Annotated in this window: 39 protein-coding genes and 1 pseudogene (2 of these 40 running past the window's edge); 24 read left to right on the forward strand and 16 right to left on the reverse strand. The window is 39.2% G+C overall.

Going from position 1 to position 57,671, the window contains the following annotated elements; genetic code table 11:
• A protein-coding gene (locus NPX98_RS00915) for a DNA recombination protein RmuC (RefSeq protein WP_269022088.1) crosses the window boundary here: on the reverse strand, positions 1-181 show its 5' end (the start). 998 nt of this gene lie to the left of the window's left edge; 181 of the gene's 1,179 nt are visible here — the first part of the coding sequence; its start codon is at positions 179-181; its stop codon lies beyond the left edge, outside the window.
• 90 nt (positions 182-271) lie between these two features.
• Between NPX98_RS00915 and def the strand changes: the two genes are divergently transcribed.
• Genes def through truA form a run of 3 tightly spaced genes read left to right on the forward strand, consistent with a single transcriptional unit; the run spans position 272 to position 2,476 of the window.
• On the forward strand, positions 272-802 hold the full coding sequence (gene def / locus NPX98_RS00920) for a peptide deformylase (RefSeq protein ID WP_269022089.1): 531 nt from the start codon (positions 272-274) through the stop codon (positions 800-802).
• Positions 802-1,731, forward strand: a complete 930-nt coding sequence (fmt, locus tag NPX98_RS00925; RefSeq protein WP_269022090.1) for a methionyl-tRNA formyltransferase — start codon at positions 802-804, stop codon at positions 1,729-1,731. Before def ends, fmt begins: the two co-directional genes overlap by 1 nt.
• A 1-nt stretch (position 1,732) precedes the next feature.
• Positions 1,733-2,476, forward strand: coding sequence for a tRNA pseudouridine(38-40) synthase TruA (truA, locus tag NPX98_RS00930; RefSeq protein WP_269022091.1), 744 nt, complete (start codon positions 1,733-1,735; stop codon positions 2,474-2,476).
• A 33-nt stretch (positions 2,477-2,509) separates the two neighbouring features.
• On the opposite strand, the gene NPX98_RS00935 is transcribed toward truA, so the two are convergent.
• Positions 2,510-3,349 (reverse strand): LOG family protein, encoded by an 840-nt coding sequence (locus tag NPX98_RS00935; protein WP_269022092.1) that lies wholly within the window; start codon positions 3,347-3,349, stop codon positions 2,510-2,512.
• A 130-nt stretch (positions 3,350-3,479) separates the two neighbouring features.
• On the opposite strand from NPX98_RS00935, the gene dapD reads away from it, so the two are divergent.
• Complete coding sequence (gene dapD / locus NPX98_RS00940) at positions 3,480-4,328, forward strand: 2,3,4,5-tetrahydropyridine-2,6-dicarboxylate N-succinyltransferase (RefSeq protein ID WP_269022093.1); 849 nt, start codon at positions 3,480-3,482, stop codon at positions 4,326-4,328.
• 79 nt (positions 4,329-4,407) lie between these two features.
• On the opposite strand, the gene lepA is transcribed toward dapD, so the two are convergent.
• The 5 genes from lepA to dnaK form a co-directional block, all read right to left on the reverse strand.
• Positions 4,408-6,213 (reverse strand): translation elongation factor 4, encoded by a 1,806-nt coding sequence (gene lepA, locus NPX98_RS00945; RefSeq protein WP_269022417.1) that lies wholly within the window; start codon positions 6,211-6,213, stop codon positions 4,408-4,410.
• A 172-nt stretch (positions 6,214-6,385) separates the two neighbouring features.
• Complete coding sequence (locus NPX98_RS00950; protein ID WP_269022094.1) at positions 6,386-7,300, reverse strand: DMT family transporter; 915 nt, start codon at positions 7,298-7,300, stop codon at positions 6,386-6,388.
• Positions 7,301-7,334: 34 nt separating this feature from the next.
• Entirely contained in the window at positions 7,335-8,240 is a 906-nt protein-coding gene (gene argB / locus NPX98_RS00955) for an acetylglutamate kinase (protein ID WP_269022420.1), read from the reverse strand.
• An 863-nt stretch (positions 8,241-9,103) separates the two neighbouring features.
• Positions 9,104-10,249 carry a molecular chaperone DnaJ gene (gene dnaJ / locus NPX98_RS00960; RefSeq protein WP_329957896.1) on the reverse strand — a complete coding sequence of 382 codons (1,146 nt, stop codon included), beginning with the start codon at positions 10,247-10,249 and terminating at the stop codon, positions 9,104-9,106.
• 163 nt (positions 10,250-10,412) lie between these two features.
• On the reverse strand, positions 10,413-12,308 hold the full coding sequence (dnaK, locus tag NPX98_RS00965; RefSeq protein ID WP_269022096.1) for a molecular chaperone DnaK: 1,896 nt from the start codon (positions 12,306-12,308) through the stop codon (positions 10,413-10,415).
• Positions 12,309-13,244: 936 nt separating this feature from the next.
• Here dnaK and NPX98_RS00970 point away from each other — a divergent pair.
• From NPX98_RS00970 to thpR, 4 genes are all read left to right on the forward strand, one after another.
• Positions 13,245-13,796, forward strand: coding sequence for a copper chaperone PCu(A)C (locus NPX98_RS00970; RefSeq protein WP_269022421.1), 552 nt, complete (start codon positions 13,245-13,247; stop codon positions 13,794-13,796).
• Between the two features lie 861 nt (positions 13,797-14,657).
• Positions 14,658-15,380, forward strand: a complete 723-nt coding sequence (locus NPX98_RS00975; RefSeq protein ID WP_269022097.1) for a response regulator transcription factor — start codon at positions 14,658-14,660, stop codon at positions 15,378-15,380.
• 39 nt (positions 15,381-15,419) lie between these two features.
• A complete protein-coding gene (locus NPX98_RS00980; protein WP_269022098.1) occupies positions 15,420-17,219 on the forward strand; it encodes a sensor histidine kinase in 1,800 nt (599 codons plus the stop codon).
• 419 nt (positions 17,220-17,638) lie between these two features.
• Positions 17,639-18,178, forward strand: a complete 540-nt coding sequence (thpR, locus tag NPX98_RS00985; RefSeq protein ID WP_269022100.1) for an RNA 2',3'-cyclic phosphodiesterase — start codon at positions 17,639-17,641, stop codon at positions 18,176-18,178.
• Positions 18,179-18,287: 109 nt separating this feature from the next.
• On the opposite strand, the gene grpE is transcribed toward thpR, so the two are convergent.
• Both grpE and hrcA read right to left on the reverse strand, forming a co-directional pair.
• Positions 18,288-18,944, reverse strand: coding sequence for a nucleotide exchange factor GrpE (gene grpE, locus NPX98_RS00990; protein WP_269022101.1), 657 nt, complete (start codon positions 18,942-18,944; stop codon positions 18,288-18,290).
• A 118-nt stretch (positions 18,945-19,062) separates the two neighbouring features.
• Complete coding sequence (hrcA, locus tag NPX98_RS00995; RefSeq protein ID WP_269022423.1) at positions 19,063-20,133, reverse strand: heat-inducible transcriptional repressor HrcA; 1,071 nt, start codon at positions 20,131-20,133, stop codon at positions 19,063-19,065.
• Positions 20,134-20,728: 595 nt separating this feature from the next.
• Here hrcA and rdgB point away from each other — a divergent pair.
• Positions 20,729-21,379, forward strand: a complete 651-nt coding sequence (gene rdgB, locus NPX98_RS01000; protein WP_269022102.1) for an RdgB/HAM1 family non-canonical purine NTP pyrophosphatase — start codon at positions 20,729-20,731, stop codon at positions 21,377-21,379.
• Positions 21,376-22,575: a radical SAM family heme chaperone HemW gene (hemW, locus tag NPX98_RS01005; RefSeq protein ID WP_269022103.1), complete on the forward strand. Its 1,200-nt coding sequence runs from the start codon at positions 21,376-21,378 to the stop codon at positions 22,573-22,575. The genes rdgB and hemW overlap by 4 nt, the downstream gene beginning before the upstream one ends.
• Positions 22,576-22,623: 48 nt before the next feature.
• On the opposite strand, the gene dapE is transcribed toward hemW, so the two are convergent.
• From dapE to NPX98_RS01025, 4 genes and pseudogenes are all read right to left on the reverse strand, one after another.
• Positions 22,624-23,796, reverse strand: coding sequence for a succinyl-diaminopimelate desuccinylase (dapE, locus tag NPX98_RS01010; protein WP_269022104.1), 1,173 nt, complete (start codon positions 23,794-23,796; stop codon positions 22,624-22,626).
• A 599-nt stretch (positions 23,797-24,395) separates the two neighbouring features.
• Positions 24,396-25,158, reverse strand: a pseudogene (locus NPX98_RS01015) (alpha/beta hydrolase).
• A 194-nt stretch (positions 25,159-25,352) separates the two neighbouring features.
• On the reverse strand, positions 25,353-26,081 hold the full coding sequence (locus NPX98_RS01020) for a M48 family metallopeptidase (protein WP_269022105.1): 729 nt from the start codon (positions 26,079-26,081) through the stop codon (positions 25,353-25,355).
• A gap of 40 nt (positions 26,082-26,121) precedes the next feature.
• Entirely contained in the window at positions 26,122-26,904 is a 783-nt protein-coding gene (locus tag NPX98_RS01025) for an alpha/beta hydrolase (protein ID WP_442864437.1), read from the reverse strand.
• A 213-nt stretch (positions 26,905-27,117) separates the two neighbouring features.
• Between NPX98_RS01025 and infC the strand changes: the two genes are divergently transcribed.
• Entirely contained in the window at positions 27,118-27,636 is a 519-nt protein-coding gene (infC, locus tag NPX98_RS01030) for a translation initiation factor IF-3 (RefSeq protein WP_269022425.1), read from the forward strand.
• Between the two features lie 1,413 nt (positions 27,637-29,049).
• Here infC and NPX98_RS01035 read toward each other — a convergent pair.
• The gene (locus tag NPX98_RS01035; RefSeq protein WP_269022106.1) at positions 29,050-33,795 is read right to left on the reverse strand and encodes a translocation/assembly module TamB domain-containing protein; all 4,746 of its coding nucleotides are present in this window, start codon (positions 33,793-33,795) and stop codon (positions 29,050-29,052) included.
• Positions 33,795-35,726 (reverse strand): autotransporter assembly complex protein TamA, encoded by a 1,932-nt coding sequence (locus NPX98_RS01040; protein ID WP_269022108.1) that lies wholly within the window; start codon positions 35,724-35,726, stop codon positions 33,795-33,797. Before NPX98_RS01040 ends, NPX98_RS01035 begins: the two co-directional genes overlap by 1 nt.
• 620 nt (positions 35,727-36,346) lie before the next feature.
• Between NPX98_RS01040 and NPX98_RS01045 the strand changes: the two genes are divergently transcribed.
• The gene (locus NPX98_RS01045; RefSeq protein ID WP_269022110.1) at positions 36,347-37,879 is read left to right on the forward strand and encodes a YifB family Mg chelatase-like AAA ATPase; all 1,533 of its coding nucleotides are present in this window, start codon (positions 36,347-36,349) and stop codon (positions 37,877-37,879) included.
• 11 nt (positions 37,880-37,890) lie between these two features.
• On the opposite strand, the gene NPX98_RS01050 is transcribed toward NPX98_RS01045, so the two are convergent.
• Entirely contained in the window at positions 37,891-38,754 is an 864-nt protein-coding gene (locus NPX98_RS01050) for a transporter substrate-binding domain-containing protein (protein ID WP_269022111.1), read from the reverse strand.
• 389 nt (positions 38,755-39,143) lie between these two features.
• On the opposite strand from NPX98_RS01050, the gene gyrB reads away from it, so the two are divergent.
• The 12 genes from gyrB to addB all read left to right on the forward strand — a co-directional run.
• A complete protein-coding gene (gyrB, locus tag NPX98_RS01055; protein ID WP_269022112.1) occupies positions 39,144-41,573 on the forward strand; it encodes a DNA topoisomerase (ATP-hydrolyzing) subunit B in 2,430 nt (809 codons plus the stop codon).
• Positions 41,574-41,686: 113 nt separating this feature from the next.
• A complete protein-coding gene (ubiE, locus tag NPX98_RS01060; RefSeq protein WP_269022113.1) occupies positions 41,687-42,469 on the forward strand; it encodes a bifunctional demethylmenaquinone methyltransferase/2-methoxy-6-polyprenyl-1,4-benzoquinol methylase UbiE in 783 nt (260 codons plus the stop codon).
• Position 42,470: 1 nt separating this feature from the next.
• Positions 42,471-44,057 (forward strand): 2-polyprenylphenol 6-hydroxylase, encoded by a 1,587-nt coding sequence (gene ubiB, locus NPX98_RS01065; protein WP_269022114.1) that lies wholly within the window; start codon positions 42,471-42,473, stop codon positions 44,055-44,057.
• 70 nt (positions 44,058-44,127) lie between these two features.
• Positions 44,128-45,525, forward strand: coding sequence for a bifunctional phosphopantothenoylcysteine decarboxylase/phosphopantothenate--cysteine ligase CoaBC (gene coaBC / locus NPX98_RS01070; protein WP_269022115.1), 1,398 nt, complete (start codon positions 44,128-44,130; stop codon positions 45,523-45,525).
• Positions 45,526-46,099: 574 nt separating this feature from the next.
• Positions 46,100-46,804 carry a sulfate transporter family protein gene (locus NPX98_RS01075; protein WP_269022116.1) on the forward strand — a complete coding sequence of 235 codons (705 nt, stop codon included), beginning with the start codon at positions 46,100-46,102 and terminating at the stop codon, positions 46,802-46,804.
• A gap of 451 nt (positions 46,805-47,255) precedes the next feature.
• Positions 47,256-48,170, forward strand: a complete 915-nt coding sequence (gene accD / locus NPX98_RS01080) for an acetyl-CoA carboxylase, carboxyltransferase subunit beta (protein WP_269022117.1) — start codon at positions 47,256-47,258, stop codon at positions 48,168-48,170.
• 6 nt (positions 48,171-48,176) lie between these two features.
• Positions 48,177-49,496 carry a bifunctional folylpolyglutamate synthase/dihydrofolate synthase gene (locus NPX98_RS01085; protein WP_269022118.1) on the forward strand — a complete coding sequence of 440 codons (1,320 nt, stop codon included), beginning with the start codon at positions 48,177-48,179 and terminating at the stop codon, positions 49,494-49,496.
• Between the two features lie 42 nt (positions 49,497-49,538).
• Positions 49,539-50,537 (forward strand): complex I NDUFA9 subunit family protein, encoded by a 999-nt coding sequence (locus tag NPX98_RS01090; RefSeq protein ID WP_269022119.1) that lies wholly within the window; start codon positions 49,539-49,541, stop codon positions 50,535-50,537.
• Between the two features lie 378 nt (positions 50,538-50,915).
• Entirely contained in the window at positions 50,916-52,313 is a 1,398-nt protein-coding gene (ahcY, locus tag NPX98_RS01095; RefSeq protein ID WP_269022120.1) for an adenosylhomocysteinase, read from the forward strand.
• A 35-nt stretch (positions 52,314-52,348) separates the two neighbouring features.
• On the forward strand, positions 52,349-54,805 hold the full coding sequence (locus NPX98_RS01100; RefSeq protein WP_269022121.1) for a sensor histidine kinase: 2,457 nt from the start codon (positions 52,349-52,351) through the stop codon (positions 54,803-54,805).
• Between the two features lie 62 nt (positions 54,806-54,867).
• Positions 54,868-56,361 carry a tRNA (adenosine(37)-N6)-threonylcarbamoyltransferase complex ATPase subunit type 1 TsaE gene (gene tsaE / locus NPX98_RS01105; protein WP_269022122.1) on the forward strand — a complete coding sequence of 498 codons (1,494 nt, stop codon included), beginning with the start codon at positions 54,868-54,870 and terminating at the stop codon, positions 56,359-56,361.
• Positions 56,362-56,704: 343 nt separating this feature from the next.
• Positions 56,705-57,671 carry the beginning of a double-strand break repair protein AddB gene (gene addB, locus NPX98_RS01110; RefSeq protein ID WP_269022123.1) on the forward strand. It continues 2,153 nt past the right edge of the window, so only the first 967 of its 3,120 coding nucleotides appear in the window; it begins with the start codon at positions 56,705-56,707; the stop codon falls past the right edge of the window.

Genomic DNA, 57,671 nt, shown 5'->3' on the forward strand with positions numbered 1-57,671 from the left:
ACAATGTAGCCATCTGCATTTGCGCCTCACGGGCACGTTCAGCCGCTTCACTTTCCCAGAGTGCCCTTTTCCGGTTACTCTGCAGAATCATAAAAAGCACCACACCAGCTAACAGAAACAGGATCATTAGCTGAACTAAATACCCACTAAAGGGCATTAAAGAAAAAAACGAATCAAACATAAAAAACAATATAGCGGTTTTACTGTAAAAAAGCGCACAAATCGCTTATTCAATATTGACCAGAAACAAACCATTCATTAACTTATCTGTATGTCAATACAACCTTTAGTTCTTTTACCTGATCCGATTTTACGTGAAGTTTCAAAACCAATCGAGCATATCGATTCAAATGTCCAAAAACTCGCTGACGATATGTTGCAAACAATGTATGATGCTCAAGGTATTGGCCTTGCCGCTATCCAAATTGGTGTGCCCTTGCGTATGTTGGTCATAGATGTTTCTGAAAAAGAGACTCTCAAAGAGCCGCTCATTATTATTAATCCAGAAATCTTATGGCTATCGGATGAACGCAATATTTACAAAGAGGGGTGCCTTTCTATTCCTGAATATTATGCGGAAGTTGAACGTCCAAAACAACTTCGCATGCGCTATAGAGATCATGCAGGAAAGCAAATGGAAATTGAAGCCAATGATCTCTTAGCCACTTGCTTGCAACATGAAATTGATCATTTAAATGGCCATCTTTTTATTGATCACATTTCCAAAATCAAGCGCGATATGGTGATACGCAAATTAAAAAAACGAGCAAAAGAAAAAAACATACAGGAAGCAATTTTGTAATGGCATTACGGTTAAGTTTTATGGGAACACCTGCTTTTTCTGTTCCCATTTTACATGCTTTATTAGATGCAGGACATGATATTGCAGCAGTCTACAGCCAACCGCCTCGTCCAGCAGGACGGCGTGGTCTTAAATTAATCCCTTCTCCTGTTCAAAGCGCAGCAGAAGCAAAATCTATCCCTGTTTTCACGCCTCAAAGTTTTAAAACAGCTGAAGAACAAGCTAAATTTGCAGCACTTTCTGTCGATGTTGCTGTTGTTGTCGCCTATGGATTGCTCTTACCAAAAACCATTCTTGAAACACCGCGCTTTGGTTGTTTGAATGCACATGCTTCACTCTTACCACGCTGGCGTGGTGCTGCACCTATTCAGCGTGCAATCATGGCTGGTGACCAGGAAACCGGAATGATAATTATGAAAATGGATGAAGGACTTGATACAGGACCTGTCGCTTTATCCCGTTCAATCGTCATCACAGAGAATATCACAGCCTGTGAACTTTCAGAAAAGCTTTCACATATAGGAGCAGAACTCATGGTCGAAGCTCTGTCTGCTCTTGAAAAAGGACAACTTAAACTTACTCCGCAATCGCAGGAAGGCGTGACCTATGCTTCAAAAATAAGTAAAGACGAAACCCGTATTGATTGGACACAATCTGCAGAATCCATTCACAAGCAAATATGTGCTCTTTCTTCCTCTCCTGGAAGCTGGTGCGAAATGAGTATCAGTGGGAAACAAGAACGCGTTAAAATTCTTGGAAGTCGTTTAGCAGAAGGAATCTCTCTCAAAATCGGTCGTATAGAACCAGATAATCTGATTATCCACTGTGGACAAGGACGTATAGAAATAACACATCTGCAAAGATCGGGCGGCAAAATTCTTGATAGCCAAACATTCTTGCGGGGTGCCAATATTTCTGCAATTTTTTGATATGCCGCGTTTTAAACTTACCATTGAATATGATGGCTCAAATTATGCGGGCTGGCAACGTCAAGCAGATCTTCGCACTATACAAGGAACCATTGAACAAGCTATTTGTCATTTTAGTGGTCAACAACGAACCATCACCGCAGCTGGCAGAACTGACGCTGGTGTGCATGCAACAGGACAGGTTGCTCATGTCGATTTAACAAAAAATTGGCATCCACATACCGTACGCGATGCAATCAATGCTCATCTGCGACAACAGGGCGAAGATATTGCCATTTTAAATGTACAAAACGTCCCTGATAGCTTTGATGCACGATTTTGTGCAACCAAACGCTATTATCTTTTTAAAATTCTTAATCGCCGTTCACAACCAGCTCTCAACGCCAAACGCGTGTGGTGGTTGCCAAAACCCCTCAATGCTGAAGCTATGCACGAAGCGGCTCAAAGACTTGTAGGGCGGCACGATTTTACGACTTTCCGCTCAGCCCATTGTCAAGCCACAAGTCCTATTCGCACTCTTGAACGCTTAGATATTCAAAAAGAAGGAGAAGAAATTTTTTTATATGCACAAGCGCGTTCTTTTCTTCATCATCAAATCCGTTCATTTGCAGGAAGCCTTATGGAAGTGGGCATCGGACGCTGGACAGCTCAAGATCTTGAAGACGCGCTCCATGCCAAAGATCGCGCACGCTGCGGTATGGTTGCTCCTCCTTCAGGCCTTTATTTGACAAAAATTGACTATTAAATACCCCTTAAGAAGTTTCTTCTCCAAAAGCTGTTAAGTAAGATTATAAAAGGAGCGAATTTTTTCAAAAGCTTCTGCTGCTGTATTGACAAATGTCATGAGAGAAACATCGGAAGGAGAAATTGTCCCTTGCGCGGATAAATAATCAAAATTGATAACATTTTTCCAAAATTCCTCACCAAACATTAAAATTGGAATGCGTTTAACACATCCCGTTTGCACTAAAGTTAACGCTTCAAACAACTCATCCAAGGTGCCCAATCCTCCCGGAAAAATTGCCAACGCCTTCGCCCGCATTAAAGCATGCATTTTGCGTATCCCAAAATAATGAAAATTAAAACACAAATGCGGAGTTATATAAGCATTGGGGATTTGCTCATGAGGTAGAACAATATTCAAACCAATCGAGGGCGCACCGACATCAGTGGCACCGCGATTTCCTGCTTCCATCACTCCAGGTCCCCCTCCCGTAGCAATCACAAATTCACGATATTCAGTGGTAGCAGAATAGTGCGAACACAAACGCGCAAATTCTCTTGCTTCATTATAATAGCGCGACATCATTTGTAAATTTTTCTCTTGCGCTTCATTGTGCGCTGCCCATGCCTCTTGCTCAGGCTCAGGAATACGCGCTCCACCAAACAGCACGACAGTCGATTGAATGCCACATTCTTGAAGAATTATTTCTGGTTTTAAAAGCTCAAGGCCAATGCGCTGTGAACGCAATTCAGGACGCATCATAAATTCTTGATCCATATAAGCCAAACGATAAGTTGGCGAGCACGTTTGTTCTGTATCAGCTACTTCGCTCATCTGTTGTACTACCTCTTCCGCACGAAGTAATGACGTACCATTTGTTTCTTCTTTCACCATTCCACTATACCTTTTGTCTACGTACCCCCTCCTACGGTCTTTTCTATCCCTTTATTGACTATACATATTTCTTCGCGTAGGTCATAAATAATAATTTTATGCTTCTAACTTGTTTAACGGAACCCTAGTAATGACCAATCTCATACAACTGAAAACAATTATTGAAAAAGCATTTGATGATTGCGCTTCTATCAACACCTCTACAAAAGGTGAAATCCGTGACAGTGTTGAATACACATTAAATCTTCTCGACAAAGGTGACATCCGCGTAGCAAACCGCCAAAAAGACGGCCAATGGCATGTTCATCAATGGTTAAAAAAGGCCATTCTTCTCTCTTTTCGTCTCAATCCTACGAATCTTATTGCTGGAGGTGCTAATGAATCCTATTGGTGGGATAAAGTATCTTCCAAATTTTCTGGTTGGAAAGAAGCTGATTTCAAAAAAGCTGATTTCCGCTCTGTTCCTGGAGCTATCGTACGCCATTCTGCCTATATTGCATCCAATGTCATATTGATGCCATCCTTTGTTAATCTTGGTGCCTATGTAGATGAAAGAACAATGATTGACACATGGGCTACTGTTGGTTCCTGTGCGCAAATTGGTAAACATGTTCATCTTTCTGGGGGTGTCGGCATTGGAGGTGTTTTAGAACCACTCCAAGCAAACCCAACAATTATTGAAGACAATTGCTTTATCGGTGCACGTTCTGAAATTGTTGAAGGTTGTATTATCCGTGAAGGAGCTGTTTTAGGTATGGGCGTTTTTATTGGTAAGTCTACAAAAATTATTGACCGTACAACAGGCGAAGTTTTTATAGGTGAAGTTCCCGCCTATTCTGTTGTTGTTTCAGGCTCATTGCCGGGAAAACCATTACCAAATGGTGAAGCAGGCCCCAATCTTTATTGCGCCGTCATTGTAAAACGGGTTGATCAAAAAACACGTGAAAAAACATCTATTAATGATCTCTTACGCGATTAAAAATGCTTTCTCAAGCTTTTCACACATAAACTATAAAGCACCCATTACATAAAAAAAAGGAAATATTCCTCTTTTTAAATTATTTACTCATCTTAAGTGCTTGAATAAAGGCAGATTGCGGAATTTCCACCTTACCGAACTGACGCATCCGTTTTTTGCCCTCTTTTTGCTTTTCCAAAAGTTTGCGTTTACGAGTTACGTCACCGCCATAACATTTAGCTGTTACATCTTTGCGCAAAGCACGAATTGTTTCACGAGCAATAATTTTACCACCAACTGCCGCTTGAACTGGAATTTGAAACATATGTTGAGGAATAAGATCTTTCAGTTTTTCACACAGTGCGCGTCCGCGCTTTTCCGCTATGCTGCGATGTACAAGCATCGATAATGCATCTATAGGTTCTGAATTCACTAGAATAGACATTTTAACCAGATCACCCTCAGAATAATCCGTCATCTGATAGTCAAACGAAGCATATCCTTTTGAAATTGACTTTAAACGATCATAAAAATCAAAAACCACCTCATTGAGAGGTAGATCATACGTCACCATAGCGCGTGTTCCTACATAGGACAAACCAGCCTGTAATCCGCGACGTTCTTGGCAAAGTTCTAAAATTGCCCCAAGATAATCACTAGGTGTCATAATTGTTGCCCGAATCCATGGCTCTTCAATAGCAGCAATTTTAACAATATCAGGCATATCAGCTGGATTGTGCAATTCCTTGACGGAACCATCATTCATCTTCATGCGATAAACAACCGAAGGTGCTGTCGCAATCAGATCCAAATTAAATTCACGCTCTAACCGTTCTTGAATAATTTCAAGATGGAGAAGCCCTAAAAAACCACAACGAAAGCCAAAACCTAAAGCAGCTGATGTTTCCACTTCAAAGGAAAAACTCGCATCATTTAAACGCAATTTACCCATGGCAGCGCGCAAATCATCAAAATCAGCTGCATCAACTGGAAAAAGACCACAAAAAACTACCGGTTGCGCAGGTTTAAAACCAGGCAATGCATTTTCACAAGAGCGGCGATCTTCAGTAATGGTATCCCCAACGCGGGTATCAGCCACCTCTTTAATAGAAGCAGTGATAAAGCCAATCTCCCCTGGTCCTAATTCATCAATCTGTACCATTTTCGGGGTGAATACTCCAACTCGTTCAACTGGATATTTTGCCCCTGTACCCATCATACGAATGGCCTGACCCTTTTTCAAAACACCATCAATCACCCGTACTAAAACGATAACGCCAAGATAAGAATCATACCAGCTATCAACCAACATTGCCTTTAAAGGTTTTGTAACATCACCCATATGTGGAGATGGCAACTGTGTTACAATTGCTTCCAAGACATCAACAATACCAATACCTGTTTTTGCTGATATTTCCAAAGCTCCAGATGCATCAATTCCGATTACATCTTCAATTTGCTCTTTCACGCGCTCAGGTTCTGCAGCTGGAAGATCTACCTTATTGAGCACAACAACCAATTCATGAGAATTATCAATAGCTTGATAAACATTTGCCAAGGTTTGTGCCTCCACTCCTTGGCTTGCATCGACCACCAGCAACGACCCTTCACACGCTGCCAACGAACGCGATACCTCATAGGCAAAATCAACATGGCCAGGTGTATCAATAAGATTTAAGATATATAGTTCACCATTCTTTGCTTTATAGTGCAAGCGCACTGTCTGTGCTTTAATGGTGATCCCACGTTCACGCTCAATATCCATGGAATCAAGAACTTGATCCTTCATCTCTCGTGTTTCAAGGCCACCAGTCATTTGAATCAAGCGGTCAGCCAAAGTTGACTTTCCATGGTCGATATGAGCCACAATGGAGAAATTACGGATATATTTGCGATCTATTGTCATATAAGGCGATTTAGCAAAGAATAGCACAAAACGCAAAGACCAATTACACACTCGTGCCAACCTTTAAAAGAATATAGGTAAAAATTGGTCTTAGAAGAACAAAACTTTTCGAGTGAAAAAAGATTAAAATTTCCATCATATTCCTTGCATCTCAGAAAAGAGAAAGAACAAGCTAATTAGATTTTTCAAGAATTTTATCCTTTTTCCGCCATAGTGAGAATCGCAATTGCGCCACCACAATTCCAATCAGAATAAGCACCCCTCCGAACAGAGCTGAAGCGGATAAACGCTCACCTGCCAAACGCCCAACAAGACCAGCCCACACAGGCTCGCCCGCATAAATAAGGGTTGCGCGTGTAGGTGAAATGGATTTCTGTGCCCAGTTCATAACTAATTGTATCACTGAGCTCATCAAGGCCAACCCTATACCTACATTCAACCACACCCATGAAAATTCGGGTATACTTTCACCCATCAAAGGCATACAGAGAAATGAAAAAAGACCTGCAAAAAATAATTGTATAATCGTTATACGCCGACTATCAACCTTACTTGCAAAAAGTCCGATTAGAATAATTTCTCCAGCAATTGCTAAAGCCCCTAGCAAAGTGAGAATTTCGCCGGTCGAAAAATCAATACCTTTGAACCCTTGTCCAGAAACAAATATAAGCCCAATAAAAGCAAAAATAATACCTATCCAACAAGCAAAATGAGGTGGTTTTTTTAAAAAAATCCATTGCAATATTGGAACCATCGGCACATAAAGTGCTGAAATGAAAGCAGACTGGCTACTAATAATAGTCTGGAGCCCCGCTGCTTGTAAAGCATAACCAAGAAACATTCCTAAACCGATGCTCATGCCAGCGAAGATCTCATAAACGGTTATATTTCTCATAGATCGCCAAAAAATCACCCCACATATGCATGCAGCAACAATGAAACGAAAACCTACAAAAAAGAGAGGACCACTATAACGTACTGCAATATGAATAATTAAAAATGTAATACCCCAAAGTATTGTAGCAGCAAACAATGCCAATTCCGGATTTCTGAAAAAAGGGTGATTTAACTGTTTTCTTACAGCCATAAAAAAGATCCATTCTTTAATTTATTAGTATGTTCTACGGAACAATAAGCGTTCCAGCCCCATGTTCAGTAAACAATTCAATCAAAACAGTATGGGGAGATTTGCCATTCAAAATAACAACGCCTTCTACGCCATTTTGAACAGCTGTAATACAATTTTCTACCTTTGGAATCATACCACCTGAAATCGTTCCATCCCTGATAAGGTCTTTAGCTTCGGTAATTGTCAATTTCTTTAAAAGCTTACCTTCTTTATCCAATACACCAGGAACATCGGTCAAAAACAAAAGACGTTTCGCTTCTAAAGCTCCAGCAATTGCTCCAGCAAAAGTATCGGCATTAATATTATAAGTTTTGCCATCGCGACCTGGAGCAACAGGAGCAATAACTGGAATCATTGCAGAACACGCCAAAAGATCCAACAATGTTCGATCAATTTCAACGGGTTCACCCACAAATCCCAAATCCAGAACACGTTCAATATGCGAATCAGGATCTATAACAGTCTTACGCGCTTTTTCAGCAAAAACCATATTTCCATCCTTGCCACAAAGCCCAATGGCCCATTCACCTTCAGCATTGATGAGAGCTACAATTTCCTTATTGATAGAGCCTGCCAAAACCATTTCAACTATTTCAACGATCTTTTTATCAGTCACACGCAAGCCATTTTCAAACCGCGATTCGATCCCCATTTTCATTAGGATTTCAGCAATTTGAGGACCACCACCATGAACCACAATAGGATTAATGCCGGACTGCTTCAATAAAGCAATATCACGCGCAAACACCCGCCCTAAAGCAGGATCACCCATAGCATGCCCACCATATTTTACCACAACCGTTTCATTTTCATATTTTTGCATATAAGGCAAAGCAGAAGATAAAAATGCTGCTTGTTTCTCAAAAACATCTGCATTCGTGCTTGCAACATCATCCATCAAAAGAATCTCCTCATCATTTTTTACCCTTTCTTAAGGAAGTTTGAAAAAAATGAAAATAAGTTTAAAATAAATTTATTTCTATTTAACACATTGAAATTTATTAATTTCTCTCAAAATTTTATAAAAAACATGAGAAGCAAAATCGGCCATATCACCATCTGATATAAGCGATCTACGGTCTGTTCTTTAAACCAAAGCATAATGGAAATGAATAGCGCAAATATCTGTCTTCACCCTTCACGACTGACATAATTTCACATAAATAACGCACATCATTGAACACTTCAGCCTATTTTTTCACGACAATACAGACAGTAAGAAATAAATAACACCCTATATAGCATGCTTCCCTTATAAAACTGTATAAACCACATTGAAACAATCTATAAACTTGTACAATAACAACCTTTGTTGACTATCTCGCTTGATCACAATCCTCTCCCGAGGGTAACAATGAAATGCTGCGAAAACAATCAGAATATCCTTTCCAAAGAATTGATATGATAACGGAATAAACAGTGTTTTGTTGACTTAATGAATAAGAGTACCATTAATTAATTAAGGATATAATTGAAGATTTCTATCCTTTAGATGAGATATCACCTAATGTAACTCGTTAGAATAAATCCACTCGAAAGCATAATCCACACAATACACGTTATGCAGTTGATAATACGCCGGCACCTGCATTCCTCCTCAACAGAGACATACATACATCCTAGAAATGGGTAACAATCAATCTCGTAAGGAAGCAGAGCAAACTCTGTTTTACTGATCCATCTCATAAAATTTTTATACAACATGGATTAAAATAGAAAAATTTCTTAAGAGAATCTGTTTAATGCGCTCTCCTTGCTCCCTTATGAATTTTGACCAGCAATATTTTCAAAAAGCTCTTTCATCCGCGCAAAAAAACCATGGGATTGCGGTGAATTTTCATGGTTTGAAAGCCTATCAAATTCTTGTAACAATTCACGTTGCTTTTGCGTTAATTTCTGTGGCGTTTCAATCGTGATATGAATATAAAGATCACCTTTCGCTTGCTGACGCAAAATGGGCATTCCCTTACCTTTAAGGCGAAACTGGCGCCCATTTTGTGTTCCTTCTGGCACCCTAACCCGTGCTTTGACACCATCGAGACCAGAAACCTCAAATTCACCTCCCAAAGCAGCTGTAATCATTGAAATAGGCACACTACAGTGAAGATCAGCACCTTCTCGCTGAAAAAATTCATGCGGCTTAATAGAGAGAAAAATATAAAGATCGCCAGCAGATCCACCACGGAGACCGGCATTCCCCTCACCGGAAAGACGAATACGGGTACCATCTTCAATACCCGCTGGAATATTAACGCGCAACGAACGATTTTCTTCTACGCGCCTTTTACCATGGCATTTCGAACATGGATCTGTGATTGTTTCTCCTCGACCATGACACATCGGACATGTTCGCTCAATGGAAAAAAAGCCTTGTGCAGCACGCACACGCCCAGATCCATGACAAGTTCCACATGTTTGTGGTTTGGAACCTTTTTTTGCACCTGATCCATCACAAACATCACACATAACGGCACTTGGAATATTAATTTGAGCAGTTTTTCCTAAAAAGGCTTCTTCTAAAGTTACCTCCATACTATAGCTCAAATCTGCTCCACGTTCACGACCATCACTGCGTTTACGATGCCCACCTCCCATGATCTCGCCAAAAAAATCTTCAAAAATATCTGCAAATCCACCGCTTGCAGAAAACCCACTAAATGGACCAGCTCCTTCGCGACCATTATTTTCAAAAGCTGCATGTCCAAACCGATCATAAGCAGCTCGCTTTTGAGGATCTTTCAGAATTTCATAGGCTTCGCCAATTTCTTTGAATTTCCGCTCTGCCTCTTTATCCCCTGCATTACGATCAGGATGATATTGCATAGCCAATTTGCGAAAAGCAGATTTTAGCTTTTTATCATCACAGTCGCGCGTTACGCCAAGAATTTCATAATAATCAACCTTCATCATGTATTCCTGATAAATTTTCTGTCATCTATCTATCTCAAGATAACATTTATTTTCAATTTATATTTTTTAAGCAACAGAGTTACAACCACTTTCGAACAATAAAGCCCGGCCTTATATCTCAAAGGCCGGGTTTATTACCTTAATAAAACATTTGCTTCAACTATTTCTTCTTATCATTGATTTCTTCAAAATCAGCGTCAACAACATCTTCACTTTTTGTATCTGTTTCAGCATTTGTCTCTTCTGCAGCTGCCGAAGCTTCATACATAGCCTGTCCAAGCTTCATGCTAACCTCTGCTAATTTTTGCATCTTTGCTGTCATCTCTTCAGTATCATTACCTTCAAGTACAGCCTTCAAATCAGCTATAGCTGCTTCAATTTGTCCCTTATCTTCAGACGATACTTTATCGCCATATTCTTTCAGTGACTTCTCAGTTGAGTGGATAAGAGCTTCTGCCTGATTTTTAGCTTCAACACTTTCACGACGCTTCTTATCCTCAGCAGCATGCGCCTCTGCATCCTTGACCATCTTTTCAATGTCAGCATCACTTAAACCGCCTGATGCTTGAATACGAATCTGATGTTCCTTACCGGTTCCTTTATCTTTGGCTGAAACATTAACAATACCGTTTGCATCAATGTCAAAGGTAACCTCAATTTGAGGAACACCACGCGGTGCCGGTGGAATACCAACAAGATCAAACTGAGCCAACAACTTGTTATCATTAGCCATCTCGCGTTCACCTTGGAAAACACGAATAGTCACAGCATTTTGATTATCGTCAGCTGTTGAAAAAGTCTGCGATTTTTTTGTTGGAATAGTGGTATTGCGTTCAATAAGACGTGTAAATACCCCCCCTAAGGTTTCAATACCCAAAGACAAAGGTGTTACATCTAACAGCAAAACGTCCTTTACATCACCCTGCAACACACCACCTTGGATCGCCGCACCCATAGCAACAACTTCGTCAGGATTAACGCCTTTATGTGGATCTTTACCAAAGAAGCTCTGCACTACTTCTTGAATCTTAGGCATGCGTGTCATACCACCAACTAAAACAACTTCATCAATCTCACCAGCACTTAATCCTGCATCTTTTAATGCTGCTCTACAAGGCTCGATAGTACGCTGCACCAAATCATCAACTAAAGATTCAAATTTTGCACGAGTCAATTTCATTGTTAAGTGCTTAGGGCCAGACTGATCAGCTGTAATAAATGGCAAATTGACTTCTGTTTGTTGTGAAGAAGAAAGTTCAATCTTTGCTTTTTCAGCAGCTTCTTTCAAACGCTGCAAAGCCAGTTTATCATTTTTCAGATCAATCCCTTGTTCTTTCTTGAATTCATCCGCAAAATAGCTAACTAAGCGCATATCGAAGTCTTCACCACCTAAGAATGTATCTCCATTGGTTGACTTAACTTCAAAAACACCGTCTCCAATTTCAAGTACAGAAATGTCAAATGTACCACCACCAAGATCATAAACAGCTATCGTTTTACCATCTTTCTTATCCAAACCATAAGCCAAAGCAGCCGCTGTAGGCTCATTGATAATCCGCAGAACCTCAAGCCCTGCAATTTTACCAGCATCTTTAGTGGCCTGACGTTGTGCATCATTAAAATAAGCAGGAACAGTGATGACTGCTTGTTCAACCTTTTCACCAAGATAAGATTCTGCAGTTTCTTTCATCTTTTGCAAAATCATAGCTGAAATTTGCGATGGAGAATATTTTTTACCTGCTTCTTCAATCCATGCGTCGCCATTATCACCTTTAACAATTTTATAAGGGACAAGCGCCTTATCTTTCTCAACCATCGGATCATCAAAGCGACGTCCAATCAGACGTTTCACTGCAAAAACTGTTCCTTCAGGATTTGTGACTGCCTGCCGTTTAGCAGGTTGCCCAACAAGTCGTTCACCACCATCAGTAAAAGCAACAACAGAAGGCGTTGTCCGCGCTCCTTCTGAATTTTCAATGACCTTTGCATTTTTGCCATCCATAACAGAAACACACGAGTTGGTCGTCCCCAAATCAATACCAATTACTTTTGCCATATTTTAATCTCCATTCAGCAAGCTGCCTCAACCTTCATCAAGCATCTTCCCAAGACAGCTCCTCATCACATTCAAAACTTGCGTTTAATTTCAAGTTACACAAATAATAAATCAAAAACCATAACAAGCTTTGTTGTTTGCTATATAAGAACAGCTTTCTTTACCTACAAGAGAATAAAGAAAGAAACATTTCTAAAATAAAAATTTTTCTTTAAAAAATAAGCATTTTCACTCTTAACACATACGTAAAAACACCACTTTTATAGTAGATAGAGATACAATAGCGCACCTTTTTTGATGCTCATAAAAATGCATTGCACCGTAAAAATTGAAGAAAGAAAGAAAAATTTTTGCTTGGTACCTTATCGCTCATAGCCACATAAAACACTCCAGTAGAACGTTTCGAAAGTATTTTCGTGTATTAAGGACGGATATCAACAAATACAACAAGCGCCTTTATTAAACTTTCACAGAGATCTTTATTCAATTTTAAACATAATATTCCCGCATCGATTATCACATGAAACCCACCCTCTAAAATACCTCATCCCTATAGGAATGTTATCTACAAATTTAACTTCAAGAACTCTGCTTCTAAACATTCAATAATTTACTCTTGTTATAGAGTGATTCCTCTCATAGTTTTAAGAGAACTTGCATTCTAAATAAAACCGCCTTGAACTTTTTCTTACCTGTTCCTTTCATAAGTTTGCAAATATACAAAAGCGAACCACTTTTTCTTTTCCCATATACTTCCTAATAACATTAGACTTTCCTTACATTACAAGGAGTCATTACGCAAAGCATTCTCATTCTCTCACCGCATAAATTAAATATATCATTTATTAACATCATTTTGAGCAATGTTTCCTTTTATTTTCAGCAAAAATTCTGCTAAAATTGACAGAAAGCATCAATAATGGATGAGGATACTCGATTATGACACTTATTGCTAAAAGGATAAAAGGTTTTATGTCTACACATACTACCTGCGCAAAACATTTACTAAAAAAATTTATCACCCACATTCCGTATGTTTTAATTTTTGCTTCTATAGCTTTTCCTACAACCGCCCACCAATATAAACTTGGCAACTTAGAAATTCTTCACCCTTGGACACGAGCAACGCTTAAAGGCTCAAAAATTAGCAGCGGCTATCTCTACATCATTAATCACAGCAATATCCCTGACCGATTGATTGCCGTTTCAATGGATGGTGTGCAGGAAACAGAAATTCATTCCATGTCAGTAATAAACGATATTATGAAAATGGAAAAAATGCCCAATGGTATTGAAATTCCAGGCAATGGTGAAATTATACTTAAGCCTGGTGGTAATCATATCATGTTCATGGGACTTTCACAGCCATTTCAACCAGGTGATCAAGTTGCTGCGAAACTGATATTTGAAAAAGCTGGTGAAATTAATGTGAACTTTTGCGTAGATACTATGGGGAAAATACCATCTAAAAAAATCTCTTCCCAATGAGATACTGTAGTATCATTCAGTCAATTCGAGCAACCAATGATATACAATAAAAAGCGCGAAAAGCTTTTTCACGCTTTTTCTTAACCTTGTAAAATTCTCTGTAAACTACCGCAAAAGACTAAAGAGCGTACTTTCAATCCAATAAACCTCGGTCGAGTTTAGGAATACGTAAAGCTTACGGGGGATAATTTTGTAAATCACTGTAAACACCGACTTACTAGATTTAAAGATGAACGTATTTTTATCGCCTTGTCCTTTTCCATAAACTTATTCAGCGATTTTTCAAAGACTATCATCAAACCTCACCTCATAAAAGTAAGGATTTTTTGTAAAAGCAACTTCGTGCATCCTTTAATTGATCAACATCAACAAAAGAAATACCATGCAAATTATTAAGAGTATCTTTAAGAATTCTTCCTTTCGCTTCATGATCGCCAATACCAAGCTTTTTACAAACTGTTTAAACAAAGCTAGAGAGTCCCATTTTAATTTCCTTTTGTACAATAAAAGCCCATTTTTTGCCCATGTATCATCACAATGTTTTTTCTTAATCATTTAAATAGATAAGTGGGTTTTATAAACTTCAATAATCGAAAATAAGCCTGCTCATCTCTTAGACACAAACAGTAGTAAACTTTAATAAGAAAACGGCCTCAATGAAAATTTTTCCCGAGAGGAGGGATCCTAGTGCACATAAAAGCATTATAAAATCGAAAAAACCAAACCGCTTTTACCGTGAAAATGAAAGGTTTTTTGCTTTGCTACAATTTGTACCATATTTGTTTTGCAAAAAAAATGTGAACTCCCATATAAATAGCGTGGGCGATTTGCTGCCACCGCAATAGAAAGGTCTAAGAAGCCATGAAGGATACTCCAACAGTCACCCAAACGATTGTACTTGTTGATGATGACCGCAATATTTTGACATCCTTATCTTTTGCACTTGAAACAGAGGGCTATCGAGTTGAAAGCTACACGGATGGAGCATCTGCACTTAAAGGTTTAACGCTGCATCCCCCGCATTTAGCTATTTTTGATATTAAAATGCCGCGGATGGATGGTATGGAACTTTTGCGCCGATTGCGTCAAAAATCCGATATCCCTGTCATTTTTCTAACCTCTAAAGATGACGAAATTGATGAACTTTTCGGTCTCAAAATGGGTGCTGATGATTTTATCACTAAACCCTTCTCTCAGCGCCTTCTTATTGAGAGAGTGAGAGCTATTTTGCGCCGTTCAAACGCTCGAAATCAACCACTTTCGACAGGAACATCACCCGCCTCCTCTCTTAAACGTGGAGATCTTGTTATGGATCAAGAACGTCATACCTGTACATGGAAAGATAAACCTGTTATCCTAACAGTTACAGAGTTTTTAATTCTTCAAACTTTAGCACAACGACCAGGCGTTGTAAAAAGTCGTGATGCTTTGATGGATGCCGCCTATAATGACCAAGTCTATGTAGACGATCGTACCATTGATAGTCACATTAAGCGTTTGCGTAAAAAGTTTAAACAAGTGGATGATGATTTTGCAATGATTGAAACACTTTATGGTGTAGGCTATCGTTTTCATGAAGTGTAAAATCATTTTGTCGCGAAAATTTGAACGGCGATCAAATTAATGACAAATAATTTTCAACTGGTAACACTACAAAACAAAATACCAAATGACATTCCTTCAACACGATTTCCTACGCTTGTTCATTTGTATTCTCGAGTACAACGTCTATTTAGGCAATTGTTTTTTTCCAGTCTTACGCGCCGCATCGTCATTTTAAATCTTGCTGCCCTTGGTGTTCTGGTTACAAGCATTTCATATCTTAACCAATTTCGCGATGGTTTGATTGAAGCGAAAATCGAAAGTCTACGCACTCAAGGAAAAATTATTGCTGGAGCCATTGCTGCTTCTGCAACAGTCGATACGAATTCTATTCTCATTGATCCTCAAAAACTTTTGGAACTACAAGCTGGAGAAAGCATTACACCTACACCTCAATCAACCGACACTTGGGATTTTCCTATTAATCCCGAACAAGTGGCTCCGCTTCTACGCCGGCTTATCACACCGAAAACGACAAGAGCACGTATCTACGATCGTGATGCCACTTTGCTTCTAGATTCGCGTGTTCTTTATTCCAGTGGTGAAATTTTCAGCTATGATTTACCACCAATCAAAATTAAGAAAAATCTGTGGGAACGCTTCTCTTCATGGTTTTCAAATACAATCTACGGCAATGGTCTTACCCTTGATAGAGAGCAAACAAAAAGCAATGGCGCTATTTATCCGGAAGTTTACCGAGCATTAAATGGTTTTTCTGCAACCGCAAAACGACGGAACAAGCAAGGACAATTAATTGTTTCAGTTGCAGTACCTGTTCAACGTTATCGTGCAGTGGTAGGTGCTCTTCTTCTTTCAACCATCGGTTCAGATATTGATAATATCGTAAAAGGAGAAAGATTAGTTATTTTTAAAGTCTTTTCTGTTGTTGGCAGTGTGCTTTTAGTACTTTCCATGTTTTTAGCGCATACGATTGCTAATCCCTTGAGTAAATTATCTGCCTCTGCTAATCGTGTACGCAATGGCAACAATAAGCGCGTAGAAATTCCTGATTTTTCAGAACGTGAAGATGAAATTGGTCATCTTTCAACCTCTATCCGCGATATGACCAACGCTCTTTATATGCGCATTGAAGCCATTGAACGCTTTGCCGCTGATGTAAGCCATGAATTAAAAAATCCTCTCACTTCACTGCGTAGTGCTGTTGAAACGCTACCACTGACTAAAAATGAAGCCGCTCAACAACAATTGCTTGAAATTATCCAACATGATGTGCGCCGTCTTGATCGTTTAATTACCGATATTTCCGACGCCTCAAGGCTAGATGCAGAGCTAGCCCGCGAAACCGCTCAGATCGTTGATATGAGCGTGCTTTTGGAAAGTCTCATTCATGCTATTCGTGAAGTATACCGTAATAAACAAACTATCGATATAAATCTCAATATTATACCGCGCCTTAATGGGAAACATTATCTTGTTTTGGGACATGAATTACGTTTAGGTCAAGTCATTTCCAATCTCATTGAAAATGCGCGTTCATTCATTCCTCTTAACAATGGTAAAATTGATATTACTATGAAAAGTCAAGATTCAATGCTCATTTTGACTGTTGAAGATAACGGCCCTGGTATTCGTTCAGAGAATATCGATCACATTTTTGAACGTTTCTACACTGATAGACCAAATGAAGATGCGTTTGGGCAAAATTCAGGCCTTGGGCTTTCCATCAGTCGGCAAATTATTGAAGCTCATAATGGGACGCTCACAGCTGAAAATATTTTTGATCCATCACTTAAAAACAAAAAAACCGGTGCACGATTTATTATCGTGCTTCCCTTTGCTAAACAAAATAAAAAAATATGACGACAAAAAGTATTATACTTCGCGTATTATCTCCAAACGATTTTTCTAGATATGAATACTCGTGATAAGAGCATTCTTTATTCACGGTATCTGTACATGATAAGATATTCATTATGAAAAGCATTAAATTTTTCTTATTCTAGGTCGCATTAATATAGGTGGGTGTGAAGCAGACACGATTGTCTTATAAATCATGCATATGCGATTTTTTTCTGTACTTCATACAAGCACTGTTCTTATGAAGTGATCAATATTATTCTCTCAATGCAACCGAGTTTATGCAATCAACTTATATTATAATAGTCATTTTTTAGCCATTCTCTCTCTACATCATTGCATGTCTTTTAGCGACGTGGTTTCATTATAAATTGTCCCATCGTCACATTTATAGTGATATCTTATAATCACAAGGAGGTACCATGCTGCGTTTGTTCAGTGCACTTCAGATTCCTCAAAAAACAACGGAAGCACTTGTCTCTATACAAAATGGCTTGAAAAAAGCACAGTGGATAAATCCGCAAAATTTTCATATCACCTTGTCTTTTTTTGGTGAAATTGACTCCTCCATAGAGGAGAGGATTATTCATGCCTTTAACACAATAAAATGCCCACCTTTTATGCTAAGTTCTGAGGGTTTTGAGGTTTTTGGTTCAAAAAATGCTCCCCATTCTCTTGTTATACGCATTACATCTTGTGAAGCTCTCAGCCTTTTACACGAAAAAATACAACACACCCGAGATTGCTTAGGATTAACTCCCGATAAAACACCCTTTACACCGCATATCACTCTTGCACGACTGCTTGATATTCAACCCGATGATCTCCCTTCTTATCTAGCTTCTCGAGGTGATTTTGCTGTTCCTTCTTTTGAGGTCAATCATTTTGTTCTGCTATCGTCGGAAAACCCCTTAAACGATACTCCCTATATCGTAAAAGGAAGCTGGCCGCTTCAAGCGTAAAAGTGTTTTTTACAAGCGTCTTCTAAAGCGATCTCGTACAATGTTAATAGCACGGGAACTGACCGTGGCGGCGCACGGTTTTATATTCCAATTGTTATGGCTGATATGTTCATTCCATATCAGATCCAGAAGATTCTTTGAAGCCACCTTTGGCAACACCAACGATCGCTGGACGTAAAACACGCTCACCAATGATATAACCCGCTTGGACAACCTGCTGAACAGTATTATCTGGAACGTCGGAGTTAGGAATTTCAAACATTGCTTGATGAAAATGCGGATCGAATTTTTGCCCCTCTGGGTTAATTTTCTTAACCCCATGGCGTTCCAAAGCAGCCATCATTGCACGCTCTGTCATTTCAACACCCTCAGCCAATGTTTTCAAACCAGCATCACTTTCGCGTGCACCTGCTGGAATAGCCTCCAAGGCACGATTAAGATTATCGGAAACAGATAACATATCACGAGCGAAATTAGCAATCGAATAGGCTTTTGCATCAGCCACATCACGCGCAGTTCTGCGCCTAAGATTTTCCATATCCGCAGCAAAACGCAAAAGTTGATTTTTCAGTTCTTGATTTTCATCCTGTAAAGCAACTAACGGATCGACAGGTTCTTTTTCTTCTTCAACCTCTGCGTAAGCCTCTTCTTTACGCATTTTTAAAAATTCATCAGCTGCCTGTTTAAGTGCATTGCGATCAGCTGGATTTTTCAAATCGCGATTTTCAAATGAAGCGTCAGCAAATTTATTTTTTTCGTCAGACATACAAGTTTTATTCCTTCATAAGATTTGTTATTCTCGATATTGAAATTTTGTAAACAAAAATCAAGTAATATTTATTCATCTTAACACAATGAATATCTACAAAAAATATCTGATCGTGCTAACGCAGCAACTGCGATACAAGTTGAGCTGTATAATCAACCATAGGCACGATCTTCGCATAATTCAGCCGTGTTGGCCCAATAACACCCAAAGCACCAATTACCCTTCGCTGCGAATCGCAATAAGGCGCCACCACTAAAGAAGAGCCAGAAAGCGAGAACAACTTATTTTCCGAACCAATGAAAATACGTACTCCTGAACCTTCATCTGCCATATCAAGCAACTGTGCCATACTTTCACGTGTTTCAAGATCATCAAATAAATGGCGCAATCGTTCCAAATCTTTTTCTGCCTTGACATCTTCAAGCAAATTGCTCCGCCCACGAACAATAAGATGCATTTTATGATCAGTCCCTTCTTTTTCCCAAAGAGCTAATCCAGTTTCAATGATATGATGAGACAATTGATCTAGTGCACTCCGCATTTCCACACATAAACACGCAATTTCCGCTTTTGCTTCGCTCAGTGTACGTCCCTGAATATGCATATTCAAAAAATTCGTTGCCTCTGTCAATTGTGTAGTAGTGACATCTTCCGGTAAATGAACGATACGATTTTCAACCTCACCTGTTTGCATCACTAAAATCGCAAGAGCATGATCCTCATCAAGACGCACAAATTCAATATGCTTCAATATACCTTCTTGTTTCGTTGCTAAGACCACCCCTGCCCCACGCGAAAGACCTGAAAGAATTTGGCTTGCCTGGCTCAGAACATGCTCAACGGATTGTGCATGAGCAGATTCTTTAACTTGAGTTTCAATATTTTCACGCTCCTCAGTTGGTAAATCATCCACTTCCATAAATGCATCAACAAAAAACCTTAGGCCCGATTGTGTTGGCATTCGGCCTGCAGATACATGGGGAGCATAAATCAGACCAAGATGTTCAAGATCACTCATCACATTGCGAATTGTCGCAGGCGATAAAGTTTGTTGTAAAAGCCGCGAAAGATTACGTGAACCAACCGGCTCACCATCATTTAGATAAGCTTCAACAATATGACGAAAAATATCACATGAACGTTCATCAAGGCCTTTTAGTTCATCATCAATAGGTTTGTGTTTCATCACAACTGGTTCACTACTTCAAAAACATTGTCTTCTTATATAAGTTTTGTCAAGGTCTGGTCAAATAGTCTAAAGCAGTGCAAAAGAATATCATATAACTTATCGTAAAAATACCATCGTCAAAAAGTAAAGGTCATTTTGTGCATTTATCCACTCTCTTCTTTTATTCAATACGAATACTTGCTGTGCACAAATATCAACAACGTGCAGAAGAATCATATCTCATATAAGTGTGGTAATATCTATGTTTTATAATTGCTTCAATTGATTTCAAGCACAGCAAACAATGCTCTGTAACAAAATCTTAAAACCAAAGTTTATGCCATTTTATGCAATATCTCCAAAAGTACACTGATGATTGATTTCAACTATGAAAATTTATAAGCTAACATCAATATTAATTTTGTTACCATGAATTACATTACTTTGCAAAAATTCAAGCACTTACTAAAGCCAAACCTTTCGATGATATTGTATTTATCCTTTTGTTGGAATTTGCAAAATTGGCATCATCGGACTTATCATCCCGCTTAACCGATCTCAACCGATACTTGATCACACAAACAATTAATCCTTCATTTCAGGAGCGATACACATGAGAAGTATAATAGAAGTTGAAAAACTCGTCATTGCTACACATAATACTGGCAAATTACGCGAAATCACCACTTTGGTTGCTCCTTTCGGTTTAACAACACAATCAGCAAAAGAGCTTGACTTACCCGAACCAAAAGAAACAGGAATAACATTTGAAGAGAATGCTTATATCAAAGCCTTTGCAGCGGCAAAAGCTACAGGACTACCTGCTTTATCTGATGATTCTGGCCTAGAAATTGATGCATTGGGCGGAGCACCAGGCGTTTATACAGCTGATTGGGCTTTTCAACCCGATGGTACACGTAATTTTGCAAAAGCTATGCAAAAAGTAGAAGATGAACTACAAAAAGCCGGATCCATTGAAAAAAAACAACGAAAAGGTCGGTTTATATCGATAATCTGTGTTGCTTGGCCCGATGGCTATGCAGATTATTTTCGTGGCAGCGTTGAAGGTACATTAATTTGGCCACCTCGCGGAAACAAAGGTTTTGGTTTTGATCCTATTTTTTTACCAGATGGATATGAGAAGACATTTGGCGAAATGCCAACAGAACAAAAACATAACTGGAAACTCAATGATGAAACACCTCTTTCACATCGCGCCCGCGCTTTTAAACTTCTCGCAGAAAACCTTTTAGAACTCTCATGATTGAACCCTTCGGTATTTACATTCATTGGCCTTTTTGTGCTGCCAAATGTCCATATTGTGACTTTAATTCGCACGTGCGTACAAAGGAAGTGGATCAGCTACGTTTTGCAGCCGCCATTGAACGCGAAATGTCAACACAATATCATGACATAGGTCCACGTCATATTGCGAGTATTTTTATTGGAGGTGGTACCCCTTCCCTTATGACACCCCAAACTGTCGATGCCTTATTACAAGCCGTGGCAAAAAACTGGACAATTGACAAAAAAACTGAAATCACACTGGAAGCGAATCCCTCAAGTGTGGAAGCAGAGCGTTTTCGCGGCTATCGCACAGCAGGCGTTAATCGCTTATCGTTAGGCGTACAAGCACTCAACGACAAAGCACTGAAACAACTGGGTCGTCGCCATGATGTTAAACAAGCTCTTCATGCCATTTCTTTAGCGCGTGAAATCTTTGAACGTTTATCCTTTGATTTAATCTATGCTCGCCCCGAACAAACACTCAAAGAGTGGGAATGTGAACTTTCTCAAGCTATTGATTTAGCAGCAGATCATCTTTCCCTTTACCAACTCACCATCGAAGAAGGAACCGCATTCAAACGTCTTCATGCCGCAGGAAAACTGGTTCTCCCAGTATCAAAACTTGCAGCAAACCTTTATAATCTTACTCAAGAAATAACCACTATGCATGGTCTTCCAGCCTATGAGATTTCAAACCATGCAATTCCCGGAGCCGAATCACGTCATAATCTTCTTTATTGGCGTTATCATGAATATGCAGGCTTTGGACCAGGTGCCCATGGACGTTTTATCAAGAAAACACTGAAAAATACCTCTGTTTTTTTGGAAATGTCACCAACCAAAATTGAAACCCCTGAGCGTTACGTTACCATAAATGAAAAACATCCTGAACATTGGCTTGAATTGGTAGAAACCACAGGTCACGGCTGTGTCGAAACAGAATACTTGAATAACGAGCAACAAGCCGATGAAATGCTGCTCATGAGCTTACGTCTTTCAGAAGGCCTAGATCTTGTACGTTATGAAACCTTAAACCCTAAAGGATTATCGCTGACAAAACTCATACATTTACAACAACAAGGACTGGTAGAAATGGTGAGCAACCAGCGCCTAAGAGCAACGACCACAGGACGCATTCTTCTTGATCATATCATTTGCCAACTCGCCAACTAAAACTTCAATAATTTTAGCCTACTATTTTCACCAATAAGAATCATTTCTTTATGCAAAAAAATCAGCAATGAAGCGTTCATAAATAGAGGTGAGGCTTTCCATTGCATCAAGAGCTACGTATTCGTCCACCATGTGCATCGTTTGTCCCGGCAAACCAAATTCAACAACGGGACAATAATCTTTAATAAACCGTGCATCAGAAGTCCCTCCAGAGGTCGAATATTCTGGTTTTTTTCCTGTTACGCTTTCAATAGCGTTTGATAAAGTTTCAACCAATTTATCATTTTTGGTCAAGAAAACGCTCCCCGAACTTGGCATCCATTCGAGTTGATAATATGGCAATTGACCATGATCATTTTTTGCTTGCACCGAAGCAAGACGATTTTCGATTTCATCAATGAGCGTTTCTCTTGTCCAAAGATCATTGTAGCGTATATTGAAACGGATTATTGTTTGCGCTGGAATAATATTGACCGCAGAATTGCCTGTATCAATGGTTGTTAATTCCAAATTACTTGCTTGAAAATTCTGTGTTCCTTGATCCAATTCTGTTTGTGTCAATGCTTGAATAAGCTTACTTGCCAAAGGTAATGGGTTAGCTGCCCTCTCAGGAAAAGCAACATGACCTTGACAGCCTTTAACTGTAATAATACCTGAAAGTGATCCTCGGCGACCGATTTTTATCATATCACCAACCACTTTCACACTTGTTGGTTCACCAACAAGGGCTGCATCCCATTTTTCGCCTTTTTGCACCGCCCATTTTAAAAGTTTTACAGTACCATTGATCGCAGGACCTTCTTCATCACCAGTTATTAAAAGGCTTACTGTTCCTTTTATTGTTTTTTTTTCAAGAAACCGAGCCAATGCTGCTATAAAACAAGCGATCCCACCCTTCATATCAACAGCACCCCGCCCATACAATTTCCCTTGATGGATTACTCCCTCAAAAGGGGGAAAACTCCAGTCTTCCTGTTTACCAGGCGGCACCACATCACTGTGGCCAGCAAACATAAGATGTGGTCCTTCATTGCCTATCTTGGCATAAAGATTTTCAACATCTTCTGTATTTTTATCCACAAAAACGGGGCGCTCAACACTCAATCCCATTTTTCGCAAAAATTGCTCCAACACAGATAAAGCACCCGCTTCATGAGGTGTAACAGAAGGGCAACGAATAAGCGCCTGTAAGAATTGAATAGGATCTGTAAGGATAGGCATTGGCGCTATTCCAATTGAAATTAAGAATTATCAAGAAATGCTAAACTGAATGACCAAAAAGATAAAGTAAAAATATCGAAAGTTTTCAGTAGAACACGTAAGAAAAAGAACAACCGTGTTGAGGGCTATTGGAACCTCAACACTACGTGGTTATGCACACACAGAATGAAATATCAAAGAAAAAGTTCCATTGAATATATTTTTCACCTCTCAAAAGAATACAGTAATGTTATATCATTATATTTTTGGCTGCACTCTTTTACAATTTAAGACCTATTCCAGAGGCAACGTATATTTTTTCATATTTCGCTCCACAGAAAAACAATCCAGAATGTACAGAAACTTAATCAACAGCCAATTCATTACCAATCTATGTATAGAACATTAAACTACCCGGAAACTTATCGCAGTGGTATTCGTTACGTAAATCCTCCTCCCTCCACAATATCAATGCGGAATGTGACACGATGCGTGCATTTGTGTTCTTACGGCATGTAAAGGTACGATACGATCAGAGAAACAAAATTTTGTTCACAACGGCTATGCATCATATATTCACACTATTACAATAAATAAACTAAATCTTTATTTACATTGATCTAGTCAATGAATGACATCAAACTTTTTTCAAGATACTCTAAATCTTGTGGACGCGATAAATAATGATCTGCATCACGAATGAATGTTGCTTTCACATCATGCACAGGTCAATAATCAAGGAGATTCAATGTATTCTGATAAGGAATCTCCTTATCTTCCATTCCGTGCACAATATGCACTGGACACCGAACATCATTGTATCCTTTCATTACACAACTGTTGCGTCCATCTTCAATCAACGCTTTTGAAAAAGGCATAGGTTGATTATCTTTAATCGCAGGCTGCTCAATATAGCCCTTTTCTTCCAAAGTCTTCCACTCCATTTCACTCAAATTTGGTTCTACCAAGATTCGCGTAAAATCCGCCGCAGGTGCAATCAACATCAAACCAGCAAGTACTTTGTTTTTTTGAGCAAGCATCACAGCAAGCTTTATCGAAATCCACCCTCCCATAGAGAAACCAATCAAAATCTGCGATCCCTCACAATAATTTTCAAAAACCGCTAAACTTTCTTTTGTCCAACGTGAAACCGATCCCTGGAAAAAATTTCCTTCAGATTCGCCATGGCCAGAATAATCAAAACGCAAACAAGACAAATCATTTTTTTGAGCAAAAGCATCAATCATCATCGCCTTATCACTCAACATACTGCCTCGATAACCACAAAACCAAACCTGGAGAGCAACTACCTTTACGATGACGTACCGCAAGAGCCGTATCTTCAAATGAAAAAAACTGACTAAGAATATTTTGATCCCTCATTATTTTTCCCCCATGTAATATCCTTCTTAAAAAGGAAAATCACTAAGCTTAAAATAAAGAATAAAATATATTTTTAAATGGTCGTAAAAAATGAAAAATCTTATTATTTTCTGTAATTGGGATATACCATAAATGGATATATAATAATTTTTAAATACAAATAGCTCTTCAAATAAACATCATATCTTTTGACATTATTTAAAATTGATTGCATGCAGCGTGTGACCGTTTTTCTTCAACCAAGCTCGATAAGTTTTACTACCAGGACATAGACTTTCGCAAATGGCCCAAAATTTTTCTCCATGATTCATTTCAATAAGGTGAGCCACCTCATGCGCAACAACATATTGAATAATTTCTTTTGGTGCCATAACAAGACGCCATGAAAAAGATAGACGTCCATCTGCTGAACATGATCCCCAGCGACTTTTTGTATCTTTATAGCGAATTGATTTAACCTTGCGTCCGACTTTATATGTATAATGTTCTACCAATGGTGTTATAATGATCTTTGCCTGTTTTTTCAAAACATCAGCAATACGCCTTGGCAGAGATTCTAATCGACTATAGACAATAATTTGTGGTTTTTGCAGCGCACCACCTGCAATGATTTCAGTCACTCCACGCCCTTCTTTACGCGTTATGAGATGTGCAACGCCTAATAAAGGAATCGTTGCACCCTCTTTAAGATAACAATGCTCAGAAGAAACGAATATACGCGCAAGTTGCAACTCAATCCAAAATCGATGCTTATCAATGAAATATTGTACCTCATGGAAACTTACCGCTGGGGGGGTCGTCACGTAAATCCTCTGCCCTCCAGAATCAATGCGTAAAGTGAAACGGCATGCGGATTTATGTTCTCTTACTTGCAAAGGCACAATGCGATCACACAGAATAAAGTCTTGTTCATAAACAGCCATACACCGTATCTTTATCTCTTATAATAAATGAACTTAACCCTTATGCTACGTTAATCCGATCAACAAATGACATCAACACTTTTTCAAGACATTCTAAGTCCTGCGGACGCGAAAACCGGTGATCAGCATCACGAACAAGCGTCAATGTTACATCATGCAAAGGTAAATAATCAAGAAGAGTCAATGTATGTTGATAGGGAATTTTATTATCCTCCATCCCTTGCAAAATATGAATTGGACATCCAATATCAATGCATTCTTTCATTACACAATTGTTTCGTCCGTCTTCAATCAATGCTTTTGTAAAAGAAAATGGTTCCGTATCACCAGACACAAGGTGTTCAACATAGCCTTTTTCTTCCAACATTTTCCATTCCTCCGCACCCAAAGCTGGTTCCACCAAGGTTTGCGTAAAATCAGGAGCTGGCGCAATTAATACCATGCCTGCAAGCGCTTTGTTTTTCTGCGCAAGCATCATGGCAAGTCTGAGAGCAATCCATCCGCCCATAGAGGAACCAATCAAAATTTGCGGCTCTTCACAATAAGCTTCAAAGACCGCTAAACTTTCTTTCACCCAACGAGAAATCGTCCCTTGGAAAAAATCTCCTTTAGACTCTCCATGGCCAGAATAATCAAAACGCAAACAAGACAAATCATTCTTTTGAGCAAAAGCATCAACAGTCATTGCTTTGCTCCCCAGCATATCGGATCTATAACCAGAAAGCCAAACCAAACCAGGAGAACGATTGCCTTTGTAATGACGTACAGCAAGAGCTGTATCTTCAAACAAAAAATATTGACAAGGAACATCTTTATCAATCATTCTATTTTCTCCATGAAATATTCTTCTCACAAAAAGAAAATCTCTAAACTCAATAATAATCAAGAACCTTTTATAAAGGCATAGTGCAAAAAAGTACAAATACCAGTTGTTTTCCTATATAAATTTCAGTTGTTTTTCCATAGATAATTATATATTAAAATGTTATCGATAAATTGGAATCAAGGAGAATAAGCCATTCGTCGACCATCTAAAATAACGCCTACTCAGAAAGATGGGCCACGTTCAAATCAAGATATTCGTGTTCCCTGTGTTCAGCTTATTAATGATGAAGGGCAACATCAAGGGATTGTTCCAACACAAGAAGCACTCGCTATGGCTGCAGAAGTGGGGCTTGATTTGGTTGAGATTGTACCAAATGCAGAACCACCTGTGTGCAAAATCATCGATCTGGGCAAACTAAAATATCAGAATCAAAAAAAAGCTGCTGAAATACGAAAAAAGCAAAAAATCATCGAAATAAAAGAAATTAAGATGAGACCAAATGTTGATGTTCATGATTATGAAGTCAAGCTTAAAGCTATCCATCGTTTTATTGATAATGGTGATAAAGTGAAAATTACTTTGCGCTTTCGTGGTCGTGAGATGGCACACCAAGACCTTGGAATGAAGCTCCTTCAGCGGATTAAAGAAGACACAGGTAATATTGCTAAAATTGAATCGGAACCTAAACTTGAAGGTCGTCAAATAATGATGGTGATAGCACCTAAATGACCTTATTATATTAACGTAGTACATATACGCAGCTCGTTACAATTTAGAACGCAAAAGATCTCACAAGTGCCATAAATAGTTTTTTATAGCACTTTGAGAGTCAGTAGATTGAGACGTTAAACTTCTTTATAAGAAAGCGTTCTTTTGATCAGAAGAGTATCAATCTATAAGAAATCTCTTAGTTTTCCATGAAACAATGATAGAAAATAGAAATATGATCAGAAACAAATATCCTCCTCTGATAAACATTTTATCATCTACCTTTTAAGATAAAATTTTTATAAATATGCACGTTAGCAGAGTGCAGCTTTTTTTCAATGATTATCATCTTCTGCGCCTTCACAGCCAGCACACGGATTATGTGTGACGTTGTTAAGCATATTATTGATTAATATGCTTATTTTGCTCTCTCTATTGCTTTCATCTTTATTCTTAAATTCTACCCAGATTTATTTTATAAGCAAAGAAAGCAATAGTTTATCTCTGAACAACAGCGCAAAATCTATGCACGTCTTATGAAACAAAACGTTTTCTTTTACCAAAATAATACCTCATCCGATCTTCTTGCCCGTGTACCCCATAATACAACGGTAGCCTGCAATATTATTGATACCATTATCACAATTTGTACGTGATTTGCTCTCTGTTATCAGCCTTGTTCACGTTATGTTTATTCAAAATTTATGTTCATTACTATAGCCTTAACAAGTAGGCTCACGAGCATTTGTAGGGATTTGAATAGCTTTAAAACGCGTTTGTAGCCTCGTAGAAAAAACTTCCCTCTCTCTGAGAAGTAACAGAAAATGCTGTTGATACTCGTATGATAAAAGCTTTTTGCTTGAAAAATTAATGCAAAAACGCATAAACAAAGCCGTTTTTGATGTTGAAAAACAGACAAATAGCGTTCAATGATTGAAGTCATAATACTCTAATATTGGCAACACGCACCAACAGCGCCATATAGGTTATCTGTCTTTCCGGCGACCTCGCAAACCAACGAACAAAGGTTTCAAGATGAATTAATGTCCTTTAATTATGGCTTTACTTCTCTCCTATGAACTCCGCTAAAAAAGTTAGCAAATGTGCGCGTTAAAATTGAATTTGCTTTGGTTAGTATCAGTACGATATTAAAAAGTATTAGATATCTTATTCCTGTTACGAAACATAAAGAAGCTAGAAATCTTCATAAAACGTAAGCTTCTATTCATTTTGAACGTATTTCTTTTGCCTATACAGATGATGGACAAATGATGTTAAACGATATCACTCTGGAAAGATACGAAATAACCACTTGTTGAACAGGGAATCCTCTCCAGAATTACTGACGAAAGAAGAAAATTTCTATAAAAACTTCATCATATCCCATTCAAAAAGCAAACATTTTAAGCAATTAATGTTTAAAAATTTTAATATTTAATAGTCTCTTTCATAGAACAGACCAAAACTAGAATTGTTATCATTCCCTATTGCGCCTCTAGCTTTCAGATTTTTTGAAATATCCAAATTCGCTGTTCCTTTTGTCGTTCCATCCGATCCAGCTTCAAAACCTAAGTAAATATTATTATGGATATAGCGCCCAACACGTAAACCTGTATTACCCTTTTCATCAATGACAACATCAAGATCATCAAGACCGATTTTTGTGCGTAAAGAACTCAATAATGATGTATTTGTATTACCAGCACCTGCAAGTTCAGCAGCTGCTGACGCAAGCTGGGCAAGCTGAAACGGCGATAGTTCGCTAAGAGAGCGATTAAAAATCAAACGCGCCAACACTTCATCCTGTGGCAAAACAGGTTGTGAAGAAAAATAAACATCAAGATCACTAACATTTCCACTTACTGTTACAGTAACACGCGTATCTCCACTATTATGGTTGGCGACCAAATGAATAACTGGAATAAAACTACCGCTGAAAGTCGCTTGTCCTTGATCGAAATCGATACGTTGTGAAAGAATGTCAAAACGCCCGCGAATCATCTGCAACTCACCAAATGGACGTACATCATTCAATGGACCCTTAAAACTAACGAGTCCTCCCAACTCAACATCTAAGCCCCGACCCTGCACAAGAAACTTATTGTACGCATTAAGATGTATATCCAACTGTACAACAGAAAAAGTTTCTTTAGCAACAACGTCATTCTGGCTGTTACTCAGAACCTCTGCACGTTCAAGCGTTTTTTGAATCGGTTTGGTTAAATTCTTATGTTTAATATCAAGAAGTTTTCCTTTTTGAAAAGAATCGGGAAAAATAAACGCTCCTTTTTCAACTGTAAGATCACCACCAATAACAAGCCCACGCAAAAAATGACCAGTTATATTTGCATCACCTGTTAGCGTCATAAAAATCATAGATCCATCATTATAATTGGCGTGCTTAAGATGCAGAACCAAATCTGTTTTCAAATCGTTAGCAATATGGCCTGAAGCAGAAACAGAACCACCGCCCAAAAAATGAGCATCAGCGCGCTCTAAAGTAATATCATATCCCTTCAATTTTCCTTCAATCGCTATATTTTTCAGTCCAAAATTTGTTTGAGGATCAAAAAAACTGCCATTTGCCACGGTCAAATGTCCTTTCAACTGCAGCTGGGAGAACATACCACTGATAGCTGTATCAATTGTTGCACTTCCCATTAAATATGCTCCACGCCTAGCTAAGAAGGGATCAATTAAGATAAGAGGCATTGTACCTTTTACCTTCAAGTCAACTCCTGAATCATTCAGAGAAATATATCCATTTACGGAGCAATCCAATCCCTTGTATCCATTCGCCTTTATATGTTCAATATGAAGTGTCGAATTTTTATAAGAACCACGAGTACTTATGCTTACTGCTGCAGATCCCTTATGCGTCATAACTACCAAATCTTGAATAGAAAGGTCAAAATTAGCAGATAAATCCTTTAATTTTCCACCAATATCAACCGTACCAATCATTATTCCTCCCCAAAATTGCTCTTTGATAAAACTACTGGTCAAATGCTCAGATAAATCCTTTATTGTCTCACCAATAGAAACTTTATCCATCACCATTTTTTTAAGAAATTTTCCCTTCATCAAACTATTGGCCAAATGCGCAGAGAACTTTTGCAAATCGACATGCAGCTCAATCGTACCTTTATCTAAAGACACAGTTCCCTCTGCTTGCATCTGCAGCTTATCTCCTGCTAAATCTGTATACATAGTAAGGGTCTGATCGGCGAATCTACCTTTAGCAGAAAGCATAAAGGGCATTATTTGATCTTCTTGAAGAGCAGCTAGTGTTAGCTCTTGACCTTTTATATCATAAGTTATATCCGGTTTTGCAAAACTACCACTAATCATAACCTGCCCAGACAAAGTACCAACAGCTCCGAAATCGAGTTTCCACAAATCGACTAAAGCAACAGGAAGTGCACTTATTGTAAGATTTAAATTAAGGATATCATAAAAATCGCCCGAAAGCACAATCTCGCCTTCATTGACAGATAGCCCCAATTCATTCACCATCACCCCGTTGTCTTTATAAATAATTGTCGCTGGTTTGAGCAATGTTGCGTGAAGATTAGAATGCTTCACATCCACAGTTTCAATCTGTACAGTCTGTTTCACGCCTGCCGGCAATTCTTTCGTCAGCACACGACCAGCAAGCTGTGCACTTGTATCATCAGGCATCATCAGCTGCACATTAAAAACCGTCTGCCCATTGTCACCACTGGCGCGAGCATTTAAATGATTGATAATCATCAACGGTGTCTGGATATGCTCTGCATTGACAAAACCTTCAAACTGTATTGCGCCAAAAGGATCTAATATATCAGCCTGTATTGTTAATTTTTTGATTTCGTTCTCTGCAAATATTAAATGATCAATATTGGCCTTCAAATCGACTTTTTGTCTGCCATTTTTTTCATCTAAGATAAAATCTCCCTTCACACTTCCACTTCCTTCCTGCAAAAATAATGCAGAAAGTGTTGAGATATCATCAGCATCAATATGCAAGATTCCCTTTATAAAACCTTTAATTGTTTGAGAAAAACCACCAGTTATCGTTGCATGACCTCCTTTAACATTGAGATGTTGAAACTTCCAAATATGATTGGAATTGTTGAAGGAAGCAGATAGCTGCAATGGTTTTTCAGAAAAAGTTCCATCACCTTCAATAAAACCAATAAAAGAGGGGGAAACTGGTAATGTATTATCCATCAGTGCATTAATATTTAATGTTGTATTTTGAAGCTTTTTTCTAACCAAAAATGCTTCAGAAACATGAGCACGCGCACTAAGCATTATAAGATTATTATGCCCTCTGGCAGCACCTCGTATTGTGACTGCTCCACCTATTCTCGAATCCCAGACAGAAAGATCAGACATTTGCGCATCTAAATCTATCTTAGTATCTTTACTTGACAAATAGCCTTTGGCATTTACGTGGGCATGCTGATTTTTCAAATGCAAATGGCGTAGTATAATAAGACCTGTCGTATTCCGAGCAGCATTGCTTGAAAGAGTGAACTTTCCTTTTAATAAAGGATCAATAGTCTCTACGCCTATCTTCACGTTATCAGCAACACCTGATAGTCCGAAATCAAAGACACCACTGATTAAGCTAATACTTCCCTTAGCTTTAATATCTGCACTACCAGATAATGGTTGCCCGCTTAACAAGCTCAACGGTACTAATGTTTGCGCTTTTAAACCAAGATCGCCTTTAAAAACCAAACGATCCAGCTCTCCTTTTAACCAAACAGAAAAACCCTGAGCCGTAACGCTCAAATCATGGATAAGTGCTGGTTTTCCAGCTAAAATATCCGTATCTAAATGCACATGAACCGTTTGGTTTAGATCACCTGTAAGGACACCATTAGGATTCGTAACCCCTTGAAGAGTTCCACTAATCTGAATACCAACATGACGAGAAGCCGGATTATCAAGATTTTCGCTCACCCCTCCCATATCAAAAACCGCATCACGAATGAAAACATTGTCATTGCCCAAATGATGCATGACAAGCTGCCCCTTCCAAGTTTGTTGCCCTTTACGACCATAATCAATTGTTAAAGTAAGATTATCTGCACTTATCTTCTTTTCTACCAGCGGTAAATGTGCAGACTCTTTTTCCTTATCACGGAGAGCCATATTTCCATTAACAAAAAGCCGCCGCAAAAAGCCATCAGCTGTTATTTCAGCATTGGCCATAAAATTCATCAATTGGCTCTGAAGTGTCATATGATCAAGACGCATTACACCTTCTTTGGTCATCATTGCCTGTGCTTGTAATGCAACTTCAGATTCAAATTGGCTACGATATTGAGCTGGTATAAAAAGACCTATGGTGCCCGCTAACTTTGTAGAAAGACTATAACCTTCTGAAGAACGCGCAAGAATAACACTGCCATCTAAAACAGGCTGATGATTAGCCTTTAAATGAAGCGTAACGCTTAAATCATCCAAAGTGCCCTCACCTTGAATAGCGAGATTTAATGCAGGACGTTTTTCAACATTAAGCACATTAGCTACGATACCATTTTGTGGCTCATCGGCAGTAATATCAATTTTAGCTATGCTACTGTTATTAGATATTTTCGCAAGAAGAAACAAATAACCAGGCGCATCTAAGCGATGAACCGCTATATCCACATCCAAATCACCACTGATTAAGGCTAAATGTCCTTTTAACGACACATCGGAAGAAAGACCAAAAAAGTCTTGTTTAAAAGCAACATGCTTAGCGATCAGCGCATTTATAGACACATCTAATAGCAATTTTGGTATGGTAAACACACCAGATTCAGTGGAAGTAAAGCTCTGTGGTTTACGTAAAAACGTAATACGTTCCATCGAAAGCTGATCAATCTCTATACGCCCCCTCATCAATGCTAAGCGTCTCCAATTCATCTTAGCATTGGCAATTTCAAGCCAAACACCCCGATCATCACTTATAGTAATAACGCCAATTGACGCTTGAGAAGACAATACCCCCCGCACATTATGCATACGTACCTGGTGATTAGGTGCTGAAAGTTTGCGCTCAATAAAAGAAACAAGCCATGAAGAATCATCTACTATTGCTTCACGAAAAGGCATATTGCCTTTCTGCAAAACAAGAAGGGAGCATATAAAAAGGATAAAAAATCCAAATAAAAAAATTCCCAAACGCAATATTTTTTTCATTAGAATGCTTGCCCTATACCCACATAAAAACCAAAGCGAGGATCACCCTCCTCTCGCTTAAGAGGAAAGGCTAAATCAAACCGTAAGGGACCAAGGCCTGTCACGTAACGACCTCCAATACCAGCTCCCCATTTAATTTCTGAAGGATCAAAACGCATCTTTTCCGCTACCAAACCACCATCAATAAAACTGACAAATGCAATTCGATCATTCAAAGCAAAACGGACTTCTGCTGAGCCTTCAACAAGCGCCTTTCCCCCAATAACCACATCATTTTCTTTTCTGATACCAATATTGCGATAAGCGTAACCGCGAACAGATCCACCACCACCAGCCCAAAAAAGCATATTTGAAGACAATTGAGCCGCATCAGCTCCAATAACCGCCCCTAATTTTGCCCTTGTTGCAAAAACAAAACGATCTTTTGCATCAAATGACCAATAAGAACGGCCTTCCATAGTTATTTTTGTCATAAAATTGTCAAATCGTAATTCATAAAATGGTGCAAGAACCGCTTCCCCATACAGACCTTTTGTTGCATCTAATTTGTTATCACGACTATCATAAGTCAAACCACCCAATAGCCCCATTGCCGTAAAATAACGACTCCCAAAATAGTCATCGTGCGAATAACCGTTTGTGATAAATGCGGAAACGTTCCCTGATAAATTATCATTAAAAATATGCGTAATACCCCACTTTCCTCCAAAAACTGTTGTGGCATAATTATCTAGGATATCTTGTTGCATTTGCAGCTGTGCCCTAAAGTCTGTATCTGGTGTGATTATACCGGGCTTTATAAATATTGTTCTCAATTGTACTCTTTTACTTCTAACACCACTTATTTTAGTTTCAATTTTAAGGCTCTCTGCATGGCCAAAAAGATTTCTATGTATAAAATAAGCTTCTAAACCCGCACCATCTAATGTCGAATAGCCGCCACCAATACCAAAACGCTGTGGCTTACGCTCTTCCAAAACAAGCGTCAATGGCAAACGACCATCGGGATTAATTGTATCAGCCTCTTGTATATTCACAGCTCGAAAAACATTAAGGCGAGCAAGCCGGTCATTAGCTTTGATCAATATATCAGGATTGTATTCCTGACCTGGCTTCAATCCTGTCATCCATTCAATATAAGCTAAGTCCATACGTGGTTTTTCACTCACATTACGCACATTTAAAAAACCATAATATGTCTTGCGATCAGGATTAATTGTAATCTGCGTATCAATAAGATGTGCAGCGTGATCTGCAACTATATCACGCCCGATAATGCTCGCCTTAGCATAACCTTGTTGACGCCACCCCTCTATTGCCCATCGTTCTGCTTTCAGAATGGTATCAGATTTCGCAACAGCGCCAATCTGATAGTCTAAATCTTCGATTGATACCATTTTACCTGTTTTATCTTTTGTGTGTAAAGCAGCTTTATTAATACGCGCAGAACTAAAAACGTACTGAGGGCCAGCATCAATCAGAATGACAATATGAGATTGAGCCGGCAATTGAGTCATAGGATTTAAATCCGCAACTTCTACTCCATTAACTTTAATACTAATGACACCACCATAACGCCCATCAGCATGAAGAGCAGAAAGAATTGCCTGATAATCTGACCGAGCTTTAGCCAATAAGCTAGAAGAATTAGGCAACACCTTATCTTTATCAGCAACAAGAGCAGATACATCCTTAACTATTTTTACGCCCACAGACGATGCACCCGGCCGTGCCACAACCTCAACCTTGTAGGATTTTGCTGTATCACTAACATTATAGGGAGATGAATTTGACTTTTTTCCATCCCAAAAGCGAATACCAAAAAGCTCAAACGCCGCAAGCGGCTGTGAAAAAGCAAAAATGAAGCATAAGCTTACAAATACCTTGGGCAAAATTCCTGATTTCAACGAAACTCTTGTATGACATATCATAAAATCAGATACTCTTATTAAATACTTTAATACTGTTTTCTATCAATAGCATCAAAAAAGACAAACATGTCTCTCTTTTCAGGTTTTTCATGCGTTTAACGACATTGGATAATATTTATTCGTTTAAGATGCATAATAATTGTACTTTTTCATAGGATGCACTGTAGAACAAAATAGTTTTCCTTTAACATATTAATCTGACTCATTCTAAACGTTTTTTCTACCAATAATGTCGAATAAAAAACAAACATGCCTCTCCTTTTAAGAGTTTTTCATGATTTAACGAAATCGGACAATATTCATAATTCATAGCTAAAATGCATAATGTTGTACTTTTCTTGCGTACTCACACAATTAAAGATTATTGTGAAAATAGTCTTTAATTCTGACATCTCCATATTTATACTACTCATTTATACTACTCAATTCTAAACGTTTTATTGATCCCTATGTTATACGGTTAAATTTATGCAAACTCTTCCTCTATAATCGTATGATTAAGACACCGACATATGTTCTGCGTATATAGATCTCTCTGTCCAAAAGACCATACAGCTACATCTTGATTTTTATGCGCATATGTGATCTGTTCCATCATAATAAAAGGAGAGGGGGAATCGATGATCGCACGAGTCACGACAGTTGCCTTTCTTGGTTTAGAAGCAGTTCCTGTTGATGTACAGGTTATGATTGCATCCGGAAAAATAGGAATGGCTATCGTGGGGTTGGCAGATAAAGCTATCGCTGAAAGCCGTGAACGCGTGCAAGCAGCTCTTCATGCCTGTGGGCTTTCTATGCCTAACAAACGAATTACCATCAATCTTGCACCAGCTGATTTACCTAAAGAAGGTTCACATTATGACCTACCAATTGCGATAGGCTTAATGCTTGCTATGGAGCTTCTACCCCCTGAAGTAGCACAAGATTACATCATTCTAGGCGAATTATCTCTAGATGGCTCTATTAACGCCGTTAATGGTGTTTTACCAACCGCAATAACAGCTTTATCACTTAATAAAGGATTAATCTGTCCTTACCAATGCGGACCTGAAGCTGCGTGGGCAGATGCAGAAATGAATATTGTCGCCCCCAATTCTCTTCTCACTGTGGTTAATCATTTTAGAGGAACTCAAATTCAAAACCGGCCACAACCACGCCAATACACGATCCAAACTGAACTACCAGATCTTTCCGAAATTAAAGGACAAAAAACCGCCAAACGTGCTTTAGAAGTTTGTGCAGCTGGGCGGCATAATCTCTTGTTTGTTGGCCCTCCTGGAGCAGGAAAGTCTATGTTAGCCCAACGATTACCTTCTATTTTACCGCCTCTTGATAGTCGTGAACTTTTAGATGTTTCCTTGATTGCTTCTATCACAGGAGAAACAGTCCATAAAACTATTTCACTCCATTGCCCCTTTCGTTCTCCGCATCATTCTGCCTCTATGGCAGCAATGGTTGGTGGTGGTCTCAAAGGACGACCAGGAGAAGTATCGCTTGCTCATAATGGCGTTTTATTTCTTGATGAATTGCCTGAATTTTCCCCACAGGTTCTTGATTCTCTTCGTCAACCCTTAGAAAGCGGAGAATGTATTATAGCCCGTGCCAATCACCATATTAGCTATCCTGCCCGGATCCAACTCATTGCTGCTATGAACCCTTGTCGATGTGGAATGGCAGGTGAAAAAGGCCATGTTTGTTCCAAAGGAATACGTTGTCAAACCGATTATCAGTCTCGTATTTCTGGTCCTCTACTTGATAGAATTGACTTACGTATTGATGTCCCTGCTTTAACAGCTATGGATCTCATGCAACCCGAACAATCAGAAAAAAGCTGTAACGTTGCAAAACGTGTCGCACGGGCTCGCGCCATCCAAAGCGAACGTTTTACGACACTAGGCTTTGCCCATATTCGCACCAATGGTGATTGCCCTGCCAAAGTCATTGAACAAATTGCTATACTAGACAAAAAAGCAGCCAAATTATTGCGAGATGTTAGTGAAAAAATGCAACTTTCCGCACGTGCCTATCATCGCATTCTCAAAGTTGCACGCACTATCGCTGATCTTGATGAATCATACCATCTCTCACGCCATCATCTCGCGGAAGCTATTTCCTATCGATTAGGCAATGAAAGATTAACAGCTACTGCCTAACCAATTATTTCTCAATAAAAATTAATCGGAAAATAACGCAAATAAAGCTCTGTAAGTTTTCCATCACGCTCCAAAGCCTTTAGAGCATAATTAAACACATCAACTAATTTTGTATTATTTTTTGCAACAGCAATTCGCATCCCTTCCCCTAACAATTGCGGAGCCATATAAGCACCTCCAACAAAAGAGCAGCAACGCGCTAATTGTGGATCATTTAACCATACAGATAACGCAAAGCCATCGTCGAAAACAAGATCAATTTCATGATTCTGTAATGCTTTATAAAGCTCTGTCCTACTCCTAAATCCTTGCCATTTGGCTTTGGGAAAATAACTATGAAACAGTTTTTCATGAGCACTCTTGAATATAAATCCACTTTTTAAATATACAAGCTTATTGCTTATCGGCTCAGCAAGACTCAAAGACAAAGAAGAAACAAACCGTGCAGGAAAACGTAAATAAGTTTGGGTAAAAACAAGATCCTGATATGTTGCATCTGTTTCTTTTAACCCAGAAATAACAGCTTCCGCTCCACCATTTTTGACATAATCTACCAGATCTTCCCAAGGAAGAACTTCCACTTCACACACTGTTTCAAGCTTCAATTTTTCGCAAATAGCACGCAATAAATCAATATTATAACCTGCAATACGTCCTGTTTTATCAAGAAAATTAAAAGGTGGAAAATCAAAAGTGGTTACAAAACGTAAACGCGTTATATCCGTTGTATCAGGCCGCACCAAACGTTCATGCGAATTTAAAAAAGAAGGGAGCCTTCCCGCCGTTTCAGCCCATAAAAAAGGTGGAAAGAACAATGGACAGGTTATACATAAAACTTTAATAAAAGTTTTTGATCTGCCTATGAATCTTTTCATTGTTAAATCATCCTCCTCGATTCCTCAAAGCTAAAATACTATCCGCTCCAATGACAGTATCTAATACGCCTAGCCGAAATATCTGGCTCTTTACAATTCAGATAAAATGTTTGACAATCTGACATTTCTAAAATTGTCAGAAAATTTAATAATTTCCGTATATTTTAGAAATATATAAACGCAAAAAAAATAATAGCGCAACAGCACTTGCGCATACAAAAATCATAACATCTACTATATAAACCTCTATTATATATTTGACAAATATTGAATATAGTCTCGATATACGGTACATGTTTAACGGAGTTATTCCATAAACCATCAGATAAGATGTAATACTTGGAATGCGCTGATAAAATATGCAACTAAACACAGAAATGGATTGACTTATGAGTGATGAAACAACCTCACCAGAATGTGGTGACTATGGTGCCGCTTCCATCAAAGTTCTCAAAGGTCTTGACGCTGTGCGCAAACGTCCTGGCATGTATATCGGTGATACAGATGATGGCTCAGGTCTACACCATATGGTTTACGAAGTCGTAGACAATGCTATTGATGAAGCTTTAGCCGGTCACGCCACCCTTGTAAATGTTACTCTCCATGCAGATGGGTCCTGTTCTGTTCGTGACAATGGGCGTGGAATTCCAACTGATATTCATCCAACAGAAGGTATTTCCGCAGCTGAGGTCATTATGACACAACTTCATGCTGGTGGAAAATTTGACCAGAATTCTTATAAAGTTTCAGGAGGGTTACACGGCGTTGGTGTTTCTGTTGTCAATGCACTGTCAGCTTGGTTGCAATTAAAGATCAAGCGAAATGGAAAAATCCATGAAATGTCATTTACCCATGGTATTGCCGATGCTCCACTTAAGATTGTTAGTGATTGTGATGCAGAAAGCGGAACAGAAATCCGCTTTCTGCCAAGTTCCGAAACCTTCACCATGATTAAATTTGATTTCGAAACATTGGAACGCCGTTTACGCGAATTAGCCTTTTTAAATTCTGGTGTACATATTCTTCTTATTGACCAACGCCATGCTGATGTTTGTTCAGTAGAATTACACTATGAAGGTGGACTTGTTGAATTTGTCAAATATATTGATCAATCGAAAAAATCGCTAATTGATGATCCTATTTATATTGCAAACGAAAAAGACGGGATAAGTGTTGACGTTGCTCTGTGGTGGAATGATTCCTACCATGAAAAAGTATTGTGTTTTACCAACAACATTCCTCAGCGTGATGGAGGAACGCATCTAGCAGGTTTCCGCAGCGCCTTAACACGCCAAATCAATGGCTATGCTGAATCTTCAGGCATTGTAAAAAAAGAAAAAATCAATTTAACTGGTGATGATTGCCGCGAAGGATTAACAGCTATCCTTTCAGTCAAAGTTCCTGATCCCAAATTTTCCTCTCAAACAAAAGATAAATTGGTTTCTTCTGAGGTGCGTCCTGTTGTTGAAAATTTGGTGAATGAGGGACTTTCAGCATGGTTAGAAGAACATCCTAATGAAGCAAAAATTCTTATTAGTAAAGTAATAGAAGCCGCAGCAGCACGCGAAGCAGCACGCAAAGCACGTGAACTCACACGAAGAAAAGGAGCTCTCGATATCACGTCCCTCCCAGGCAAGCTTGCTGATTGCCAAGAACGCGATCCTACAAAATCGGAAATCTTTATTGTTGAGGGAGATTCGGCAGGGGGTTCAGCTAAAAGTGGACGTTCACGCCAGAATCAAGCAATTTTGCCTTTACGTGGTAAAATTCTCAACGTTGAACGGGCACGGTTCGACCGGATGCTTTCATCTGAGATGATCGGAACGCTTATCACCGCTCTTGGCACTTCTATCGGTAAGGACGAATTTGCGCCCGATAAATTGCGTTATCATAAAATCATCATTATGACAGATGCGGACGTCGACGGTGCCCATATCCGTACACTGCTTCTCACTTTCTTTTTTAGGCAAATGCCTGAACTCATTGAACGCGGTCACCTTTATATTGCTCAACCACCTCTTTATAAAGTATCACGTGGAAAATCCTTCCAATATATCAAAAATGAAGCAGCATTCGAAGAATTTCTGATTGATGCCGGATTGGAAGATACAACATTAGAATTATCAACGGGTGAAATTTGTGCAGGCACTGATTTACGCCGGCTTACTGAAGATGCCCGTACGTTACGCCAACTTTTAAACGGTCTTCATACCCGCTATGATCGTACTATTGTTGAGCAAGCAGCTATTGCGGGTGTTTTCAAGCCTGAAGCTCTTGCAACACCAGAAAAAGCACAGAACACAGCAGATAATGTATCACGTCGTCTTGATTTAATTGCCGACGATATGGAACGCGGCTGGAATGGCTATAACACACAAGATGGAGGATTGTGTTTTGAACGCATTTTGCGTGGCGTTAAAGATACTGTTACTCTCGATGCAGGGCTTATCAATTCAGCAGATGCGCGCCAAATTGATCGCCTTTCCCAAAACCTTATAGAAATCTATAGTCCGCCACCCCTCCTGCACCGCAAAGATAAGTCAGAACGCATTTTTGGGCCCACTAGTTTATTAGAAAGCATTTTTACAAACGGTAAAAAAGGCATCACTCTACAGCGTTATAAAGGACTTGGAGAAATGAATGCTGAACAGCTTTGGGAAACAACCCTTGATCCTGACGCGCGTTCTCTTTTGCAAGTTAAAATTAATGATGCAACCGATGCAGATTCACTCTTTTCTCGTTTAATGGGTGATGAAGTTCAACCACGTAGAACCTTTATTCAAGATAATGCCCTAAGTGTTGCTAATCTTGATATCTAAAGACACTCTTATTTTGAGCTGTTTAAACCTCGTGGTTTTGATATTACTTTTTCGTATGTAGGCATTTTTCTATACTTCATTTACGATAAAGAAAAATAAGAAAGGTCACATACATGACAGCTGAAACAGAACGTGTAGGAGTCAAAGGAGGCATGGAGCATTCTTTTGGCTTTACAAAAGTTGACGAAACTCAAAAACAATCCATGGTAGATGGTGTATTTCATTCTGTTGCTGAAAACTATGACAGAATGAATGATATTTTATCTCTCGGATTACATCGTGTGTGGAAAAATTCCATGGTCGCGTGGCTTTCCCCGCCTGCGCTATCTGGCTGGAAAGTTCTTGATGTGGCTGGCGGTACTGGCGATATCGCTTTTCGCATTTTCAACGCCTCACGCCAAAAAGCACATGCCACAGTGCTTGATATTAATAGCTCAATGCTGAGCATTGGCAAAAAACGTGCACAAAAAAATGGTCTAACCTCTTTTATTGACTTTGTTGAAGCCAATGCAGAACATCTTCCTTTTGAGGATCAAAGCTTTGATGCTTACACTATTGCCTTTGGAATCCGCAATGTACCACATATTGATAAAGCTCTTACTGAAGCCTTTCGTGTTTTAAAACCAGGTGGGCGTTTTTTATGTTTAGAATTTTCAAATGTTGAAATGCCTTTGCTTGACAAGGTTTACGATCTTTGGTCCTTCCATGCTATTCCTCGACTTGGCCAACTAATTGCAGGTGATCGTGACGCATATCGTTATTTGGTTGAATCCATTCGAAAATTTCCTAAGCAGGATGATTTTGCCTCTATGATCAGTCATGCAGGCTTTTCACGAGTATCTTATCGCAATCTCACAGGTGCCATTGCAACATTGCATTCAGGCTGGAAGATCTAAAATGGCGCAAATTTCCACTTATTTTCAATTGGTACGTGCAGGATGGATTTTAGCACGTGAAGGAGTTCTTAGCGCTCTCCCAAATGATAACCTTCAAGGATTCCCAGCAGCGTGTCATCGTGTAGCAAAAGCTTTAGCGCGGCGCAAAACAAAAAAAAAGCACCGTTCTGAAAATCTAACACACGCTATTAATAAGCTTGGTCCTTCTTACGTCAAGCTTTGTCAATTTCTTGCAACAAGACCCGATATTGTTGGACACGATATTGCAGCAGATCTAGAACAACTCCAAGATCGTGTACAAACATTTCCCTGCACAGCTGCCATTGATCAAATTGAAAATTCTCTTGGCCGCTCTATCAATGATTTATTCATAGACTTTCACCCACCCATTGCCGCCGCTTCTGTTGCCCAAGTTCATCCAGCTGAATACTACGATAAGACAGGCCGCAAAAAAAAATGTGCCGTTAAAGTTATCCGCCCTAATATCAGAGCACGTTTTGCAAAAGATCTTAAAAGCTTCTATCTCATTGCCAATTTACAAGAGCGTTATGTGCCTGCCTCTCAGCGCCTCCGGCCTGTTTGTGTCGTTGATACTTTGGCACACACCATACGGATTGAAATGGATTTACGTTTAGAAGCAGCCGCCTTTTCGGAAATGGCTGAAAACACTAAACATGATGCTAACTTCCGGGTACCCGCAATTAACTGGGAAAGAACGGGACGAAATGTTCTAACAATGGAATGGATCGATGGCATAAAACTGTCTGATATTCCAGCACTCAAAAAAGCTGGTTTTGATTTGAAAGCTTTAGCAGTGACACTTATGCAATCTTTCCTCCGTCATGCTTTGCGTGATGGCTTTTTTCATGCCGATATGCATCCTGGCAATTTATTTGTAGATCCGCAAGGATGTATTGTTGCCGTTGATCTAGGAATTACAGGACGGCTTAGTAAAAAAGAAAAACATTTTCTTGCTGAAATTATTTACGGCTTTATCACCCGCGATTACCATCGTGTGGCACGCATTCATTTTGAAGCAGGTTATGTCCCTCCTCATCATAGCATAGAGGACTTTGCCCAAGCTATCCGTGCTATTGGTGAACCCATTCACGGACAACCCGCGCAAAGCATTTCTATGGCCAAATTGCTCACACTCTTGTTTGAAATCACTGAATTATTTGATATGCAAACACGGCCGGAGCTTTTATTGCTACAAAAAACTATGGTTGTTGTGGAAGGTGTCGCTCGTACATTGGATCCAGACTTTAATATGTGGCAAACCTCTGAACCAGTTGTTAAAGAATGGATAGGAAAAAATTTAGGGCCTGTGGGACTTCTCAAAGACTTTAGCGAAGGAGCAGAAGCTTTGATTTCTCTAGCGCGTAAAACACCGCAATTGATACACAGCTTTCAAAAGATAGAAGAAGAACTCTGCCAAATAACAAAAACAGGACTCCATCTTTCTCCTCTCACCCTCAAACAACTTGCCTTCGAACAAAGTCGTGCTAAACGTTCTAGTCACTATAGCTTATTCATGATCACTCTTTGTTCCATTTTTATCACTTTTTTTCTTTTTCAGCTTTTATAATATACGCAATATGTTAAAAAAATACACTTGATAAAATCATTGCAATCATTTTATCTCTTTGGATTATTATATGGCCAGTATTACCATTCGCAATCTTTCATCTGAAGTAAAAGAATCTTTGCGCATGCGTGCCGCAAAAAATGGCATTTCTATGGAAGAAGAAGCGCATCGCCTGTTAAGCAATCCCACCGTACCATCATCCATCCCAGTATTTCAAGCAAGCACTGTCGAAATGCAATCATTGCAATCAAAATCTATTCTCCTCATTATCGGTGGTGGTATTGCCGCCTATAAATCACTGGACCTCATTCGCCGTTTGCAAGAACGGGGAGCGCGATTAAATGTTATTATGACAAAAGCAGCGCAAAAATTTATTACCCCTTTAGCCGCTGAAGCCCTGAGCGGTAGCACTGTGTATAGCGATTTATTTTCACGCAAAGAAGAACATGATATTGGGCATATCCGGTTAGCACGTGCTGCCGATTTAATTATTTTAGCACCAGCTACCGCTAACCGCATTGCCAAAATAGCCACTGGCATAGGAGATGATCTGGCTAATTGTGTTCTTTTAGCTGCACGCTGTCCACTCTTGATTGCACCGGCCATGAATCCAGCCATGTGGACTCACCCTGCAACTGTCCGCAATGTTGCACAATTACGTTCAGATGGGGTTCATATGGTCGGACCGGAAATTGGCGAAATGGCAGAACGAAATGAAGCAGGCTGGGGGCGCATGAGCGAACCCTTAACTATTGTGGCCGCAGCGGAAGCGCTTTTAAGTACGCACAAAAAATCACTTTCCGGCCGCCATTTTATCGTTACTTCTGGTCCTACCCATGAACCAATTGATCCAGTACGTTATCTTGCAAACCGCTCATCGGGAAAACAAGGTCATGCAATTGCAACTGCCTTAGCTCATTTAGGCGCAACAGTGACGCTTATTTGCGGTCCGGTTGATCTTCCAGATCCACAAGAAGTAAAAACCATTCATGTTGAAACAGCCTGTCAGATGTTACAAGCTGTTCAAACGGCATTGCCAGCTGATGGAGCCATTTTTGTTGCCGCCGTTTGCGACTGGCGCAGCCAAACGAAATCTGTACAAAAAATCAAAAAGGATGCTCATAAAAAGCCTTTATCTTTGCATATGGTTGAAAATCCTGACATTCTAGCAATAATCGGCCATGCTCCAAATCGCCCCAGACTTGTGATTGGGTTTGCAGCAGAAACTTGTGATATTATCGTCAATGCACAAAAAAAATGTATTCAAAAAGGTGCAGATTTCATTCTTGCAAATGATATTTCTTTCCATGCGGATGGCACAAGCGTTATGGGTGCTGATAGCAATCAAATCTGTTTTGTCAGCAAAGAAAAAGTTGAACAATGGCCAAGCATGAGCAAACAACAGGTTTCTGAAAAATTGGCTAATATTATTGTATCCCTTTTCTGCTCTCCTGCTTCTGCTGATTAAAATTAAAAAGATCTTTTTAATTTTAAATGAAAGAAAAGTGCTTTGTCAGATTTTATGCTGTTAGAAAAATACAAAACATAATAGTAAACTAGCCCGTTTCTCCCAATAATGTAATGTAAAGATATCCGCCCCCCCTAGTGATGTTAAAGATATCTACACCTGTTATGAATTAGCTGAACGACAGTGTTTGCACAAAGAGAATCCAAAAATCACACGCTTCCAAAGATTGTTTCACGTGTAGCTCTTAAGAAAACTGGCATATAACACACTCCAATATCACGGACTTCCATTCCTCCATTTTCTCAAAAGACAGAAATATTTAGGTGCTTTCATTTAATTTCAGAAGAATGAGCTTACAGTGAGTTCCGATTACTTGGTTACTTATACAATTCACTTTATCAGCCTTATAGGAACTTCTACTTTGGTTTTCTATGACACATAAAGACCCAAAAATTCTGCTTCATGCGCTAAAACAATTATTATTCATAATGAATATAATTTACAAAGCAAATATAATGAGCATCTTCACTGATCGATCTCTTGTTTTCTCTTCTTTTTTTCTTACCTATTTTTTATGATTTTTACTGCTTCTTATCGCGCTCTACTATACCTTTTTACCCCACAATATCGCGCTATAATATTGAAAATATTGGGGCTTACTTTTATTATTCTCGTTATCATATGGTTATCTGCACGCCAACTTTTTATAACCTATTTTTGGCCTTGGATTGCGCAATTCTTTCCTGAAATACCAAATTGGGCAGGGTGGTTAGGATTAAGCTCATTGCTTATTTTTAATCTGGGTCTGGCTTTACTTATAACATTTTTGATTGTTCCAATTACAGCTATGATTGGTAGTTTCTTCATTGATGCTGTTGCTGAAATCATTGAAAAAAAAGATTATCCAAATGAACCTATCGGGCAAACTATGCCGTTTGGGCGCTCCCTCATTCTTTCCTTAAAGTTTCTTCTTTTAAGTCTTTGCGGCAATGGAATCGTTCTTATTTTGTTTTTCGTACCAGCTATCAATTTGATCGCATTCTATGTTATAAATGGCTATTTATTTGGCCGTGAATATTTTGCGTTTGCCGCCTATCGTTTTAGATCCACGCAAGATGCTCACGCTTTTTTACAGTTCCATCGTATAACAGTTTTTGGCGCGGGGCTGCTGATAGCATTCTTTATTTCCATTCCTGTTCTTAATTTAGTAACACCCCTTTTTGCAGCTACCCTTATGACAAATTTACATAAAATGCTTTCTCATCACACTCCCACATAATAATAATAGAACCACCCAATAGCTCCATATTAAGCATATATCGCTCGTGTTGATGATTCACGACAAGAAGCTTTTCCTACCAGCAAACAGGAAACAGAATTAAATTTTTCTGTTCTATTTCGTAGCTATATTACCAATTACCAATCAATTATCCAGCCCCTAAAATCATATATCCTTATCCGTTGCAGTGAGAATTGACATTAAAACAAAAAAACAAGTAAAATATACCGGTAAAATTTCTTGCAGATTCGTTATGGGGAGCATTCTTATTCAAATCATTACTGACTACACTGAATAAACAAAGGATGATAGAGTTAAAGCTGTACGTATACTTATGAAAGTGAAAGAATTAGATTAAGCGAACTTTTCAGCTAATACATGCAACCAATCAATCCCATATTCCATCAAACCATACTTTCACGTGTATAACATCTCAAAAGAGGCTATAAAGATGAACTGGATTACAAATTATGTTCGTCCTAAAATCAACTCTATATTAGGGCGCCGCGAAATTCCAGACAATCTATGGATTAAAGATCCTACCAGTGGTGAAATGGTGTTTCATAAAGATCTGGAGGCTAATCAACAAGTTTTTCCTGCTTCCGGATATCATATGCGCATTAGTGCCAAAAATCGTCTCATGCATTTTTTTGATGATGGTGTTTATACACTCCTTGAAAATCCAAAAGTTGTAACGGACCCTTTAAAATTCCGCGATGAAAAACGCTATATTGACAGATTAAAAGACTATCGTTCCAAACTTGGTGTTGATGATAATATTTTAAGCGCGCGGGGCACCATTGAAGGCCTGCCGATTATTGCGACTGTTCAAGACTTTGCCTTTATGGGTGGTTCTCTTGGTATGGCCTCAGGTGAAGCTATCGTAAAAGCTTTGCAAACTGCCGTTGCCGAAAAATGCCCTTTGGTTCTTTTTGCTGCTTCAGGTGGAGCACGTATGCAAGAAGGAACACTATCACTAATGCAAATGCCTCGTACAACAGTAGCAGTTGAAATGATGAAAGAAGCTAAACTTCCCTATGTTGTGGTTCTAACAAACCCTACCACAGGTGGTGTTACTGCTTCTTATGCCATGCTTGGTGATATCCACATTGCTGAGCCTGGCGCCATGATTGGGTTTGCAGGTCCACGTGTCATCCAACAAACTATTCGTGAAACATTGCCCGAAGGTTTCCAAAGTAGTGAATATCTACTTGAGCATGGCATGATTGATATGGTTGTATCGCGTTTAGAATTGAAAACCACCATTGCACGACTTTTACGCCTTATGATGAAATGTCCCGCAGTTCTTGAGCCTTCTAATCCATCTCCGACCGAAGCACCGCTTTCTGAAACAAAAGCAGCTTAAAAAACTATGACACAAAACCGTGTGCAAAAGGTGCTAGATGCTTTACTGGAAAATTATCCTAAAAAATTTGATTTTTCTTTAGATCGTATTTACCGTCTTCTAGAACGTCTCGGCAACCCTCATTTAAAACTTGCGCCTGTTATCCATATTGCCGGAACAAATGGAAAAGGATCTGCTTCAGCTATTTGTCGCGCTCTCTTGGAAAGCGCAGGCTACCGTGTTCATGTATACAGCTCACCTCATTTGGTCAATTGGAACGAACGCTGCAGACTGGGACAATCAGGAAATGGACAACTTGTCCCAGAAAATCAACTTGCTGAAATAATTCAAGGAGTTATAGACGTAAACCGTAAAGAATCAATCACTATTTTTGAAATTTTCACAGCAGCTGCTTTTATGCTGTTTAGCACATATCCAGCTGATGCAGTAATTTTAGAAGTTGGATTAGGAGGACGTTTTGACGCCACCAATGTGATTCATAAACCAGCTGTATCTCTTATCATGCCCATTGATTACGACCATGAAACATTTCTTGGCAACTCAATTGCACAAATCGCTTTTGAAAAAGGAGGTATTATCAAACCAACAGTTCCTGTAGTCATTGGAAAACAAAATCATGAGATCACTCATTCTGTCTTAAATGCCATTGCTGATAAAAACAAAGCGCCCTATCATATTTTTGGGCAAGATTATCAAAGTTATGAAGAACATGGACGCATGGTATTCCAAAACACTCAAGGTTTAATGGATTTGCCACTGCCTAACCTCGTTGGTGCGCATCAAATTGCAAATGCCGGCGCTTCTATTGAAGCTATTTATCAAGCAGGTTTTCAGCTTTCAGAACAAACAATAAGCAAAGCTTTGCGAAATATTTACTGGCCAGCACGAATGCAACGTCTCACGCATGGTCGACTGGTTGATCAGCTTTCTCCCAATACGGCTTTGTGGCTGGATGGTGGCCATAATCCTGCGGCTGGAAAAGTTGTTGCAGAAGAACTTACCCGATGGAAAAAAAAATCTAATCGCCCCATTATTATGATTGCTGGCATGCTTAATACCAAAGATAATATCGGTTATTTTCGTCCTTTAACAAACCTCGTGGACAAAGTGTATACAATCCCCTTAGCCTCCAGCGATGCAGGTCTCTGTCCAATAGCTTTAGCCGATTCAGCCCAAAAAGCAGACCTTATTGCTAAACCACAAGCAAATCTACACGAAGCCCTAAATAATGTTCGCTTAGAGTATCAAAATGCAATCCTCTTTGTTGGAGGCTCTCTTTACCTTGCTGGCGATATTTTACGTGACAATGAAACACCACCATGCTAAAAATCCCTTTTCTTAAGCTTTGAAAAATAAGAAATCTTAACCATGAAACTTGATTGTACTCTTTATCAAAACCCTAAGCTTATCACTGTTTTTGGTGGTTCAGGTTTTGTGGGGCGGCATGTTGTAGAGGCTTTAACCAAGCGAGGATATCGTGTTCGAATTGCTGTTCGCTCTCCTCAAAAAGCTTATTACATGCTGCAAATAGGTGAAGTGAGCCAAACCCAAATGCTTCAAACCGACGTTAGGCATCGTGCTTCTGTTGCGCGGGCATTGCTTGGAGCAGATGGCGCGGTATTTCTTCCAGGAAGTTTGGCACAAACAAATCAGCCAAAATTTCAAAATATACAAGTTGATGGCGCACGAAATGTTGCCGAATTAGCCGCACAAGCTGGTATCCCACTTATCCACATGTCAACGCTTATCGCCAATCCAAACGCTTCATTTCTTTATGCTCGTGCAAAATCTATAAGTGAGCAAATCGTGTATGACAAGCATCCTCAAGCAATTATTATGCGCCCATCAGTTATTTTTGGTCCAGAAGATTGCTTTTTTAACGTTTTAGCAGATTTATCCCGTTTCTTGCCGATAATGCCACTTTTTGGTGGCGGACAAAGCAAATTACAGCCTGTCTATGTTGGTGATATTGCTGAATTTGTTGTACGCGCTTTAGAAGGACATGCTATCTCTGGAAAAAGTTATGACCTTGGTGGGTCACAGATTATTACATTTCAAAATATACTTGAAAACGTATTAAAAATTATTCATCGTAAAAAAATGATTCTATCTATGCCTCGTTCTATCGGACTCTGCATCGGGGGAGTTTTTGGAACTATTGGCAAATTGCCTCTCGTGCCAACAATTATAACGGCTCATCAAATACGTTTCTTGCAACAGAATAATCTTGTCTCTCAAGAAGCGATAGACAATGGATATACTCTAGAAGGGATAGGGATTATTCCCAAAACAATGACAGCTATTTTGCCAAGTTATTTATGGCGATTCCGTCCACAAGGGCAGTTTTCCAAAAGTCCATCCGTGTAACGCACGCTCTTTTTTGTAACCAAACTAATTTACAGCCCATAAACAAAAAAGCGATTGCACTGAAATCACGGTTTATATGTCGATCTCTTCTTCCACAAAATACAATTGCATTCCTCCCTTTTTGTCACTTTATTCTGCAATCAAGAAACCAAACAACGCTTTCCTTTTATCAATAGAACTTCATAGAAATTTTTCATACCCAGCTGATAATATCAGCACTCAACACATAGATAATACACCCTATTGCAATATATATTTCATTGCATAGACTTATAGAAACACAAAATAACTTTTCATTATAGAAATCTTTTATATTCACTTGCGTTTTTTTTTAATTTCTCCTACCGTTTCGGAAAAATCGGTTATGAAGGCATAAAAATGATAGCCCAAAACTATATAATCAAAGATATCACACTTGCTGATTATGGACGTAGAGAGCTTAATATTGCAGAAACGGAAATGCCTGGTTTGATGGCTTGCCGTGAAGAATTTTCTTCCTCTCAACCTTTACGGGGAGCACGCATTTCTGGTTCATTGCATATGACCATTCAAACAGGTGTTTTGATTGAAACTCTAAAGGCAATTGGAGCAGATGTGCGGTGGTGTTCTAGTAATATTTTTTCTACGCAAGACCATGCAGCAGCAGCAATTGCAGCAACGGGTACTCCTATTTTTGCAATCAAAGGGGAAACACTCAAAGAGTACTGGGAGCATATAGATGCGATTTTCCAGTGGCCTGATGGAAACCTTTCCAATCTTATATTAGATGATGGAGCTGATGCAACCAACTACATTTTAATTGGCAGTCGTGCGGAAACAAATCCAGATATTCTATCTCATCCCAAAACAGAAGAAGAAGCTTTATTTTTCAAACAAATTCAAAAGCGTATGGCTGCTACACCGGGTTTTTTTACGCGCCAATGTGCAGCAATCCAAGGTGTCAGTGAAGAAACAACAACAGGTGTAAATCGTCTTTATCACTTACAAAAAAAAGGACTTTTGCCTTTTCCAGCGATTAATGTAAACGATAGCGTCACAAAATCAAAGTTTGATAATAAATATGGATGTAAAGAATCATTAGTCGACGGTATTCGACGTGGAACAGATGTTATGATAGCTGGCAAAACAGCCATTGTTTGTGGTTATGGCGATGTTGGCAAGGGTTCAGCAGCTTCTCTTTCAGGCGCTGGAGCACGTGTCAAAGTAACAGAAATTGATCCTATTTGTGCTCTTCAAGCAGCTATGGACGGCTATGAAGTGGTTACTTTGGATGATGCAGCCTCTAGTGCTGATATTATCATCACAACCACTGGCAACAGAGATATTGTCCGATTAGACCATATGCGACAAGTTAAAGATATGTGTATTATGGGTAATATCGGTCATTTTGATAATGAAATCCAAGTATCAGCCCTCAGAAATCTGCCATGGACAAATATTAAACCGCAAGTTGATATGATTACTTTTCCCGATGGCAAACGTATTATCTTGTTATCTGAAGGGCGTTTATTGAATCTTGGGAATGCCACGGGTCATCCCTCTTTTGTCATGTCGGCTTCATTTACGAACCAAGTTTTAGCGCAAATTGAACTCTTTACGAATACAAAAAACTACAAAAACGAAGTGACTGTTTTGCCCAAACATCTTGATGAAAAAGTTGCGCGTCTTCACCTCAATCGGCTAGGAATAAAATTAACTGTTCTATCCGAAGAACAGGCCGCCTATATTGGCGTATCACTGCAAGGACCTTATAAGTCAAATCATTACCGTTACTAGAACGTTTCCTTGGTTAAAAAAAAGAAAGGTGTATCGTGCTCCGCTTTGGTGACTATAACCCCAAAGAAAAAGCTCAGAAGATGATCCAAATCTGTTCTGGTGTTTTGTGCTTTCTTTCCTTTTTTTTTCCTGCACACGCTATTGCCCAACCATCAACACCCCATTTGATGCCCCCCCTCACTTGGCCAGATAGTTCATGGCTTATTTTAGCACTATTCGGAGGTATTTCCTGTGCTTCACTTTTCGCATGTATAGCAGTTATTGTGAGCACAAAAAGTTCTGGACAAAAGACTCTAAAAACAATTCAAGCAGATTTTTCTGAAAAGCTTAAGCATTATGAATGGCTTTTAGAAGAAACTGGACAATGTCTTCTCATTTGGGACAATCCGACAAGCTCACCACGCATAGCTGGCAACATTCCTGCATTGCAAAAAGCAGGTATTAATCGACAAGATTTTCAGTGTTTTAAACGCTGGCTTGAAGAAACTTCTCTGCAAAAACTCAATCAAGCGCTTACTCACTTGCATTATCATGGCTGTTCTTTCGAACTTTCTATTACGACTACAGATAAAATGTTGTTGCAAGTTACAGGGATAATCGCGGGAACAGCGGCCATTGCACGTTTCCAAGATATTTCAGCACAACAGAACGAAAATGCTCGTCTACAAAAAGATATTGAAAAAATCCTTACAGAACTGAAAATACAACGCAACCTTCTTGATCGTATTCAAGAACCAATCTGGATTCGAGATCGTGAAAATAAAATCTGTTTTATCAACCGCGCTTTTCGAGAAATAACGGGTTTTCAAGAAGACAGCAATAACATCATTGATCTTTTTAACGAAACAACACAGCGCAAGACAGATGACATAGAAACAGTTTTTCAAGAATATGTCCATACAATAATTGATGGAGAACGGCGCCATTTTCACCTCACTCGGATTACAACAGAAGAAGGGATGGCAGCCTTTGCCCGTGATAACAGCGCCTATGAAAATCTTTCCAATGAAATGGAACGAATCCTCCAAAGCCATTATGAAACACTGGATCAAATTTCAACAGCTGTAGCAATTTTTGATGCCAATCAAAAGTTAAAGTTCTGCAACCATGCCTTTAAGGTTTTATGGCCCTTAGAGAGTTCTTTTCTAGAAAGTGAACCAAGCCATACATTGCTTCTTGAACGCTTGCGTGAAGAAGGATTTATCGGTGAACACCCTAATTGGCGCGCATGGAAAGAGGAGCTTTTTAAAGCTGCTCAGCAAATAGAATCAAATCAACAAATTTGGAATTTGCCCGACGGACGCACTGTGCGTGTTATGTCTACCCCTCACCCACAAGGAGGTATTACTTGGCTTTACGAAAACCTTACAGAAAAAATTGATCTTGAGCGTCGCTATAATACACTGATTAGAATTCAAGGTGAAACACTTGATAAACTTTCCGAAGGAGTCGTTGTTTTTGGTACTGATGGACGCCTTCGTTTGTCAAATCCAGCCTTATCAACATTGTGGTCCCTACCTAGTAATTTACGTGTAGAAAGCACCCATATTACACAATTACAAACTCATTGTTCATCTTTAACAATGGGAGATGAATGGAACACATTTACCCAATTCATTACTGGTTTTGCTGAAAAACGCGATACACTTTCAGGCCGCATGGATCTGAAAAATGGGATGATACTTGATTACACATTGGTGCCTCTTCCTAATGGACAAACAATGATAACCTTTGTCAATGTTACAGACACTGTCCATATCGCACGTGTACTTCAAGAAAAAAATGAGGCCTTAGAGAGCGCTGATCGTCTGCGCAACGAATTTGTTCAACATGTTTCTTATGAATTGCGTACACCGCTTACCAATATTATTGGATTTTCCGATATTTTACGTGACCAAATTTTCGGTTCTATCAATAAGCGCCAACATGAATATCTTGGCCATATTCACTCCGAGTCAGGTACCCTTCTCAATATTGTTAATGATATCCTTGATCTTGCAACCCTTGATGCTGGAATTATGGAACTTGATATAAAACCAGTTAATATCGCTGATGCTATGACACAAGCGGTAGCACGAATAGAAGAACGTCTCCACGGGCGTCATATAACACTTTTACAAGAAATTTCTCCTTCCTTAAATTTTATTTTTGCTGATGCGACACGCTTGCATCAAATCTTTGTGAATGTTCTCAGTAATGCTGTTAATTTTGCAACAGAAGAAAGCACAATTGAATTTTATGCCAATATGCAAGAAGATAACATCGTTTTCAGTGTCCATAATGAAGGGTCGGATATTCCAACCGATATCCTTGATCGGATTTTCAAACGTTTTTCTTCTCATTCGCATCATGGTGGACGTGCGGGAGCAGGTCTCGGCCTTTCCCTTGTTAAGAGCTTTGTTGAACTTCACAGTGGACACGTTGAAATTCTTACTGGTTTGGGGCAAGGAACAACAGTTAAGTGCTTCTTTCCGGCTCCAAAAGGAGATTAAGTTCTTTAACCTTGTGCCATATTTTCATAAATTTCCTCTCCAGAAACTCAGCGGGAATCTTCATGAATTTTAGTTTTTTTCTTGAAAATGAAGAAGCAACCAAACTATTTGCACAAGATTTAGCCCTTGCCCTAAAGCCGGGTGATCTTATAACACTCCAAGGTGATCTTGGAGCAGGAAAATCTACCCTTGCACGCGCACTCATTCATACACTTGCCAATGATAACACTCTGGATGTTCCAAGCCCTACTTTCACGCTTGTTCAAAGCTATCAACTCCCACGATTTGAAGTTATTCATGCCGATTTTTATCGCCTCTCTACGGAAGAAGAAATTGATGAGTTAGGGCTTGATGAAGCACGTGAACAAAGTATTTTATTGATTGAATGGCCAGAAAAAGGAGCAGATCTTTTAGGACCTGCTACTTTTGCTATCACCCTACAACAGGAAGGTTGCGGACGTCATATAACGCTTACATCAACAGAACATTCTACCGAACGTCTACAAAGATCTTTTGCAATACGAACTTTTTTAACAGCTCATGGCCGTGGTTATGTCAATCGTCGCTTTTTGGCTGGCGATGCTTCAGCACGTTCCTACGAACTTTTAGATGATGGTAACCATAAAGAAATTCTTATGGACGCCCCAACCATGCAAATGGCACAAAATACAAACTCCTCTGATGCAGAAATAATGCACCTCGCAAAAGATATCAGTCAATTTGTAGGGATCTGTCAACTCATCTCAGACAATCAATTTTCTGCTCCCCATATCTTTGTCAAAGATCTGAAAAATGGGCTGTTAATTTTAGAAGATTTAGGACGCGAAGGACTTTTAGATCAATACGGTCATCCGATAGAAGAGCGTTATATCGCTTGTAGCGAATTGCTGGCTTCCTTCCATCAAAAGTCATGGCCTTCAGAAAAACAATTTCCAACTTTTTTACTTCAGATTCCTTCTTATGATTGTCAAACGATGCAAGCAGAACTTTGCTTATTGCTAGATTGGTATTTACCTTTTCAGAAGCAAAAAAACTTGAACCAAGAACAACGTAAAGCTTTTTTTACGTGTTGGCAGCCTTATCTCGATAGTCTAACCCAAGGAGAAAATACTTTTGTTATGCGCGATTATCATTCGCCCAACATCATTTGGCGTTCGCATAAAGAAGGAACAGATCGCATTGGGCTTATTGATTTTCAAGACGGCTTAAAAGGCCCTACAGTCTATGACCTTGTTTCCTTAGCACAAGATGCACGCATCTTTATTCCATCAACACTTGAAGCAAAAATTCTCAACGCCTATTGCAGTGCTCGCCATCAAGCACAGCGACCTTTCGATGAAGATGAATTGCGCAAACTGTATGCATTTGCAGGTGCCCAACGCGCTTCAAAAGTTTTAGGAATTTTTGTACGGCTACACCAACGCGATAAAAAATCATCTTATCTCCAATATTTACCTCATTTGCAAAACTATCTTGCCCGTAATCTTTCTCATCCAACTCTTGCTCCTTTACAAAGCTTTTATCAAGAAGTTGGCCTTCTTACAAAAGCATCGTAGATATTTTCATCTCCGTAACACTATCTCCCACAAAAAAATCAATTTTAATTGCCAAATAAAATAATCATTTTAGTGCATATAGGCACCTCTTTCTCTTCCGTACACACCTTAACTCTTTGATTAAAATGCATGGCTATTATCTGCTTTTAGATCGTGGCTTGCACTAAATCGTAAAAGTGACAATTTCAGAAGTCGTTATTCATACAACCTCTATAATCCATTCTTTTAACCCCTTTTCTGAGAAAGCTATTGTGCAAACATAACTTTTTCATTTACTACTCAATGGAAACAAGTGAAATCGTTCATCAAAATGAACATTTTTACACAACCAAAACGAGTCCAAATGACCCTTAAGCCACGTATATTTTCTATTTCTTCCGGAGTTGCTTTTCTTCCTCACTTTGTTGATGCACTTCTATCCGGCACCCTTATTGAGAACTTTGCACCAGATGGAGATATCCAAGCAGCTCTTACGGATACCACAATTTATGTACCAACACGCCGTGCTGCCCGTGCCCTACGCGCAACCTTCGTCGAAAGAAGCCAGACACAATCAAGTTTTTTACCAACAATTCTTCCTTTAGGAGATCTAAATGAAGACAGTTCTTTCTTTTCTGAAAACCATACCAGCGCTCTCGCCAGTCATCCCCCGATTGGAGAAAGTGAACGTCTCCTCCTTTTAGCGCGCCTTATTCGCCCTTGGCGTGAAAATCTGCCTGCTCATCTACGTGCATTGTTTGGTACAGAAGATGTGCTCATTCCAGCTCATACCGCCGATGCAATTTGGCTTGCTCAAGATTTAGCACGCTTGATGGATGAAATAGAAACAGAATCTGCGGATTGGTCAAAACTCCAAGAAATTGCACCCGATATGGTGGCTGAATGGTGGCAAATAACGCTCGACTTTCTTACCATTGTCACACAAAACTGGCCGCAAATCTTAAAAGAAAGACAACGAAGCAATCCAGCTGAATGGCGTAATCAAGCGCTTAACATGCAAGCAGATATTTTACACCGCACACAACCTCATAGACCTATCATCGCTGCTGGAACGACAGGGTCTATTCCTGCAGTTGCCCATCTTTTAAAGGTAATCGCTGGCTTACCAAAAGGAGCCGTTGTTCTTCCGGGTCTTGATCTTCATATGGATGATGCACAATGGAATGCATTAGGGGAAATCCATGAAGACAAAACAGCTTTTGATCTTTCCGACCATACCACCGCTGCTTTTAGTCACCCTCAATATCACTTAAAAAAACTTTTATATTTGATGCAATGTCAACGCATCCAAGTTCGCGAAATTGGCCAAC

The organism is Bartonella sp. A05 (assembly GCF_026930145.1).
Lineage (GTDB): Bacteria > Pseudomonadota > Alphaproteobacteria > Rhizobiales > Rhizobiaceae > Bartonella.

Bases quoted from the DNA above. Each gene is read 5' to 3' on its own strand.
- NPX98_RS01045 (WP_269022110.1), top strand. From the start codon at position 36,347: ATGATCGCACGAGTCACGACAGTTGCCTTTCTTGGTTTAGAAGCAGTT.
- NPX98_RS00980 (WP_269022098.1), top strand. From the start codon at position 15,420: ATGACAAATAATTTTCAACTGGTAACACTACAAAACAAAATACCAAAT.
- accD (WP_269022117.1), top strand. From the start codon at position 47,256: ATGAACTGGATTACAAATTATGTTCGTCCTAAAATCAACTCTATATTA.
- NPX98_RS00950 (WP_269022094.1), bottom strand. From the start codon at position 7,300: ATGGCTGTAAGAAAACAGTTAAATCACCCTTTTTTCAGAAATCCGGAA.
- truA (WP_269022091.1), top strand. From the start codon at position 1,733: ATGCCGCGTTTTAAACTTACCATTGAATATGATGGCTCAAATTATGCG.
- NPX98_RS01090 (WP_269022119.1), top strand. From the start codon at position 49,539: ATGAAACTTGATTGTACTCTTTATCAAAACCCTAAGCTTATCACTGTT.
- def (WP_269022089.1), top strand. From the start codon at position 272: ATGTCAATACAACCTTTAGTTCTTTTACCTGATCCGATTTTACGTGAA.
- fmt (WP_269022090.1), top strand. From the start codon at position 802: ATGGCATTACGGTTAAGTTTTATGGGAACACCTGCTTTTTCTGTTCCC.
- coaBC (WP_269022115.1), top strand. From the start codon at position 44,128: ATGGCCAGTATTACCATTCGCAATCTTTCATCTGAAGTAAAAGAATCT.
- ubiB (WP_269022114.1), top strand. From the start codon at position 42,471: ATGGCGCAAATTTCCACTTATTTTCAATTGGTACGTGCAGGATGGATT.
- dapD (WP_269022093.1), top strand. From the start codon at position 3,480: ATGACCAATCTCATACAACTGAAAACAATTATTGAAAAAGCATTTGAT.
- hrcA (WP_269022423.1), bottom strand. From the start codon at position 20,133: ATGAAACACAAACCTATTGATGATGAACTAAAAGGCCTTGATGAACGT.
- NPX98_RS01050 (WP_269022111.1), bottom strand. From the start codon at position 38,754: ATGAAAAGATTCATAGGCAGATCAAAAACTTTTATTAAAGTTTTATGT.
- rdgB (WP_269022102.1), top strand. From the start codon at position 20,729: ATGAGAAGTATAATAGAAGTTGAAAAACTCGTCATTGCTACACATAAT.
- NPX98_RS01040 (WP_269022108.1), bottom strand. From the start codon at position 35,726: ATGATATGTCATACAAGAGTTTCGTTGAAATCAGGAATTTTGCCCAAG.
- NPX98_RS01085 (WP_269022118.1), top strand. From the start codon at position 48,177: ATGACACAAAACCGTGTGCAAAAGGTGCTAGATGCTTTACTGGAAAAT.
- tsaE (WP_269022122.1), top strand. From the start codon at position 54,868: ATGAATTTTAGTTTTTTTCTTGAAAATGAAGAAGCAACCAAACTATTT.
- dapE (WP_269022104.1), bottom strand. From the start codon at position 23,796: ATGCCTATCCTTACAGATCCTATTCAATTCTTACAGGCGCTTATTCGT.
- ubiE (WP_269022113.1), top strand. From the start codon at position 41,687: ATGACAGCTGAAACAGAACGTGTAGGAGTCAAAGGAGGCATGGAGCAT.
- ahcY (WP_269022120.1), top strand. From the start codon at position 50,916: ATGATAGCCCAAAACTATATAATCAAAGATATCACACTTGCTGATTAT.
- grpE (WP_269022101.1), bottom strand. From the start codon at position 18,944: ATGTCTGACGAAAAAAATAAATTTGCTGACGCTTCATTTGAAAATCGC.
- NPX98_RS01025 (WP_442864437.1), bottom strand. From the start codon at position 26,904: ATGATTGATAAAGATGTTCCTTGTCAATATTTTTTGTTTGAAGATACA.
- NPX98_RS01035 (WP_269022106.1), bottom strand. From the start codon at position 33,795: ATGAAAAAAATATTGCGTTTGGGAATTTTTTTATTTGGATTTTTTATC.
- argB (WP_269022420.1), bottom strand. From the start codon at position 8,240: ATGGATGATGTTGCAAGCACGAATGCAGATGTTTTTGAGAAACAAGCA.
- hemW (WP_269022103.1), top strand. From the start codon at position 21,376: ATGATTGAACCCTTCGGTATTTACATTCATTGGCCTTTTTGTGCTGCC.
- thpR (WP_269022100.1), top strand. From the start codon at position 17,639: ATGCTGCGTTTGTTCAGTGCACTTCAGATTCCTCAAAAAACAACGGAA.
- NPX98_RS00975 (WP_269022097.1), top strand. From the start codon at position 14,658: ATGAAGGATACTCCAACAGTCACCCAAACGATTGTACTTGTTGATGAT.
- dnaK (WP_269022096.1), bottom strand. From the start codon at position 12,308: ATGGCAAAAGTAATTGGTATTGATTTGGGGACGACCAACTCGTGTGTT.
- gyrB (WP_269022112.1), top strand. From the start codon at position 39,144: ATGAGTGATGAAACAACCTCACCAGAATGTGGTGACTATGGTGCCGCT.
- NPX98_RS00935 (WP_269022092.1), bottom strand. From the start codon at position 3,349: ATGGTGAAAGAAGAAACAAATGGTACGTCATTACTTCGTGCGGAAGAG.
- NPX98_RS01075 (WP_269022116.1), top strand. From the start codon at position 46,100: ATGATTTTTACTGCTTCTTATCGCGCTCTACTATACCTTTTTACCCCA.
- dnaJ (WP_329957896.1), bottom strand. From the start codon at position 10,249: ATGAAGGTTGATTATTATGAAATTCTTGGCGTAACGCGCGACTGTGAT.
- lepA (WP_269022417.1), bottom strand. From the start codon at position 6,213: ATGACAATAGATCGCAAATATATCCGTAATTTCTCCATTGTGGCTCAT.
- NPX98_RS01020 (WP_269022105.1), bottom strand. From the start codon at position 26,081: ATGGCTGTTTATGAACAAGACTTTATTCTGTGTGATCGCATTGTGCCT.